The 57,289-nt window shown below is 38.9% G+C and carries 62 protein-coding genes and 1 riboswitch (1 of these 63 only partly in view); of the genes, 44 read left to right on the top strand and 18 right to left on the bottom strand.

Features of this window, described 5'->3' with window-relative positions:
* Both BMSHG_RS21195 and BMSHG_RS21190 read left to right on the top strand, forming a co-directional pair.
* On the top strand, positions 1-802 hold the 3' portion of the coding sequence (locus BMSHG_RS21195) for a FecCD family ABC transporter permease (RefSeq protein ID WP_019156475.1). The gene continues 209 nt to the left of window position 1, outside the view; 802 of the gene's 1,011 nt are visible here — the last part of the coding sequence; the start codon falls outside the window, past its left edge; the stop codon is at positions 800-802.
* Complete coding sequence (locus BMSHG_RS21190) at positions 799-1,812, top strand: FecCD family ABC transporter permease (RefSeq protein WP_019156474.1); 1,014 nt, start codon at positions 799-801, stop codon at positions 1,810-1,812. Before BMSHG_RS21195 ends, BMSHG_RS21190 begins: the two co-directional genes overlap by 4 nt.
* Before the next feature lie 299 nt (positions 1,813-2,111).
* On the opposite strand, the gene BMSHG_RS21185 is transcribed toward BMSHG_RS21190, so the two are convergent.
* Positions 2,112-3,296 carry a DHH family phosphoesterase gene (locus BMSHG_RS21185; RefSeq protein ID WP_019156473.1) on the bottom strand — a complete coding sequence of 395 codons (1,185 nt, stop codon included), beginning with the start codon at positions 3,294-3,296 and terminating at the stop codon, positions 2,112-2,114.
* Between the two features lie 107 nt (positions 3,297-3,403).
* Here BMSHG_RS21185 and csaA point away from each other — a divergent pair, with 107 nt between their 5' ends.
* From csaA to BMSHG_RS21150, 7 genes are all read left to right on the top strand, one after another.
* Positions 3,404-3,733: a chaperone CsaA gene (gene csaA / locus BMSHG_RS21180; protein WP_019156472.1), complete on the top strand. Its 330-nt coding sequence runs from the start codon at positions 3,404-3,406 to the stop codon at positions 3,731-3,733.
* Between the two features lie 23 nt (positions 3,734-3,756).
* Positions 3,757-4,518, top strand: coding sequence for a GNAT family N-acetyltransferase (locus BMSHG_RS21175; RefSeq protein ID WP_019156471.1), 762 nt, complete (start codon positions 3,757-3,759; stop codon positions 4,516-4,518).
* Between the two features lie 98 nt (positions 4,519-4,616).
* Positions 4,617-4,832: a helix-turn-helix transcriptional regulator gene (locus BMSHG_RS21170; RefSeq protein WP_019156470.1), complete on the top strand. Its 216-nt coding sequence runs from the start codon at positions 4,617-4,619 to the stop codon at positions 4,830-4,832.
* On the top strand, positions 4,829-5,206 hold the full coding sequence (locus BMSHG_RS21165) for a hypothetical protein (RefSeq protein ID WP_019156469.1): 378 nt from the start codon (positions 4,829-4,831) through the stop codon (positions 5,204-5,206). The genes BMSHG_RS21170 and BMSHG_RS21165 overlap by 4 nt, the downstream gene beginning before the upstream one ends.
* A 17-nt stretch (positions 5,207-5,223) precedes the next feature.
* Positions 5,224-5,412, top strand: coding sequence for a DUF3976 domain-containing protein (locus tag BMSHG_RS21160; RefSeq protein ID WP_019156468.1), 189 nt, complete (start codon positions 5,224-5,226; stop codon positions 5,410-5,412).
* Between the two features lie 94 nt (positions 5,413-5,506).
* The gene (locus BMSHG_RS21155) at positions 5,507-6,265 is read left to right on the top strand and encodes a vWA domain-containing protein (RefSeq protein ID WP_019156467.1); all 759 of its coding nucleotides are present in this window, start codon (positions 5,507-5,509) and stop codon (positions 6,263-6,265) included.
* A gap of 82 nt (positions 6,266-6,347) precedes the next feature.
* Positions 6,348-6,845, top strand: coding sequence for a YbaK/EbsC family protein (locus BMSHG_RS21150; RefSeq protein WP_019156466.1), 498 nt, complete (start codon positions 6,348-6,350; stop codon positions 6,843-6,845).
* 497 nt (positions 6,846-7,342) lie between these two features.
* Here the strand turns inward: BMSHG_RS21150 and BMSHG_RS21145 are convergent, their stop codons facing one another.
* The 4 genes from BMSHG_RS21145 to BMSHG_RS21130 all read right to left on the bottom strand — a co-directional run bounded on the left by BMSHG_RS21145 (position 7,343) and on the right by BMSHG_RS21130 (position 9,945).
* Positions 7,343-8,893 (bottom strand): Vga family ABC-F type ribosomal protection protein, encoded by a 1,551-nt coding sequence (locus BMSHG_RS21145; protein ID WP_019156465.1) that lies wholly within the window; start codon positions 8,891-8,893, stop codon positions 7,343-7,345.
* Positions 8,894-9,179: 286 nt separating this feature from the next.
* Positions 9,180-9,326 carry a DUF3934 family protein gene (locus tag BMSHG_RS27850; RefSeq protein WP_019156464.1) on the bottom strand — a complete coding sequence of 49 codons (147 nt, stop codon included), beginning with the start codon at positions 9,324-9,326 and terminating at the stop codon, positions 9,180-9,182.
* A 20-nt stretch (positions 9,327-9,346) separates the two neighbouring features.
* The gene (locus tag BMSHG_RS29175; RefSeq protein WP_083879405.1) at positions 9,347-9,556 is read right to left on the bottom strand and encodes a hypothetical protein; all 210 of its coding nucleotides are present in this window, start codon (positions 9,554-9,556) and stop codon (positions 9,347-9,349) included.
* Positions 9,557-9,567: 11 nt separating this feature from the next.
* Positions 9,568-9,945, bottom strand: coding sequence for an SET domain-containing protein (locus tag BMSHG_RS21130; RefSeq protein WP_019156462.1), 378 nt, complete (start codon positions 9,943-9,945; stop codon positions 9,568-9,570).
* Between the two features lie 240 nt (positions 9,946-10,185).
* Between BMSHG_RS21130 and BMSHG_RS21125 the strand changes: the two genes are divergently transcribed.
* The 6 genes from BMSHG_RS21125 to BMSHG_RS21100 all read left to right on the top strand — a co-directional run bounded on the left by BMSHG_RS21125 (position 10,186) and on the right by BMSHG_RS21100 (position 14,894).
* Positions 10,186-10,566 (top strand): GntR family transcriptional regulator, encoded by a 381-nt coding sequence (locus tag BMSHG_RS21125; protein ID WP_019156461.1) that lies wholly within the window; start codon positions 10,186-10,188, stop codon positions 10,564-10,566.
* Positions 10,563-11,465, top strand: a complete 903-nt coding sequence (locus tag BMSHG_RS21120; RefSeq protein ID WP_019156460.1) for an ATP-binding cassette domain-containing protein — start codon at positions 10,563-10,565, stop codon at positions 11,463-11,465. The genes BMSHG_RS21125 and BMSHG_RS21120 overlap by 4 nt, the downstream gene beginning before the upstream one ends.
* The gene (locus BMSHG_RS21115) at positions 11,446-12,189 is read left to right on the top strand and encodes a hypothetical protein (RefSeq protein ID WP_019156459.1); all 744 of its coding nucleotides are present in this window, start codon (positions 11,446-11,448) and stop codon (positions 12,187-12,189) included. Before BMSHG_RS21120 ends, BMSHG_RS21115 begins: the two co-directional genes overlap by 20 nt.
* The gene (locus tag BMSHG_RS21110) at positions 12,186-12,842 is read left to right on the top strand and encodes a hypothetical protein (RefSeq protein WP_019156458.1); all 657 of its coding nucleotides are present in this window, start codon (positions 12,186-12,188) and stop codon (positions 12,840-12,842) included. Before BMSHG_RS21115 ends, BMSHG_RS21110 begins: the two co-directional genes overlap by 4 nt.
* Positions 12,843-12,920: 78 nt before the next feature.
* Positions 12,921-14,024, top strand: coding sequence for a mechanosensitive ion channel family protein (locus BMSHG_RS21105; protein WP_019156457.1), 1,104 nt, complete (start codon positions 12,921-12,923; stop codon positions 14,022-14,024).
* A 66-nt stretch (positions 14,025-14,090) separates the two neighbouring features.
* A complete protein-coding gene (locus BMSHG_RS21100; RefSeq protein ID WP_026073571.1) occupies positions 14,091-14,894 on the top strand; it encodes a dimethylarginine dimethylaminohydrolase family protein in 804 nt (267 codons plus the stop codon).
* A gap of 149 nt (positions 14,895-15,043) precedes the next feature.
* Here BMSHG_RS21100 and BMSHG_RS21095 read toward each other — a convergent pair whose 3' ends face one another.
* Complete coding sequence (locus tag BMSHG_RS21095) at positions 15,044-16,066, bottom strand: DUF1646 family protein (RefSeq protein WP_026073570.1); 1,023 nt, start codon at positions 16,064-16,066, stop codon at positions 15,044-15,046.
* 329 nt (positions 16,067-16,395) lie between these two features.
* Between BMSHG_RS21095 and BMSHG_RS29350 the strand changes: the two genes are divergently transcribed.
* Positions 16,396-16,527, top strand: coding sequence for a hypothetical protein (locus tag BMSHG_RS29350; RefSeq protein ID WP_019156453.1), 132 nt, complete (start codon positions 16,396-16,398; stop codon positions 16,525-16,527).
* A gap of 441 nt (positions 16,528-16,968) precedes the next feature.
* Positions 16,969-17,289: an antibiotic biosynthesis monooxygenase gene (locus BMSHG_RS21080; protein WP_019156452.1), complete on the top strand. Its 321-nt coding sequence runs from the start codon at positions 16,969-16,971 to the stop codon at positions 17,287-17,289.
* 123 nt (positions 17,290-17,412) lie between these two features.
* Here BMSHG_RS21080 and BMSHG_RS21075 read toward each other — a convergent pair whose 3' ends face one another.
* From BMSHG_RS21075 to BMSHG_RS28505, 4 genes are all read right to left on the bottom strand, one after another.
* A complete protein-coding gene (locus BMSHG_RS21075) occupies positions 17,413-17,973 on the bottom strand; it encodes an FAD-dependent oxidoreductase (protein WP_019156451.1) in 561 nt (186 codons plus the stop codon).
* Positions 17,974-18,129: 156 nt separating this feature from the next.
* Positions 18,130-20,724: a bifunctional acetaldehyde-CoA/alcohol dehydrogenase gene (gene adhE / locus BMSHG_RS21070; RefSeq protein ID WP_019156450.1), complete on the bottom strand. Its 2,595-nt coding sequence runs from the start codon at positions 20,722-20,724 to the stop codon at positions 18,130-18,132.
* A gap of 56 nt (positions 20,725-20,780) precedes the next feature.
* Positions 20,781-21,014 (bottom strand): hypothetical protein, encoded by a 234-nt coding sequence (locus BMSHG_RS21065; RefSeq protein ID WP_019156449.1) that lies wholly within the window; start codon positions 21,012-21,014, stop codon positions 20,781-20,783.
* Between the two features lie 191 nt (positions 21,015-21,205).
* Positions 21,206-21,412: a hypothetical protein gene (locus BMSHG_RS28505; protein WP_019156448.1), complete on the bottom strand. Its 207-nt coding sequence runs from the start codon at positions 21,410-21,412 to the stop codon at positions 21,206-21,208.
* Positions 21,413-21,497: 85 nt separating this feature from the next.
* Here BMSHG_RS28505 and BMSHG_RS21055 point away from each other — a divergent pair, with 85 nt between their 5' ends.
* Positions 21,498-22,343, top strand: a complete 846-nt coding sequence (locus BMSHG_RS21055) for a VOC family protein (protein ID WP_019156447.1) — start codon at positions 21,498-21,500, stop codon at positions 22,341-22,343.
* 92 nt (positions 22,344-22,435) lie between these two features.
* Positions 22,436-23,296: a hypothetical protein gene (locus tag BMSHG_RS21050; protein WP_019156446.1), complete on the top strand. Its 861-nt coding sequence runs from the start codon at positions 22,436-22,438 to the stop codon at positions 23,294-23,296.
* Positions 23,297-23,513: 217 nt separating this feature from the next.
* On the opposite strand, the gene BMSHG_RS21045 is transcribed toward BMSHG_RS21050, so the two are convergent.
* The 4 genes from BMSHG_RS21045 to mgtE form a co-directional block, all read right to left on the bottom strand.
* Positions 23,514-23,948 (bottom strand): Dps family protein, encoded by a 435-nt coding sequence (locus BMSHG_RS21045; RefSeq protein WP_019156445.1) that lies wholly within the window; start codon positions 23,946-23,948, stop codon positions 23,514-23,516.
* Between the two features lie 121 nt (positions 23,949-24,069).
* Positions 24,070-24,657, bottom strand: coding sequence for a YqaA family protein (locus BMSHG_RS21040; protein WP_019156444.1), 588 nt, complete (start codon positions 24,655-24,657; stop codon positions 24,070-24,072).
* Positions 24,658-24,723: 66 nt separating this feature from the next.
* Positions 24,724-25,890, bottom strand: a complete 1,167-nt coding sequence (locus BMSHG_RS21035) for an FtsW/RodA/SpoVE family cell cycle protein (RefSeq protein WP_019156443.1) — start codon at positions 25,888-25,890, stop codon at positions 24,724-24,726.
* Positions 25,891-26,064: 174 nt separating this feature from the next.
* Positions 26,065-27,423, bottom strand: a complete 1,359-nt coding sequence (gene mgtE, locus BMSHG_RS21030; RefSeq protein ID WP_019156442.1) for a magnesium transporter — start codon at positions 27,421-27,423, stop codon at positions 26,065-26,067.
* A gap of 520 nt (positions 27,424-27,943) precedes the next feature.
* Here mgtE and BMSHG_RS21025 point away from each other — a divergent pair.
* The 16 genes from BMSHG_RS21025 (at position 27,944) to BMSHG_RS20945 (ending at position 41,567) form a co-directional block, all read left to right on the top strand.
* Positions 27,944-28,720: a hypothetical protein gene (locus BMSHG_RS21025; RefSeq protein WP_019156441.1), complete on the top strand. Its 777-nt coding sequence runs from the start codon at positions 27,944-27,946 to the stop codon at positions 28,718-28,720.
* 16 nt (positions 28,721-28,736) lie between these two features.
* Entirely contained in the window at positions 28,737-29,468 is a 732-nt protein-coding gene (sfsA, locus tag BMSHG_RS21020; RefSeq protein WP_019156440.1) for a DNA/RNA nuclease SfsA, read from the top strand.
* Positions 29,469-29,577: 109 nt separating this feature from the next.
* Positions 29,578-29,774, top strand: a riboswitch (cobalamin riboswitch).
* A gap of 134 nt (positions 29,775-29,908) precedes the next feature.
* Positions 29,909-30,877, top strand: a complete 969-nt coding sequence (locus tag BMSHG_RS21010) for an ABC transporter substrate-binding protein (RefSeq protein WP_019156438.1) — start codon at positions 29,909-29,911, stop codon at positions 30,875-30,877.
* Positions 30,878-30,902: 25 nt separating this feature from the next.
* Positions 30,903-31,955 carry a FecCD family ABC transporter permease gene (locus BMSHG_RS21005; RefSeq protein WP_019156437.1) on the top strand — a complete coding sequence of 351 codons (1,053 nt, stop codon included), beginning with the start codon at positions 30,903-30,905 and terminating at the stop codon, positions 31,953-31,955.
* Positions 31,948-33,417 carry an adenosylcobinamide amidohydrolase gene (locus BMSHG_RS21000; RefSeq protein WP_019156436.1) on the top strand — a complete coding sequence of 490 codons (1,470 nt, stop codon included), beginning with the start codon at positions 31,948-31,950 and terminating at the stop codon, positions 33,415-33,417. Before BMSHG_RS21005 ends, BMSHG_RS21000 begins: the two co-directional genes overlap by 8 nt.
* Positions 33,414-34,394, top strand: a complete 981-nt coding sequence (gene cbiB / locus BMSHG_RS20995; RefSeq protein ID WP_019156435.1) for an adenosylcobinamide-phosphate synthase CbiB — start codon at positions 33,414-33,416, stop codon at positions 34,392-34,394. The genes BMSHG_RS21000 and cbiB overlap by 4 nt, the downstream gene beginning before the upstream one ends.
* Positions 34,351-35,412 carry a threonine-phosphate decarboxylase CobD gene (gene cobD, locus BMSHG_RS20990; protein WP_019156434.1) on the top strand — a complete coding sequence of 354 codons (1,062 nt, stop codon included), beginning with the start codon at positions 34,351-34,353 and terminating at the stop codon, positions 35,410-35,412. Before cbiB ends, cobD begins: the two co-directional genes overlap by 44 nt.
* A complete protein-coding gene (locus tag BMSHG_RS20985) occupies positions 35,409-35,954 on the top strand; it encodes a bifunctional adenosylcobinamide kinase/adenosylcobinamide-phosphate guanylyltransferase (RefSeq protein WP_019156433.1) in 546 nt (181 codons plus the stop codon). The genes cobD and BMSHG_RS20985 overlap by 4 nt, the downstream gene beginning before the upstream one ends.
* Positions 35,951-37,447, top strand: a complete 1,497-nt coding sequence (locus BMSHG_RS20980; RefSeq protein WP_019156432.1) for a cobyric acid synthase — start codon at positions 35,951-35,953, stop codon at positions 37,445-37,447. The genes BMSHG_RS20985 and BMSHG_RS20980 overlap by 4 nt, the downstream gene beginning before the upstream one ends.
* Before the next feature lie 4 nt (positions 37,448-37,451).
* Positions 37,452-38,243: an adenosylcobinamide-GDP ribazoletransferase gene (gene cobS, locus BMSHG_RS20975; protein ID WP_019156431.1), complete on the top strand. Its 792-nt coding sequence runs from the start codon at positions 37,452-37,454 to the stop codon at positions 38,241-38,243.
* Positions 38,213-38,827 carry a histidine phosphatase family protein gene (locus BMSHG_RS20970; RefSeq protein ID WP_161601804.1) on the top strand — a complete coding sequence of 205 codons (615 nt, stop codon included), beginning with the start codon at positions 38,213-38,215 and terminating at the stop codon, positions 38,825-38,827. The genes cobS and BMSHG_RS20970 overlap by 31 nt, the downstream gene beginning before the upstream one ends.
* Positions 38,779-39,195: a bifunctional adenosylcobinamide kinase/adenosylcobinamide-phosphate guanylyltransferase gene (locus tag BMSHG_RS20965; RefSeq protein WP_019156429.1), complete on the top strand. Its 417-nt coding sequence runs from the start codon at positions 38,779-38,781 to the stop codon at positions 39,193-39,195. Before BMSHG_RS20970 ends, BMSHG_RS20965 begins: the two co-directional genes overlap by 49 nt.
* Entirely contained in the window at positions 39,192-39,785 is a 594-nt protein-coding gene (locus BMSHG_RS20960; RefSeq protein ID WP_019156428.1) for a cob(I)yrinic acid a,c-diamide adenosyltransferase, read from the top strand. The genes BMSHG_RS20965 and BMSHG_RS20960 overlap by 4 nt, the downstream gene beginning before the upstream one ends.
* Positions 39,766-40,254: an ECF transporter S component gene (locus BMSHG_RS20955; RefSeq protein WP_019156427.1), complete on the top strand. Its 489-nt coding sequence runs from the start codon at positions 39,766-39,768 to the stop codon at positions 40,252-40,254. Before BMSHG_RS20960 ends, BMSHG_RS20955 begins: the two co-directional genes overlap by 20 nt.
* Positions 40,251-40,928, top strand: coding sequence for an AIR synthase related protein (locus BMSHG_RS20950; RefSeq protein WP_019156426.1), 678 nt, complete (start codon positions 40,251-40,253; stop codon positions 40,926-40,928). Before BMSHG_RS20955 ends, BMSHG_RS20950 begins: the two co-directional genes overlap by 4 nt.
* A gap of 12 nt (positions 40,929-40,940) precedes the next feature.
* Complete coding sequence (locus BMSHG_RS20945) at positions 40,941-41,567, top strand: histidine phosphatase family protein (protein WP_019156425.1); 627 nt, start codon at positions 40,941-40,943, stop codon at positions 41,565-41,567.
* 63 nt (positions 41,568-41,630) lie between these two features.
* Here the strand turns inward: BMSHG_RS20945 and BMSHG_RS20935 are convergent, their stop codons facing one another.
* The 3 genes from BMSHG_RS20935 to BMSHG_RS20925 form a co-directional block, all read right to left on the bottom strand.
* Positions 41,631-43,127: a potassium/proton antiporter gene (locus BMSHG_RS20935; RefSeq protein WP_019156424.1), complete on the bottom strand. Its 1,497-nt coding sequence runs from the start codon at positions 43,125-43,127 to the stop codon at positions 41,631-41,633.
* Positions 43,128-43,174: 47 nt separating this feature from the next.
* Complete coding sequence (locus tag BMSHG_RS20930) at positions 43,175-43,735, bottom strand: tyrosine-type recombinase/integrase (protein ID WP_019156423.1); 561 nt, start codon at positions 43,733-43,735, stop codon at positions 43,175-43,177.
* Positions 43,736-43,894: 159 nt separating this feature from the next.
* Positions 43,895-45,085, bottom strand: coding sequence for a dicarboxylate/amino acid:cation symporter (locus BMSHG_RS20925; protein WP_019156422.1), 1,191 nt, complete (start codon positions 45,083-45,085; stop codon positions 43,895-43,897).
* A 332-nt stretch (positions 45,086-45,417) separates the two neighbouring features.
* Between BMSHG_RS20925 and BMSHG_RS20915 the strand changes: the two genes are divergently transcribed.
* The 7 genes from BMSHG_RS20915 to BMSHG_RS20885 all read left to right on the top strand — a co-directional run bounded on the left by BMSHG_RS20915 (position 45,418) and on the right by BMSHG_RS20885 (position 54,659).
* Complete coding sequence (locus BMSHG_RS20915) at positions 45,418-46,494, top strand: D-alanine--D-alanine ligase (RefSeq protein WP_019156420.1); 1,077 nt, start codon at positions 45,418-45,420, stop codon at positions 46,492-46,494.
* Between the two features lie 26 nt (positions 46,495-46,520).
* Complete coding sequence (locus BMSHG_RS20910; protein ID WP_019156419.1) at positions 46,521-47,897, top strand: UDP-N-acetylmuramoyl-tripeptide--D-alanyl-D-alanine ligase; 1,377 nt, start codon at positions 46,521-46,523, stop codon at positions 47,895-47,897.
* Positions 47,898-48,129: 232 nt separating this feature from the next.
* Positions 48,130-49,497: a globin-coupled sensor protein gene (locus tag BMSHG_RS20905; RefSeq protein WP_019156418.1), complete on the top strand. Its 1,368-nt coding sequence runs from the start codon at positions 48,130-48,132 to the stop codon at positions 49,495-49,497.
* 101 nt (positions 49,498-49,598) lie between these two features.
* Complete coding sequence (locus BMSHG_RS20900; protein ID WP_019156417.1) at positions 49,599-50,288, top strand: alpha/beta hydrolase; 690 nt, start codon at positions 49,599-49,601, stop codon at positions 50,286-50,288.
* Positions 50,289-50,933: 645 nt separating this feature from the next.
* Positions 50,934-52,424: a DEAD/DEAH box helicase gene (locus BMSHG_RS20895; protein WP_019156416.1), complete on the top strand. Its 1,491-nt coding sequence runs from the start codon at positions 50,934-50,936 to the stop codon at positions 52,422-52,424.
* 308 nt (positions 52,425-52,732) lie between these two features.
* Complete coding sequence (locus tag BMSHG_RS20890) at positions 52,733-53,212, top strand: PH domain-containing protein (protein WP_019156415.1); 480 nt, start codon at positions 52,733-52,735, stop codon at positions 53,210-53,212.
* On the top strand, positions 53,205-54,659 hold the full coding sequence (locus BMSHG_RS20885; protein WP_019156414.1) for a PH domain-containing protein: 1,455 nt from the start codon (positions 53,205-53,207) through the stop codon (positions 54,657-54,659). Before BMSHG_RS20890 ends, BMSHG_RS20885 begins: the two co-directional genes overlap by 8 nt.
* Positions 54,660-54,674: 15 nt before the next feature.
* Here BMSHG_RS20885 and BMSHG_RS20880 read toward each other — a convergent pair whose 3' ends face one another.
* Positions 54,675-55,403 (bottom strand): rhomboid family intramembrane serine protease, encoded by a 729-nt coding sequence (locus BMSHG_RS20880; protein ID WP_019156413.1) that lies wholly within the window; start codon positions 55,401-55,403, stop codon positions 54,675-54,677.
* Positions 55,404-55,560: 157 nt separating this feature from the next.
* On the opposite strand from BMSHG_RS20880, the gene acpS reads away from it, so the two are divergent.
* Together acpS and BMSHG_RS20870 are read left to right on the top strand one after the other, a co-directional pair.
* Complete coding sequence (gene acpS, locus BMSHG_RS20875) at positions 55,561-55,914, top strand: holo-ACP synthase (protein WP_019156412.1); 354 nt, start codon at positions 55,561-55,563, stop codon at positions 55,912-55,914.
* A 153-nt stretch (positions 55,915-56,067) separates the two neighbouring features.
* Entirely contained in the window at positions 56,068-57,087 is a 1,020-nt protein-coding gene (locus tag BMSHG_RS20870; RefSeq protein WP_019156411.1) for a LolA family protein, read from the top strand.
* Positions 57,088-57,289: the final 202 nt, after the last annotated feature.

Here is a 57,289-nt window from a genome sequence, read left to right as displayed (position 1 = left end):
CTTCGTCGGTGCAGCACTGGCGGTAGCTGGTGCGATTATGCAAGGGGTGACCCGGAATCCGCTCGCTGATCCAGGGCTACTCGGTTTAACAGCAGGGGCAAATGTCGCACTCGCTGTAACGATCGCCTTTGTTCCTGCAGCCGATTATTTTAGCATTATGGTCGCCTGTTTTATTGGAGCCGGCGTCGGAACCGTCATGGTTTTAGGTCTAGGTGCTTTGAAAAAAGGGGGCTTTTCTCCTTTTCGGATCGTTTTAGCCGGTGCTGCTGTATCGGCATTTTTAACAGCGATTGCCGAAGGAATAGGGCTGTATTTTAAGATTTCAAAAAATGTCTCCATGTGGACTGCCGGTGGTTTAGTAGGAACGAATTGGGGCCAATTAAAGGTCGTCGTACCTTTTATCATCATTGGTTTATTGATTGCCTTGTTCCTTTCTAAGCAGCTTACCATTTTAAGTCTAAGTGAAGAAGTGGCAGTTGGTCTAGGACAGAAAACGACTCAGATAAAAGCTATATTGTTTATTGTTATTATCATTCTTGCGGGAACAGCGGTTGCATTAATTGGAAATATGGCTTTTATTGGTCTCATGGTCCCTCATATTGTTCGAGCAATTGTGGGTACTGATTATCGCTATATCATTCCGATGTCGGTGATTGTCGGAGGTGGCTTCATGCTTTTAGCGGATACACTTGGAAGGACGATCAGTGCTCCGTATGAAACACCGGTGGCTGCGATTGTATCCATTTTAGGGTTGCCATTCTTCCTTTTCATTGTTCGTAAAGGAGGGAAAGCATTCACATGATCCATCCTCGTATTGTCAAAAAACAAAGATTAACCTTGTTATTTTTATTGCTCCTTATTATCGCCACTGCGGTCATTGGTATGGGAATCGGAAGTTCGTCTGTATCTTTTGATCGTCTTATCCCAACTTTATTTGGTCAGGGGACGTTCAAAGAAGAGTTTGTCGTCTTTTCCGTTCGGATGCCAAGAATCGTGGTCACCTTACTTGCAGGGATGGCTCTTGCTTTATCAGGTTCGATTTTACAAGGGATTACTCGTAATGATCTAGCCGATCCTGGAATCATTGGGATCAACTCAGGTGCTGGAATCGGGGTTGCGATATTTTATCTCTTTTTCCCTGTAGATGGGGGCATGTTTGTTTATTTGCTTCCAGTTGTCGCTTTTGCTGGTGCCATGGTGACAGCAGCACTGCTATATCTCTTTTCTTACGATCGGAAAACGGGATTACAACCAGTGAGGTTAGTGTTGATCGGGGTCGGATTCTCAATGGCATTTTCCGGTGCAATGATTATCATTTTTTCATCGGTGGATCCGTTTAAAGTCGACTTTATCGCCAAATGGTTGAACGGAAATATTTGGGGATCTGATTGGCCGTTCATCTGGGCGATTCTCCCGTGGTTGATCGTGTTGATTCCTTTTACTCTTTATCGAGCAAATCGTTTGAACCTATTAGGGATGAGTGAACCTGTGGCCGTGGGTGTCGGAGTATCTATAGAGAAGGAACGAATTGTCCTATTGTTAGCTGCTGTTGCTTTAGCAGCCGCTGCCGTTTCTGTGACAGGAGGGATTGCCTTTATTGGTCTTATGGCTCCGCATATAGCAAAAGCGCTTGTCGGACCAAGAAATCAGCTTTTTATTCCGGTCGCCATCATGCTTGGAGGCTGGCTCCTTGTTCTCGCTGATACGATTGGTCGAAATCTGATCGAGCCAGATGGAATTCCGGCTGGAATTATGGTTGCATTGATCGGAGCTCCGTACTTTATGTATTTGTTGTTGAAGAACGATAAATGATGGATGGGTGCTTTAGACCGATATATTTGAAATTAGACCGATAAAACCGAAATTAGAGCGATATATTTTATTTTAGACCGATATTCGTAAATTCCAATGCACTATTACGGAATTAAGCTTCTGAAAAAAGGGTAATTTTTCAATTAAGAATTCAAAAAAAGCCTTAAATTAGTTAAGGGTAGCCCTTGGGGACCGCCCTTTTCAGGTGGTTTTGGTGCATTAGACCGATTTAAGGCGCACATTTTTCTATTGATATTTAAAACAGACAAAGAAAATGAGGGCTTCCCATTGAGAAGTCCTCATTTTCTTTCTTCTTCCACTTCATCCTTTAAGTATTCAACAAAATGATCATCGTGGGCTAACCAAGCTGCTTCCGTTCGTTTCAAAAATTTTTCTGCTTCTGTAAAGCTCGGAAATACTTTATCAAGCTTGAACCGATTTTTTTCGATTACCCACTCTGACCCATCACTTGGCCGAATCAGAAAGTGGTCTTCACGGCGATTAAGATATAAAGCACCAAAGGATGAGTCCTTTAAGTTGTAACGGTTATGTCTTGAATCCTCTCGTAGAGGCTCAAGATGGAAGGTATTTGCGACATATAATTTATAGGCATTTTCCGTCATCGAACAACCAGATGCCTTCGCATGTCCGCCGCCCCCTAATTTTCCAGCAATCTCTGATACATCGACATGATCATGAATGGTGCGAAATCCGACTCTTCTCCCGCCCATATTAAGAATAGCGATATAATCTAAATGGGGGTATTCCTTTCCTAATTCATTTCCGAGCTCCGAATGATAGGATTCCGCAAAGACAACACCAGCAAAATGATCTTTGATTTGCGCCTGAACGAGTTCTTTTCTTTTGCGACGGATATAGCGCTCAATTTTCTCTTCTTCCAGATCGAGTATCTTCTTCTCAAAATCATCAAAGTGAAAATGAGCTGAGGTACTAAGTCGTTCCAGCATTTTTTCTTCAAATTCCTCAATAGATATAAGAAAGAAAAGTGCGTTAAGACGCTGAGCCTGCTGATTATGATTCTTTTCCCATTCCCACGTATCATATTGACGGACAAGATCAACGAATTCATCAAGTGCTTCGGTTTTAGTTAAATGACCTTTTTCAGCTAAATAGTGATAAAGGAGAGAGGTTGCTGAAGTAAGTTTCCCATCTTCATCCTCAACAATGACTCTACCCCAGGCATACTGATTATAATTTAGGGCCGTTTTATGATGGTCAATGAGCTGCACCTTGCCCCCTAATTGGTGGAAGGCTTCTAAACTTTTCTCATTTTCTTCATTAACCGATAAGTCAGTAATAAAAAGAAACGTTTCGGGATCATCATTTTCAAAAAACGATTCAACTTCCCGGTTTAATCCAGCGATAGAGTTGTAGCGGACTTGAACATCCTTCCCGAATGCTAGCTTCGCCAGGATGCCACATCCAACCCCATCTAAATCATTATGTGATAATAGCTTGTACATGTTTTCACCTCACCCTCTATTATGCTATAAAATGGTAAAAATATTGCTTCGTTTTGCTCACTTCTTTAAAATGAAAAATAATAGTGGTGTAAGAGGAGGAGATTTTCATGGCAACGATCGAAGATTTTTTGAAGCTAGATTTGCGTGTGGGGACCATATTAAAAGCAGAGCCATTTCCTGAAGCAAGAAAGCCAGCAATTAAATTGGAAATTGATTTTGGCGAACTCGGAGTTAAAAACTCGTCAGCACAAATTACGAAGCGTTATACACCTGAACAGTTAATCGGACGTCAGGTTGTGGCGGTCGTCAACTTTCCACCGAGAAGAATAGCAGGCTTTAAATCTGAGGTATTGGTGCTTGGGGGAGTTCCTTGCGAAGATGATGTCGTGTTATTGAATATTGATGCAACTGTTCCGAACGGCACACCAATTGCCTAATAACGCTGTAAAGGAGTCTTAATTTGGAAAATCTTCAATTGCTTGAAGCAAATACAGAAATGCTAGAGAAAATGGGGAGTTACTGTCTTAGAAGCAAGAAAAAATCCGTCGGATACATAAACAAAAATAAGTGGTTGAATAACCGCTTTGAAGAAGGATTAAAGTATGTTCAGTTAACTGAAAACACAAAACAAGTAGGTTTTATAGAATATACAGATGCAGAATTTTCATCTAGAGTCGTTCACGCTGAAGACTATTTAGTGATCCATTGTCTTTGGGTAAGTGAAACGGGAAAAGGATATGGGAGCAAGCTGATTGAAAAATGTCTTCAAGATGCGAAAAAAAGGTCCAAGCATGGTGTAGTTGTAGTGGCGAATTCTGAAACATCTTGGACGCCAAGTAAGGAGATTTTCTTAAAAAACCATTTCAAGGTGGTCGCCAAGGCACCATTTAATTTTGAACTGCTCGTTTACCAATTTGATAGCAACACTCCATTACCTGTCTTTCCGACCAATTGGGATGAGAGATTGAGGAATTTCAATGATCTGACGATTCTTCGCTCTTTCCAGTGTCCGTACGTTGCAGTTGCTACTGAGAATATTGAGACTGCAGCAAATAAACTAGGACTTGAAGTAACCATAATCGATATCAAGGATAGAGAAGAATTGATGAAATTAGCGCCAACGCCTTATGGGATATTTTCAGTGGTTTTTAAAGGACAACTTATTTCATTTCATAGGTTAACGGTTCATTCCGTCATGAAACGCTTAAAAGAGCTAATTTGAAAAGTTCAGAGTGACTAAACTCTGAACTTTTTTTGTAAAGGAAACTTGACGTAAAGTTTCTTTTACATTTATACTAAGAATAAGGGAGGTGGTCGTTATTGAAAAATCATATCGTGGAGTATCGAAAAAAACATGGGCTATCTCAAGATCGATTAGCTGAAAGATTAGGAGTCTCACGACAAACGGTTATTTCAATTGAAAAAGGAAAGTATTCGCCCTCACTTCCACTAGCGTTTCTACTTGCTAAAACGTTTAACACCACGATAGAGGAGTTATTCGTTTATGAAGAAGATAAGGAGGGGAAAAAGGAATGAAAAACAATCAGATCATATTTTTTATCTTTGGAATATTCTTTTTTGCTATGGGAGGCTTCTTATTATTCGTGAGCTTTATGGCAAAAGCTTCAATAAATACAAGTTTTTTAATGATGTTTTCTATGGGAATTATGAGTTTTTGTTTAAGCTATCTTTACCCACAATTTCAGCAAAAAGATGAACGGATGAAACGGATTCGGGAAAAAGGCATGTTTTTCTCTGGCATGGCATTGATGGTTTACTTGCTTATTTTTAATATAGGTTTGCAAGTTGAATTATTTACATTAACTGCAACTGAGTTGCTACATATTTTAACCACGTTAATCATCTGTACAGTATTTATCTCATTCGTTGTATACTCAAAAATCTACTAATTGGAGGGATGTTGCAAATGGGAGGTTACTTTCTATTAGCAATTGTCATTATTGGAATTTTTATTGGACTCGTGATAACAAGAAAGGACTCGACTGAAAACAATGGTTTAAGTAAGAAAGGACTTACGAAGCTATTAATTTTACTAGCCCTTATCTTTATTTGTGTCGTTGTTGTTGTGTTTTTGACTCCGGAAAGCTGGTTGTAGGAAAAAAGAACCATGTTTGCTTTGAATGGCATTCCTTAACTTTACATCATATCACTTTACGCTATGATAGAAGAAATGAGAGAGGAGGAATAAAATGGCGACAATAGATCTACAGAAGAAAACGGTAAAAATTGTTCTGGAAAAAAAGAAATTGACGACCGTAAAGGCCAGAGTCGGATTGGTTTTGGATATTACAGGATCAATGCGAACCTTATACAAAAATGGGACGGTTCAAAAAGTAGTAGAGCGAATACTTGCGGTTGCATCTCAATTTGATGATGATGGATCTCTCGATATTTGGGTGTACGATAACGAGTTTTCGAGATTAAAGCCTGTAACAGAAAGAGATTTCGAAGGGTATGTGGATCGTCAAATTCTTGAGAATGACTTAATACATAAGTTTGGGAGAAATGACGAACCGCCTGTCATGAGGGATGTCGTAAAGAAATATACGAAGGAAGAGATAAGTGACGATCCTGCTTTCATTGTGTTTATCAATGATGGAGGATGTAAGAAATCGATCAAGCCTATTATTGAAGGGACGTCTATTAAACCATTATTTTGGCAATTTGTCGGAATTGGCAACGGTAATTTTGACTTTTTACGAAAAATCGATCATCTCGAAGGCCGTTTTGTAGATAACGCTAATTTTATTCACATTGAAGATGTTGATGCCATCTCTGATGAGCAACTCTATGATATGCTCCTTAACGAGTTTCCAAGCTGGATTAAGGAAGCAAAGGAAAAAGGTGTTTTAATAGAAAAAGAGGAAGTACTACAAGAAATAGCCGTGGTAGATCAGCCACGATCAAAAGAAAAAAAGGGATTTTGGAGCAGACTCTTCAACAGATAGCTTTAAACAAAATATGCCAATAATAGTTGCTTCACCGCATTAAAGTTTGTTATCATATTGTCAAAAGATGGGAGGGGCTCGGATGTCATTAGAAAGTGTATTGGATCATTTTAAGAAATGGAACCGGGAAAAAGATGTCCTCGTTTTTGAGCAATCGAGTGCTACCGTCGACATGGCAGCAGAAGCAATTGGGGTGATTCCAGCAAGAATTGCGAAAACCCTTTCTTTTCGTGGTGATGGAGAGCAAGCGATCCTTGTTGTCGCTGCTGGTGATGCTAAAATAGACAATAAGAAATTTCGCCATACTTTTGGCTTCAAGGCTCGCATGCTATCACCAGATGAGGTACTGGAACAAACGGGACATATGATCGGCGGCGTTTGCCCGTTCGGATTGGCGAATCATTTGGATGTTTATCTCGATGTTTCGATGAAACGTTTTGATACCCTTTTCCCAGCGTGTGGGAGCACGAACTCAGCGATTGAACTTTCTTGTGAAGAAATTCAAGAATATGCTGGAGCGAAAGAGTGGGTCGATGTATGTAAAGGATGGACAGATGAAGCGGTTGCAGCAATATCGTAATAGAAAAAGAATCGATGGTAACGACTTTTTGTTCTTCTAGTTTGGCGTGTATAAATTCCCTCGCAGTTGGCGGATCGCTATGAAAAAATAACAGGAAAAATTCCGCTTAATGAGCAGATATCATGAAAAAGAGGCGAAATAACAGGAAAATTTCCTGCTATTCCCTCAAAAAATGCCAAAACAAACGATTTTGCCCTCCATAAGCGGAAAATCTTCCGTTATTTTCCCTAAAAGGGACTCCATTGGGGATATAACAGGAAAAATTCCGCTTAAGGGTGAGAGAAGGTTGGAGCAAAATAGGGTTTTTTAGTAGAAATATAGACAAACCGGAAATCGATTGGATGATTCTTGAAGGCTAGTTTGCGGTACGAGGAAAATCGAAGATAGAAAACGATATGGGTCTTGCGTTAATACAAAAATAGAGAAAGGTGAATTTGAGTCCCCTCAAATTCACCTTTCTCATGATTTAAAGCTAGTTATGTCCGAGCCTCTTTTTTCTATTTCATCCATTTCCTTTTTACTGCCAATAACCTCTGGAATTCCTGTTCGAGTTCTTCTGTCGGTTCGATGCTTAATCTACTCAACACTTCGGTTATTTTTGTCTCAAGGACTAGGAGATTATCTTCTTCATCTGAGCGAGAGCGGGGCTCATAATTTTTATATTCTCCGTAGCTTCCTTCAAATATTTGTAATTCCTCCTTCTCGATGGTCAGGATTCGGGTGGCAATCTTTTCAATGAAGCGGCGGTCATGAGATACAAAGATGATCGTTCCTTTATAGTCCGTTAACAAGGATTCCAATGCTTCAACTGCCTCAATATCAAGGAAATTAGTTGGTTCGTCAAGTATGAGCGTGTTCATATCACCGACGAATAATTTAGCAAGAGCGACTTTGACACGCTCACCACCACTAAGGACCTTGACTTCTTTATAGACATCTTCTCGGAAAAAGTGGAGTCTCGCTAATACGATGCGGATCAAAGTTTCTGTGTGGTTCGATGAAGCTTGCACATTCTCCAAGATTGTTTTTTCAAGGTCCAGTAAATCGATGGTCTGGCTAAAATAGCCATACTTAACTGCAGGAGACAGAGTTATACTGGGATCTTGATTGATGATTTTCTTCAGTAATGTCGTTTTCCCACTTCCGTTGGCGCCAATGATCGCAAGTTTGTCTCCACCCCGCACTTCAAAACTCGCTTTTCCCCAGAGAACACGTTTTCCGAATCCTCCTGTAACGTTGTGAGCACGAAGAATGGTTCTACCCGTAAATGCGTCTTCGTTTGGCAATTCCATCTGGATGGCAGGACTTTCTTTTATTTTTTCTACCTTATCGAGCTTTTCTAAACGAGTTTCAATTGATTTTGCAACGGTTTGTAGCTTCTTTTGCTTTTTCGCATAATGAGGCTTTGAGATTTTTACTTCAATCCCTTTTTTAGGTGCTTTAGTAACTCGGGCAGCTTTCTTTTCCTTCATAACGATGGCTTCTTCTAACTGTTTTTTCGTTTTCACATATTTTTCATAGGCGGCTTCATGACTGCGTATTTCTCGATCCTTTTGCTCTAAGTACGCAGAATAATTTCCTTTGTATTCTTTCACATGACCGTTATCAAGCTCCCAAATAGATGTACAAAGGGCATCCAAAAAGGTTCTGTCATGGGAGACTAGAAGGATGGCCCCTTGCCAGTTCGCTAATTTTTTCTCTAACCACTCAATATGATCTGTATCCAAATGGGTAGTGGGCTCATCTGCCAGTAATATTTCTGGATTTTGCGTTAATGCTTCAATAATAAATTCTTGTGTCACCTCACCACCACTTTTGGTCGTGTCGCTTCTCTTGAGTTGGGGAAGGAGTTCGCATGTAGCGTGCTGAAGAACCGTACCTTCATCAACCGTTCTTTTCCCTGCAAGAATGTCTAACAAGGTCGTTTTTCCTGTTCCGTTTTTTCCAATTAAACCGATTCGATCGCCTTTGTGAATTTGAATGCGAGCGATATCGAGCAACTGTCGTTCTTTTATAAAAAGTTTAATTCCAATGGCCTCTAAAAGCATATGATCATCTCCATGTTATAAGGTTAAGGAGACAAAAAGCGCCTCCTATATTCAGAATAGGAGGCGCATGGCTGCAGCAAAGAAGCTGTCATTGTGGCGACAACAACAAAGAAATCCAATCCTATCCTGAAAAATGAAATTGAAGACAACACAAAAAGAGCCGTTATCAGCTGTGTTTTTAGAAATCTTCAATTTGTATTTTCGAAAAATAGGATTAAAACTTCATGTTTATTGGGTCACCCTTTCACTATTTGTACTTTTACGATAATGGATTTTCTAAATCCTGTCAATCCGTTGTGTCTTTTTTTATTTTAGTTCCTTTGCTTTTATAAGGCTTAGCGCTTTTCGCTTTGTTTGCACTGGCCTGCCAACGATTCCAGCCTTTTTTGCCGGTTCCTCTGCCGGTGCCGCCTTTTCCTTTTGCTTTACTCATCGGCTCCACTCCATTCTTTATTAGCGTGAGGGTTTTGGCGGTTGGCACACATCGCATTTCCGTTGGTTATTATTTTTGAATTTCGTAAAACTTTTCTCGAACTCATTCCCGCATGCGCACTTGAATTGTAATTTTTGAGAAAATCCGTGAAATTCGGTTGAAAGCAAAGTGCTTTCTGAGTTGTTCTGCACATATTTTTGGATATCATTGATGGTCCATCGTTTATTCACTTATTACACCTCTATTCCTTGTCAAACCATAGTAGTTCTTTGTCATCTTCATCACCGTTGTAATTAATAAAGATTTCCTCTCCAGCTTTAATGTCTTTATAAGCATAGAAGTCAAATGTGTGGTTATCAAAATTAATTTCATACGTGGCGTTCGGTTCATAAGAATGGTTAAATAACATCCCATAGCCAAGTAGAATGGCTGTATGGTTTTTTCCATATTCAAACGCATAATCAGCAAGAAGTGTTTTTTCAATATGTTCATGTTGCTCGTTTGGATAAGCAATGACAGGTGCTTCATGGAGAAGCTCCCCTTTTTTGATATCACGTGTAGCAAATACGCCTCTATTGAATTCCCCATTGCTAATGAGAGATGATTTTATTTCAATCATGTTTTCACCTACTTGTTCTAATATTTCTCCACTTTACCACTAAATCGTCCAGTGAGCCATTACGTTCTCCTATAATATAAAGCATTTTTAAGATTTCCATACGATTCCGTTATTTTGAGGAAAAATGAAAGGAAACTTTTGTCTAATTTCGTAAATTTTTTAAGATTTGCTTGAATTTATTGCCAAAATGGAATATAGTACATTACATCAGTAATGTACTAAGTTAGAAAGGAGGCGGCCATGATTTTTAACCCAGATGGTTCGAAGCCCATTTATGTACAAATTGCCGAATGGATCGAAACAGAAATATTGAACGGCCATTTTGAAAACAACCAAAAAGTGTACTCTCAATATCAGTTAGCAGAGATGTTTACCATCAATCCAGCGACAGCAGCGAAAGGGCTCAATCTTTTAGCGGATGACCAAATTCTTTATAAAAAGCGAGGGTTAGGGATGTTTGTTACGGAGAATGCAAAGGAAAGAATTGCTCAAAAGCGAAGAAATGGTACGTTAAAACAGCTCGTTGAGGAGCTTGTATTAGAGGCAGAGCGTTTGGATATCAGTGAAACCGAGTTAATGGAAATGATAAAAGCCGCACGATATAAGGAGGAAAGTCAATGAATGTAATCGAATGTACCGGCGTAACGAAAGCGTATTTTCGTAAAAATGTGCTAGACGGACTTTCTTTTTCAATTGAAGAAAATAAGATTACAGGTTTAATAGGGAGAAATGGAGTCGGGAAAACAACGTTGCTAAAAATTCTTGCTGGATTCATAAAGGAAACATCCGGTAATGTGAGGGTGTTCGAACAGCATCCATTTAATAATCTGCATACTTCAGCGAATACGATATTTGTGGATGACCAAATGGGATTCCCTCCTGCCTTGCAGCTACAAGAGCTACTAGAGGCAGCAGAAAGTTTTTACCCAAATTGGGATATGGAACTGGCAAGTGGCCTTTTCCAATACTTTGGTTTTGATCCTAGCCATTATCATAATACGCTTTCTAAAGGGAGAACAAGTACGTTTAATATGATTGTCGGATTAGCGTCGAGATGTCCCTTAACGATTTTTGATGAGCCAACGACAGGAATGGATGAAGCGGTCAGAAAGGATTTTTATCGTGCGCTAATGAAGGATTATATTGCCCATCCCCGTACGATTTTACTTTCAAGTCATCATTTAAATGAAATCGAGGACATCCTTGAGGATGTGCTTTTGATCAAAGATGGAAAGGTGTTGCTCCATCAATCGATTTCTGATTTGAAAGAGTGGGCAATTGGTCTTCAAGGTCCTTCATCGCTCGTACGAAAGTGGGTGGACAGTCGTGACAGTATTTATGAACAGTTTATCGGCGTAGACACGTTGTACATCGTTGTGCAAAATAATTTTTCTAAAGTGGAGCAAAAAGAAGCTGCTTTGTCAGGGGTGGAATTTTCACCAGTAAGGGCAAGTAATTTATGCGTTTATCTCACGAATGAGACGAAAGGGGGAATCGATGATGTCTTTAGCGAACGTTAGTTTAATGGAAACGGTGAAAAAACAATTTCAATTTAAAATGAAAGCTTATATTGATGCCTTTAGCTCACTTGTGGGAATTCAGTTTATCGCTATTTTATTTTCCCTCGCTGGGAATGGTGGTTCTTCTGGAGGATCATCAAGTGGGTTCATTTTCCACATAAAGAATTACTCAGCTGACCTTGTCATTGTCTTTACGTTCATTTGGATTCTTGTGACCTCCATTACGATTACGACGAAGCCTTATCGAAATCAAGAGTTTACTTTTGTAACCAACCGTTTGAGCAGCAGTCTTTCCAATATTTTCTTTTTGTTAGCTGCAAGCATACTTGGAGCAATTACTGCTGTAATGTCACGTTTTCTTATTCAATGTATTGCATACTTTTTATTCAAAGAACAACTTTATGCGACGCCACTCGTAACAAGTGAGATAATGATCGGAATTGTCGCAAGCCTGCTCTATATTTTTTGGATTAGCTCTATTGGTTATTTCATTGGTGCTTTAGTTCAAGTTCATAAAATGTTTGCCGTTCTAGTCCCTGTTATTGTAGTCGGATCCTTGTTTTATGATGGCTTCATGCAAAGAGATGCGACGTTAATTGGTTTGTTTCAATTTTACTTTTTTGAGTCTTCATTAGCCCTGTTTGCCATTAAAGTACTTGTAACAACAGCACTATTTTATCTTGCATCGATGAGTATTTTGAATCGAATGGAGGTAAGACGATGAACATAGAAGTACTTTTCCAAATTGGGATGATAGTCATTTTGCCGTTATTGTTCTTTCTTGTTCGGTCAAAAAAGAAAATCACACATTGGCTTCTTGTTGCCTATATAGGGCTCTTGCTTCTAGCTGTTGTAGCCACGTTTTTTATTAAAACGGAAGCGCCGAAAGTGAGTAACGGCAAAATGACGGATTTATACGGGCTTGTATCCTCAGGTGAACTTCTATCAAAAGGCTCTGATTTTTTACTTGAAGAGAATAGTTATGTGGTAGAAGGAGACACGTTGCAAATTTCGTCTGTTAACCCTTCAAATACAAATGCTAACATATATGTTGAAAGGAAAGCAGAAGATAATAACCAGGTTGAGGTCTATCATTATGGGAATATTATAATTGCCGGAATAGACGTATCAGAGGAGCGTGAACTCCCAGTCATTCGTATGGAAAAAGAAAAATTATTGATCGTCTATGGCAAAGATCAAGAATTGAATGCTTCTGTCGTTATGAATGAATTTACCATTAATCAATTTACTGGAGAATCAAAAATGGATTCTGATTTCCAAACAGATGGACCAATAATTTATATACGCATCCCTCATAGCCTTGAAGTGAAAGGTGATTCTACGATAGATTTCATTTTCACCGACGAACTTGAATAAACATTTTTTTCGACAGCCACGCCCACATACGATAAAATAAATGGATGAACTCAAAGATGGCGAGGATGTTGATGAGTGATGCGTTGGAAACAATTTTTAGAATATGAATTTTTATTAGATTTAGGGATATCCATTGGGATTTTTCTACTCTTTCTTATCTTTCGAAAGCTTTTTGCCAAGTATGTATTTTCGCTTCTCTTAAAGCTTAGCAGAAAGGCACCAACAGAGTTTCTTTCACGTGTATTTCTTGCATTTGAGAAGCCTATTCAGTGGTTATTTATAATTATAGGTATTTACGTTGCGGTGGATATCTTTCCATATTTAAATGTGGACCGAGGTCTGTTTCCAAAAATTATTCAAGCTTCGATCATTTTTTTCTTAAGCTGGGGATTGTATAATCTGTCCTCAAGTTCTTCATTAGTGCTGACGAAAATGAACAAGCAATTGAATATGGAAATTGATGAGATTTTAATTCCATTTTTATCAAAAGCCATCCGAGTCGTAATTGTCGTCATTAGCTTTAGTATTATTGCTCAAGTATTTGACTATGAAATTAGTGGTTTAGTGGCTGGTCTAGGATTAGGAGGACTCGCCTTTTCTCTTGCGGCTAAGGATGCTCTAGCGAATCTCTTTGGCGGCATTGTCATTATTACGGAGAAGCCTTTTTCAATTGGTGATTGGATTATGACTCCGAGTGTAGAGGGGACTGTTGAAGAGATCACTTTTCGAAGTACACGTGTGCGGACCTTTGCTCAAGCAGTGGTGACCGTTCCAAATGCTACTTTGGCTAATGAAAATATTACGAATTGGAGTGAAATGGGGAAACGTCAAATTACCTTCCAGTTACGGGTCATGCATGATACGCCTAGGGAAAAGCTTCAAGTCGTTGTGAACAATATTGAAGAGTATCTTAGGAACCATGATGGTGTGCATAAAGAAACAATCTTTGTGAAGTTTGATCAGTACTCGGAAAGTGGATTAGGTATTTTTCTCTATTTTTTCACCAATACGACGGTTTGGGGAGAGTTTCTCACCGTAAAGGAAGAAATCAATTTTGCGATATTAGAAATCCTTGAAAGAGAACAAGTCATGCTTTCGATCCCAAGTAGAAAATTGTATGTAGATTCAGAGAATAGCAGCAGTTCGAGCGAATCCCTTTTATCAAAAGAAAGTTCGAATTAACCATATTTTCATAACTCCTTTGTAGTTTGGTTAAATTAGTATCACGAACTACAAAGGGGTTTTTTTATGTCTAAAATAAGGTGTATAAATGAGTACGCTTCGTTAACAAAAGTTCTCGTTAGTGATCCGCGATTTCTGATAGAGCCACAGTCAATGACGGTAAGCATTGATATAGCGATAAAGGAGCACCATCACTTTGTCTCAACATTAAAAGACTACGGCGTTGAAGTTGTTTCTATTCCTCCAGCAAAGCAGTTTCCTGAGCAAGTTTTTACCCGTGATACAGGGTTTGTATTAGGAGATACGCTTTTTATAGCAAATGTTCAAAATTATATTCGCCAAGGGGAGGAAGAATATTTAAGAGGACAGCTTGAAAAAATATCACTCCCGTATCAAACGATTCCTCAAGGCAAAATTGAGGGTGGGGACGTCATCGTTGATGGAGATACCGTTTTTGTGGGAATTAGCAATCGGACGAATCGGGAGGCGGCTAACCAATTACAGAGCTTGCTTCCAAACTTTAATGTTGTTGAAGTTCCATTTTCAGACGCTTATCTTCATTTAGATTGTATTTTTAATATCCTTTCTCCGAATGAAGCTATTATTTATCCAGAGGAAATTCATGGGGAAAAAATAGAGCTTTTGAAAAAACGATATGATCTAATATCTGTGTCAAAAGAAGAGCAAGCAACCCTGGCAACAAACGTACTTTCATTAGGAAACAAAATGGTGATTAGCCTTCCTGTTAATAAAGAATTGAACAAAGAGCTGAGGCGACGTGGATATGAAATCATTGAAGTAGATTTTACAGAAATGATTAAATTCGGAGGGGCTTTTCGTTGTTGTACCTTGCCTATTTTAAGAACGTAGAGAAGAGGAACCAATAATAGAGTAAAGGTTTTGTTACGTTTGATTGGATTAGCCTATTTCAAATGGATATTAAAACTTGAAAAACAGTCTGAACGTGGTAGGATTCCACGTGTTGAGTAAAGAGGGGAGTGTGTACTCCCCTTATATTTTTAAAAATATTTATCCCCAAGAATGGCAAAAAAGTAAATCGTCATTGTAATGAGCCCAAAGGGTAAACCAAATTTTGCCCATTCAGAACTGGTAATCTTTAATTTTCCAGATGAGATAATATTTGGGATGTTCCCTGGGATAAGCATTCCGCCACTAATAATGAGTCCAAGGAGAATCGCTTTGATCGTTTCATGGCTCATGGAGGGGCTGATTTCTGCCGCAGCAAGGGTCGCATTGTCTAAAACAGCCGAAATAATATTAATCCAGTATAGGATGTTTTCATGAAGTCCAAGAATATAGGCATCAATTAATGGCTGAAATCCAGCACCTAGCAAGGTTAGTCCCATCACAAATACATATATTTTACCAGTGCGAAGGAAAATTTCCTGATAGGTTTCAGACTCGTTATCAGCGACTAAACGAGTTTTTTTAAAGTGAGGCTGCACAAATAGTGCGGCAACAATTCCCATCATGATGATCCCAAGAATGACTTCTCGACCAATCAATTTTGATAGAAAGAACATATCTTCATTCAATTTGCTTACAATAATCGTGGATAGCGGTTCTCCAATTGGGGTTAATGCGGCCCCAAGTCCAATAGAGAAACAGGTAATAATGACGAGTTTGACCTCGGATTTTCTCTCGAGTCGAAGCACGGCGACGATGATGACGAGTACGAGAGAAGCGATGATTGCTGTGATAATGCTTGAAAGAAGCCCAAGAATAATGACAACAAGAGCAAAAAATAACGGATAGGGCATCGATTCGCTGACTCTTTTAATCATTTTTTCGAGCGGAACTTTCATCCATTTGAATATGAGTCCAGCAACGAAAACAGCTATTGTAATCTTTAAAGGATCCTTGAGGGCCTTTAAGATTAACGAGGGCTCCCATATTCCACTAACCCAAACTGCACTAATTCCCATTAAAAACAAAAAGATTTCAAGATTCTTCTCAATGATCTTTACTGAAAAAGGAAGAAAAAGCACTAATAGTAAAATGAAAATTAATCCTGTCATGATGACTTCCTTTCTTTTCTTTGTCCTAAAATGATTCATATGCTTGTCTAGGTGAAATATGCCTTTTCTGTTGAGGATTTTGTAGACAGGCTATAGATTGCCAAACAGATTGCTGTTATTCTTATTTAGATACATGATAAAGTGAAGTAAAAAGTTATTGCTAATGAAAGAAAGGAATGAGGTAAGTGAATATTACAAACGAAGCACGCGATATGTTGCAGAATGTGTTCCAAGAAAATGGAATTCGCAATATTCGTGTCTATTTTGGCGGCTATGGTTGAGGCGGCCCACAAGTAGGACTGTCTCTGGAAGAGCCAGAAGAAAATGATAAGATGGAAACCATGAATGATATTCAAGTTGCGATTGATCCTGATATTGCTCCTTATTTAGAAGGGCTAACCCTTGATTTTAATAAGGAAGCGAATGGTTTAGTGTTACTCGGGAACGAAAGCGACTGTTGTTAATATAGAAAACATTGTGCTGAGGCACAATGTTTTTTGGTTGTCAGGAATCTATAAATTGCCTCGACTTGTGGATAAAGGTTTGTATAAACGGTAGTAGTATCGGTAAGAAAAAATAACAGGAAAAATTCCGCTTAATGACTAACCATCATGAAAAAGAGCCGAAATAACAGGAAAAATTCCTGCTATTCCCTCAAAAAATGCCATAATAAACGCTTTTGCCCTCTATAAGCGGAAAATCTTCCGTTATTTCCTCTAAAAGGGACTTCTTTGAGGAGATAACAGGAAAAATTCCGCTTAAGGGTGAGAGATGTGTGGATTGAATTAAACAAACCGGAAGCTTGCTACATTTTGTAGGAGTTTTTTTTGTTGTAATTGAAAATGATTATCATTTATAATGGTGATAGTTTCATATTCTGATTTGACGAAAAGGGGAGTTTAAATATGTTTGTCCAAATGAGAAAAACGATCGTGACGGAAGGTAATGCCGATAAAGTATTGGAGCGTTTTAGCAAAGAAGGCATTATTGAAAAACAACCAGGTTTTGTTGATTTAACAGTGATGGTGAAAAAAGTCCGACGAGGTGATGAAGAGGTACTCGTGCAAATTCGTTGGGAATCAGAAGAAGATTGGAAAAACTGGGAGAAGAGTGACGCTCACATTGCTGGACATAAGGCAAAGCTAGGACAACCGAAACCAGACTATATCATCAGCACAGAAGGCGGAAAATATGAAGTGGTAACGGTTAAGGAAGCTGTTAAGTAGCATACGGTTATATACTAGCTAACAAATAGCTAACAAAATGATAGAGACTGCTAGCGGAAATCTAGCATATGGAAAAGGACACAAAAGGTGTTAAATCACACTTTGCGTCCTTTTTCTTTTTTCTTACTTCATAATATCGTGGTCAACATAACGTTCGCCGTTTAGTTCACTAATAATATTAATTGCTACTTTTGCTCCGTCACCAGCAGTGATAATGGTATGCATGCTAACTCCGGCACAAGTACCAGCAGCCCAAACACCTGCAACATTTGTTTTCCCAGATTGGTCGACATCAAAGATGGCTTTAATTCGAGGCTCTGTACCAGGTTTAGTTGTTACCCCTGATTTCTCTCCAAGATCAACCGCCATACCAGTAGCAAGAATAACATGCTTTGCTTCGTATTCACCGCTCGCTGTAACAACAGTTAAATGTTCACCTGATTTCTTAATTTCAGTTGCATCAACCTCTACAATTTCAGCACCAGATTTTTTCGCTTGCTCTTTGCCTGTTTCTACTAAATCAGGTCCAGAGATGGCAGGTGCCCCATAATGGTTTTCTAACCAAGCACGCTTCGTAACGCTCTTTTCGTTATCTAAAATAATGGTTTTCTTTCCGGCTTTTGCTGTAAAGATTCCAGCACTTGCACCAGCTGGGCCTGCTCCGATAATTACTACATCATACATTTGTGAACTCCTCCTTTAGTAGTCAAACTGCTTCATACATAATTTTAACAAAATATTAGAAAAATAACCCAATATATGCTCGTATCTTTAAGGTAGGAATTGATTGACGAAAAAAAGAGAGAAATCCCATCAAGAGTGGGACCTCTCTCTTATTAGTTACCAAGCTTTGCGATAGATTTCAGCTAATTCCGTAACGAGTGGTAGTTTAGGATTGGCGGTTGTACATTGATCTTCAAAAGCTTTTTCAGCTAAGAAATCTACTTTACTTTCAAACTCTTTCTTGTTTACGCCATTTGCTCTTATCTTCATTGGAATATAAAGCTCTTCAGCTAGTTCAATAATTGCTTGAATGAGACTTTCTACACCTTCTTCCGTGGTTCTCGCTGGAAGTCCAAGAGCCATTGCGATTTCTGCATAGCGCTTGTCAGCAATAAATTTTTCATATTTAGGGAATGAAGCAAATTTTTTCGGCTTTGTTGCATTATAACGAATGACGTGTGGCAGTAAGATCGCATTCGCTCTACCGTGAGCAATATGGAATTCGCCACCTAGCTTATGAGCAAGACTATGGTTAATTCCTAAGAAGGCATTGGCAAAAGCCATTCCGGCAATCGTTGAAGCATTGTGCATTTTTTCTCGAGCAAGCGCATCATTGCCGTTCCGGTAGGCTTTCGGTAAATATTCAAATACAAGTTGAATGGCTTTGATCGCTAACCCATCTGTATAGTCATTCGCCATAACAGATACATAGGCTTCGATCGCATGTGTCAGTACATCCATGCCAGTATCTGCTGTGACGTGCTTTGGAACCGTCATGACAAACTGTGGGTCAACGATGGCTACATCTGGTGTTAACTCATAGTCGGCTAATGGATATTTAATATTTGCTCTCTTATCCGTAATAACGGAGAAGGAGGTGACTTCTGAACCTGTACCAGAAGTGGTTGGAATTGCGACAAATTGAGCTTTCTCGCCTAGTTTCGGATACTTAACGATCCGTTTGCGAATATCAAGAAACTTTTGCTTTAAGCCAAAGAAGTCTGTATCAGGGTGTTCGTAGAATAACCACATGCCCTTCGCTGCATCCATAGCAGAACCACCACCGAGGGCAATGATCACGTCAGGCTGGAAAGAGGCCATTAATTCTGCACCTTTCATCACCGTTTCAATCGATGGATCAGGCTCTACATCCGAAAATATCTCGCAATGAACATAGTCTGGACGCTTTCTTAAGTAATAAAGTATTTTATCGACATAACCAAGTTTCACCATTCCTGGATCGGTTACAATCAAAGCTTTTGAGATATTTGGCATTTTCGCTAAATATTGAATTGAATTTTTTTCAAAATAAATCTTTGGTGGAACTTTGAACCATTGCATATTTACATTCCTTCTCGCTACTTTTTTAATATTGATTAAATGCATGGTTCCAACATTAGTTGAGACCGAATTTCCCCCATAAGTCCCGCAACCAAGCGTAAGGGAAGGGATGTATGCATTATAAATGTCACCGATGGCTCCTTGAGAAGAAGGGGCGTTGACAATAATTCGGCCCGCTTTCATTCTTAAACCAAACTTTTTAATGACTTCATCATCTGTTGAATGGATCACGGCTGAATGGCCTAAGCCACCAAATTCAAGCATTTCCTCACATCTTGTTAACCCTTCCTCAAGACTTTTTACCTTATAGCAGGCAAGAATAGGACTTAATTTCTCCCTAGAAAGGGGTTCTTGTGGGCCTACTCCTTCAAGTTCAGCAATCAGGATTTTTGTATCTTTCGGAATATCTACACCAGCCATTTTGGCAATTTTAAATGCTGGTCTTCCCACTATATCCGGATTAACGGTTCCAGCAAGTTCGCGAATCGCTAACTTTTCAATTTTGAATTTCTCAGCTTCATTTAAAAAATAACAACCGTGTGAAAGTAATTCTTGCTTAGCTTCGTCGTAAATTTCTTCGTCAAGTATGACCGCTTGTTCAGAAGCACAGATCATCCCATTATCGAATGTTTTTGATAAAATAAGGTCGTTAACAGAACGTAAAACATTGGCTGATTTCTCGATATAACATGGAACATTTCCAGGTCCAACGCCAAGGGCGGGTTTACCAGAACTATAGGCTGATTTCACCATTCCAGAACCACCAGTGGCTAAAATGACGGATACTTGTGAATGGTTCATCAATAGCTGTGTGGCATCCAATGATGGTTTCTCAATCCATTGAATACAATGCTCAGGTGCACCTGCGAGAACAGCGGCATCTCGCAACACTCTTGCAGCCTCACTACTGCAATTTTGGGCAGAAGGATGAAAGGCAAAAATGATCGGATTTCTCGTTTTAATGGCAATAAGGGCTTTGAACATCGTCGTCGATGTTGGATTGGTGACGGGAGTGACGCCAGCAATGACACCAACAGGTTCAGCGATTTCGATCATTCCTTCATGTTCATTTTCATTGATGATTCCAACGGTTTTATCGTATTTAATATTGTGATAGATGTACTCTGTTGAAAACATATTTTTAATGATTTTGTCCTCATATACGCCTCTCCCTGTTTCTTCAACAGCAAGTTTTGCTAATGGCATGTGATGATCTAACCCGGCTATAGCCATTTGCTTGACGATTTCATCAATCATTTCTTGATCAAATTCTTGAAATTCCTTTAAAGCACGTCGACCATTTTTCACTAATTGGTCAATCATTTCAGCAACGGTTTGTACTTTTGGTAACTCCCTTTCTTTAATAGCCATCTTGTTCTCCTCCTGAAATATGTGATTTATTTCACAACTTAGTTTTTAAAAAAAGATCATGCATTTACACAATCTGGGTTTCTTGGGACTTTTTCAAAAGAGATATCGGTCAAGATCTTGGAGTTTTTGCGAATATGAATGACATAGTTTTTAGTCCATATATAGGAAGGAATGGGGTCATTGTCTTTCAACATCATCGCTTCAAATTTATCTTCCATCAGGTTCTCAAATAACGCTTGAGTGTAGGTTTCAGTATCTGTAGAAAAGGCTCTCCATTCACAAATGATCATTGTACTCACTCCTTATTTGTTTATCTACATGTAGAATACCATATTATTCAAATAGTAGTTTGTGAAATATTGAACAAACTTTGAATTTTAAAATGTAAGCGAATACAAATAGATGGATAAGTTGAGCTAACAAAATAATCGATGAATTATTATATTTATATAATAAAAGACATTGGTGTTACATTGGTAATTCAGCAAACAGAACATAAAAAAGAACCATCATTATTATCGATAAATGATTGGTTCTTATGTTTACTCCTATATAAATAGTCTTTTTTTGTTTTTGTTTTTCGTGTAGACATATCAATAAATGCAAAGGGACTTCGATTCATTTCAGGGTTTCTTTTTCCTTCACGGGCTATTTTATCACGATGCTTTCGGGCATTTGATTTGGACAAGACAGATCACTCCTTACTTTTTATTATAACTAGTATACTAATCCTAAAGGAACACATCAATAAAAAAAAGGAAGGGATGATCGAGTTGACATTTCATAAATCACCAAATGTATACGTTGATGAAGTGTGTTTAAAGGTAACGGATAAAAAGAGAGCGGTATCCTTTTATCAAAATATTTTAGGACTCCAGATTTTAAAGGAGACTTCTACAACCACGGTTTTTACAGCGGATGGTAAAAGACCGTTATTAACGATTGTTGAGCCAGATAATGTGACAGCAAAAGAACCACGAAGGACGGGACTATATCATTTTGCGCTATTGCTGCCAACGAGGGCAGAATTAGCAGCGTGCTTAAAGCATTTAGTTGAAAGTCGTTATCCACTTCAAGGTGCATCTGATCATGTCGTCAGTGAAGCGATTTATTTAGCAGATCCTGATGGGAACGGAATTGAAATTTATGCGGATCGCCCATCTGAAAATTGGCAATGGTCAGGTGAATTGGTACAAATGGATACAGTGCCTTTAGATGTAGAGGATTTATTGAAGGAATGGAATGGAAAGGATTGGGCAGGTCTTCCAAAGGGAACAGTTATGGGGCATATTCATTTGCATGTTGCAGATTTACGTGCTGCTGAGGAATTTTATTGTGATACGTTAGGATTCGAAGTGGTTGCACGATATGGTGATCAAGCCCTATTTGTTTCGAGCGGAAAATATCATCACCATATTGGATTGAATACATGGAATGGAAGGGGTGCGCCATCACCATCAGAAGAAAGTGCTGGCTTACAATATTTCACATTGAAGTATCCGAATCAAGAAGAAAAGAAAAAAGTATTAGAACGCTTAAAGAATCTAGGTTATCCAGTAGAAATTGATGGCGATAACATAAAGTTGATGGATCCATCTCGAATAAGAATTGTTGTATGATCGTATGTTTGATTTGTTAGTTCAGTGAGTAATAGTATAATGTCCCTCCATTTTCAAAGAATAATCAGTACAGACCTAGTGGAGGGATATGAATGAAACGAAAAAGAAGAAATAAATATCCATTTATTTTGCTATTAGTTATCCATTCGACTCTCCTAATTTATACGTTCTTAAAGAAAAAGGAGAGAAGGACGATTAGTGTCTTGCTGATGGTAAATATGGGGATGGCTTTTATTTTTGAGTATTTTGTTCTCCATTTATTCGGAGCTTATCGCTATAAACCGAAGATAATGAAAAACAATTACTTTGACAATTTTTTTGGAGCGATCTTATCACAAGCGATTTATATCCCTTTTACAGGAGTATTCTTATCAGCTTTTAAGCTGAATTGGAAAATAAAATCACTATTTATTTTCTATTTCCATCTGGTGGAACGATTATTCTTACATTTGAAAATTTATAAGACGAGATGGTGGAATCCGATTATTACGACATTTTTATTACCAATATATTTTTTCCTGAGCGATAAATGGTATGAACAATTACAGAAGAGGAATCCGTTTATCCTGTTTGTTTCGTTATTTTTGGCGATTATGGGTACAGGATTTAATGCTGTTTATTTTGCTGCACTTACGGGGAATTTTCGTTTTGGTAGAGGGCTCATACATCGTCTCGGGGAGCATTTTGTTTATGCACCATTGTATAGTGTAGTTTTATCCTTATTTTCAGCATGGGTTATTCGGAAAGGTAAATGGTTAGCGAGGGTAGGCATTCTTCTTTTTGGTTTAATGGTAGATTGGGTACTTTTTCGTTTTCGGATTGTTAAAAGAAACTATTCGATCCCGTATTTAAACGTTATTATTCATATATTTATGATCGGGATGTCCGAATTTTACAAAAGACTCATTTATGATGGTTTGAAAAAAGAGAATCCTCAAATTGATAAAAAATAAAGAGTCAACGTTTTGACAAAATCCTCAAATAGTAGATGGCTGTTTTTTAAGTTGATTGGAAACGTTTGATTTCGAGAAACGAACCCTTGGGAGGAGCGGAGTTACCCTAGTAAGGAAATGAGCATTTGGATAAGGGGAAGTGCTAAAGAAAGCGAGCGTTTGTCAAAGCCTAAAAAGAGTCAGTGAGTTAACTCACTGACTCTTTTTCTTTATTGCGTTATTCTCCTAAGTAAGCATTTAACATCCAAATATGGGTGTCAATTTTTTCAATTAGTCCAACGGCTAGGTCGTTAGTGTTAACATCATTTTTTTCATCAGCTAAATCAGCGAGTTCAACTAATTGTTCTTTAATCGCTTTGTAATCATTGACGAGAGATGCAACCATCTCGCTTGCCTTTGTTTCATTTCCTGATTCTGAAAGTGTTGCAGTTTCTAAGTATTCTTTCATTGTTGCAACAGGTTGTCCACCGATAGCAAGTAGGCGTTCTGCCACTTCATCGACAGTAAGTGCCGCTTCATTGTATAGCTCTTCAAACTTTTCATGGAGGGTAAAGAATAAAGGTCCTTTTACATACCAGTGATAACGATGGAGTTTAGTATATAAAATACTCCAGTTAGAAATTTGTACGTTTAAAGCAGTTTGTAAATTCATTTAACATTCCTCCTATATCATTTATATGTTAATTATAACAAATTTTAAATTAAAATCAATACTTTTTTATATTAATTATTTATTTATAATTATTATAAATAAAACCCTTAAGTGTGTTCACTTAAGGGTTTTTTGGGTTTCTTCTTTTTCTAATGTACATATAAACAAGGTAAGAACCAACAATTATAACGGCTCCAATAATGGTGATGAGAGCAAAATTGTTATCAATAAAGTTCTTTGCTTGAGCACCGAGGAAAAGGATGAGTAAAGCTTCGGCGAAAAAGCGAGCACCTCTGCCAATAATAGACCAAATGACAAGCGTGCGAAGTCGGATGCGAGAGATCCCGGCGAAAATTGTAAATATCTTATAAGGGACCGGGGTTAATGCAGCCATCAAAATCGCCATGGATCCGTATTTTGTAAAGTAATACTCTACTTTTTGAACCTTATCTTCCTTGAAAAGATAGGTTAATACAGGTCGCCCTAGCTTTTTTCCAATGAACCATCCTAATAATGCCCCTAATACAGAAGTGGCTGTTGTGATAAAGGCATAAAAAAGGACACTATCTGGATTTGAAATTCCCATTGGAATAAGTAGAACGTCTGGAGGAATGGGAAAAAAGGAAGAGTCAGCAAAAGACACGAGGGCAAGCCCCCACACCCCGTATTCCATAAGCCATTCCTCTATCGTATGAATCAATTCAGACATAATTTAACTCCTTTAGTTGTATGTTTATTGTGTTTGGTTGTATTTTTTTCTGTGGCGATTGATTACTTACTTCCCAGAACTAAACATATAGGTTTTATGGTGATATCTTATACTGAATATAAGTCCCATCGCAAACATGTTAGACATAAGGGAACTACCACCATAGCTAATGAAAGGTAGGGGTATTCCTGTAATTGGTAGTACTTGAATGGTCATGCCGATATTTTGGAAGACGTGGAACGTAATCATACTAATAACGCCTACGCAAATATACGTATTAAAAGGATCGTTTGTATCAAGAGCTGTTTTTGTTAGGTGATAAATGAGAATGAAAAATAGTCCAATCACAAGACTTGCCCCTGCAAAGCCATATTCTTCACCTATGACACTGAAAATGAAATCGGTATGACTCTCTGGAATATAAACGACTCTTTCACCAAAGCCCTTCCCCGATATCAGCCCAGAGCCAATCGCTTGCAGTGATTTATATAAGTGGTAGCCTGCACCACTTTGATAACTTTCTGGGTCTAGCCAAGAGTAAATTCGATTATATTGATAAGTATCAATATGTTTCTCAAGTAGCTCTGGGTAATGGATGACGATGTAAAATATTGCTCCTGCGAGAGCGGCACCTGCTGAAAAAACAGGCAAAAGAATTTTCCATTTCATTCCAGAAACAAGAATCATCCCTACGAAAATGGCGATAATGACTAATCCGGTTCCTAAATCCTGTTCAGCGATAAGGCCGAGCGGCGGTAAGGTAGCCACTCCAAGTTTTATCAGCAAAATAAAATCTGTTTTAGTAGTTTTAAGTGGATTTTTTTCGTGATGATCGGCAATTAGCTTACTTAATGTAAGGATTAAAAAGATCTTCATGAATTCCGATGGCTGAATTGAGCCGATTCCAGGTAAGACAAACCAACTTTTTGCTCCGTTTCGAATTGGAGTGAAATCTGAAGCAGGTAACAGGTATAGTACAACTAGGAGCAATATGCCAAATCCATATAAATACCAGCTAAGCTTTCGATATTGATAATTGTCAAAGAACATCACCACTGCAACGATGATTATTCCGACCACATAATACATAATTTGTCGTAAAAAATAATTTTCATTGTATTGTTCGGTTGTTTGAGCGCTATAAATGGCAGCGCAGCTAGTAAGAAAGAACAATAGCAAAATGAAGCTTAATGTCCAGTCAAACTTTTCAGCAACTTTATTCTTTTTATCCATTGTTCCAACACCTAGTCTCTTTTAATCTCCCTAATTTCATTTCTATTCTTTCATATTAACAGAGATAACTTTAAAATAGCCACATGTAATAAGACGTATTTACAGGGGCAATGGTTTCTAAATTTCCAATAAAAATCACGAAGAGCAAAAGTCTTCGTGATTTTTACTGTTCCATTATAACAAGTAATTAATAAACATGGTTGCAATACCGAAATAGGTAATTAAGGAGAAGATATCATTTAAGGTTGTGATTAGTGGTCCCGATGCGATGGCTGGGTCAACGTTTAATCGATATAAAATTAACGGGATAACCGTACCTGCAAGTGTACCAATAATAAGGGTAAGCAATAGGGAGCTTCCTACCACAAGACCGAGAATGAAGTTTCCTTGCCAAATCAGGGCAATGATCGAAATCAGAATTCCACATGTTACTCCAATAATCACGCCAACACTTAATTCTCTCATAATCAGCTTCGTAATGACCCTTTTGTCAATATCGTTAGAAACAAGACCTCTGACCACAACAGCTAATGATTGGGTTCCTGTATTTCCAGTCATCCCTGAAATCATTGGCATGAAGAAGGCTAGCGCAACGACTTTTTCAAGGGTTTCTTCATAGGAACTGATGATGCTTCCAGATATAAGCCCAATAAAAAGAAGGAGGACAAGCCACGGAAGTCGCCTGTATGCAGCAACAAAAGATTTTGTTTCAAAATCAATTGATTTACCAGAAGCGGATAATTTCTCAATATCTTCATTTGCTTCACGAATCACGACATCGATAATATCATCGACGGTGATGATTCCAATCAGAATATGCTCTTGATCGACAACTGGAATGGCAAGGAAGTCATAGCGCTCGATCAGGCGAGCTACCTCTTCCTGGTCGGTGTCCTCTAAGCAATAGATGACCCGTTCATACATAATATCGCGAATCTTTTCCTGCAACTCTGCTATTAATAAATCTCGATAGGATACGACTCCGACAAGCTTTCGATTCTGGTCAATAACATATAAATAGTTTATCGTTTCAGCAAGCCCTGCGAAAGATTTAAGCTTATCGACCGCTTCCCGAACGGTATAATAATCACGGATCCAAACGAATCGATTGGTCATTAATCGACCGGCTGTTTCTGGTGGATAATTCATGATATCTTGAACAATTTGCGACTCTTCTTTTTTCATTCCTGATAAGAGAGACTCAATTTTTTCAGGAGATAGGTCTTCAAGAAGGGAAGCAAGGTCGTCATTATCCATCATATCGAGAACCTTACCAGATTTTTCAATTCCGAGGCGATTTAATACATCGAGCTGCTCTTCGCTATTTAGTTCTTGGATTAAATCGGCCAGTGCATTAATATTAAGAAAAAATAAAAAGCGCGTTCGATGCTTTTCCGGCAAATCTTCATAAATTTGAGCAATATCGTAAGGCTGAAGCTCATCGACGATTGCTTCAAATTCTTTGCGTTTATTCTCTTTTAATGCCTTGATTACATATAGGGTGATTTGATCTTCTGTCATATTTTGAAACATGAGATCACGCTCCTTTACCGGAAAATGCTTGATGAAGATAGTACTAGAATCGATTTCTACTGGGTAGATCCAAAAAAAATTCGAAGTACTGTCAACTCTCGTGACTATTATAAGAAAAGTTGAGGAGAATTGATACGATTAAATCATTTTTTTATTGTCAAGTTGTTGTATAAAATGATTTAAGTAGAGTTATTTTGGGATCAGTCTTTCTCTTAGTAGTACCACAAAAAAAGTTCCTAAAACCTTTATTGGACATTTGCGATTAGAAAAGGAAATATTTTCTTGGTGGGAGAATTGGAAATTATGTGGATAAAGTAAGATTTTATCCGGAAAGTTTGTTAAAATCTAGTTAAACAATTCGACTCTTTTCTAAAAATTTGTTGTAATCTGTATTTAAATACTAGGAATAAACGGTTTTAATTAAACCATGTTCTTTTTCGGATATTGGAATCGATTTAAACTGGGATTAATGACTTTAGGTTCATCATCAGTCTTATCAAAAGGTTCGGAGGTTATTCTTTTGAAAAAACATAATGGCAATCAACAGGATCTTGTCTATGTTCATTTAAATGAAACAAAGCACTACGTTTTATCATATGGGATTGAATTTGAGGAGTTTGCCAGCTCTCTCTCAGACCTTCTGAACAATGTCCTCCTACTGAAGCATCATTTTGATGACGGAGAATTTAATCTACATACACTTTTAGAATATGTCCCTCGTGAACAATTGAATAAGCTTATTAAGGATGATGTTTACGGCTATGGGGATTTCTGCTGGATTGACTTTGAAGATGAGGATGCACTCAATGAATTATCAGGTCATGAACTTGCAGAACTTCTTTTCCTTGGACACATGAAGGATGACTTAAGAAAGCCTTTCTATCAGCAACTTCGTAATCGCTTTGTTTATTTAGCTCATGATGATGGCTGGTGGAATAAAACGTATTATCGCAATATGACAGATTTTTATCGCATGTTTGGAGATGTCCTAGGAGGGAAAATGACAGAGAGTAAGCTTGTGAAGAATCTATTGGGGATTAAAAAGAAGCGTCCAATTCCTTCTATTCAAATGGAACTAATTCTGAATATGAAAATGATGATGAAAGAAGGAATCCTCATCTCCATCCGCGATAATGTACAAACGAGAATAGCGATAGAGATTCCGATTTGGGTTCTGGGGGATTTTGATAATATGGATGATATGTATGAAGAGTATGAAAAGGTAGCTCAAGGGAAGCCAGATGCAAAGCTGATTTTTGATAAGAAAACAAGTGAATGGAAAATGGTTACAAACTAGGAGGGCTCTTCTAATCATGAAGGATGATACAAAAGAGTTAAGACTGCCATTCCCGAGAGCATTGACAAAAGCTATATTTATCGAAAGGCCAAACCGATTTATTATCCACTGTCAAATAGCTGAAACGGATGAAATAGCTGTTGCTCACTTAGCTGACCCTGGGAGATTAAAAGAACTTCTTTTGCCTGGCAAGACGGTTTGGTTAATGGACCATGATAATGCTTCTAGAAAAACGAAGTGGACCGCTATTTTGTGTGAAAATGACACGAATAGTGGCCTTGTTTCTATTAATACTGCTCTACCGAACAAACTTGTGGAAAAAGCTCTTAAGGCTGGCACGCTCAGTGAATTTGCTGGCTGGCATTATAAAAAATCGGAATATACACTTGGAAATTCACGCTGGGACTTTTTGTTAGAAAATGATAAAGGAAAGGAGCTTCTTTTAGAGGTCAAAAGTGTGACATTAGCTGAAGGGGGAAAAGGGATGTTCCCAGATGCTGTGACCGCAAGAGGAACGAAGCATGTGGAAGAGCTTGCGAAACGATCTTCCGATTATACAACAGCCATCCTTTTTATCGTTCAAAGAGAGGATGTTTCATTTGTCACGACAGCGAAGCATATAGATCCTAAGTTTGATAGGGCCTTAAAAGAAGCTCAGGTAGCTGGGGTGAAACTTTTCGCAAGAAGTTGTTGCATAACGGTTGATGGGATCGAGATCGGAGATTCTATTCCAGTACGATTGCAATAATTCGAAAATTGTTAACTTTTCCGGGAGAAAAAATAGTGTATACTGAGGACAACGGAAAATTTCATACATGAAGTATTAGGTGTCTGTAAGAGAAAGAGAAGGGTGTTCTAGCAAAAGGCTCGTTTACGGGTTTGAACATTCCTGAAACTTTTTCAGTAGACTTAAAAGGGAAGTTGGTGAAAATCCAACGCGGTCCCGCCACTGTTAATGGGAGTAAGCTGCAAATACCACTGTACATATGGTATGGGAAGGAGCAGTCTTGCAAAGACCATGAGCCAGGAGACCTGCCTAATTCTAGTGCACCACAAACCTACGAGGATAGGGAGGTGTTTGGAAGCTATTTCTATAGTAATTGCTAATCCAACATCTCCATTTCTTCATAGTGGAGATGTTTTTTTATATTCTCCACAACATCACTTAATTTATGGAGGCAATAACAGATGAAGAAATGGGTTTCAATTTTATTCGCACTATTATTATCAATAGGAATTTTAGCGGGCTGCGGTGAGACCGAATCACCAGTCGAGGAAAATAACGCAGGTGAAGAAGTACAAGAGCCAGCAGAAGAGCCTGCATTCCCAGTAACGATCACCGATGCCCTTGGGGATGAAGTCGTCATTGAGGAGAAACCAGCAAAAATTGTCTCCTTGATTCCAAGTAATACGGAAGTCGCTTATGCTCTCGGTCTGGGAGATGAAATTGTCGGTGTATCCGAACATGATAATTATCCGGAAGAAGTAATGGAAAAGGAAATAATCGGTGGTATGGAAATGAATGTAGAGAAGATTATTTCTCTGGCACCAGATTTGGTCCTAGCCCACGCATCTAGTGCGCACAATTCTACTGAAGGATTACAACAAATAAAAGACGCAGGAATTACAGTTCTTGTTGTCAATCAAGCAGCAAGCTTTAACGAAGTATATGAATCAATTGAAATGATCGGTACAGCTACAGGTGAAAAAGAAAAGGCAGAAGAAATCATAAATGGAATGAAAACAAAAATAGCCGAGATAGAAGAGAAAACGGCAGGGATTACAGAACCGAAATCGGTAATTTTTGAAATTAGCCCAGCTCCAGATATTTTTGTAGCAGGGAAAAACACCTTTATGGATGAGATGTTGTCACTTATTCATGCGGAAAATGGAGTAGGGGATTTAGATGGATGGCTCAACTTAGACGAGGAATCTTTTATTGAGCGGAATCCCGATGTTATTATTACGACTTATGGATATTACACTGAAAATGCGGTAGATTTAGTTCTTGCACGAGAAGGCTGGCAAGATGTAACGGCTGTAAAAAATAAGCAGGTCATTGATGTTCACTCCGATCTTGTGACTCGTTCAGGTCCAAGGCTTGCAGATGGATTAGAAGAATTGGCAAAAGCGGTCTATCCAGAAATTTTTGAGTAATACTACTTAGTTTGGAGAGGTAACGATGAAAAAAATGGGTCATCAAGCTTTTGCCTATATGATTGCAATCGCATTTTTGCTTATTGCATGTTTATTAGGTATTTCGATCGGGACAGTCTCAGTCCCGATCGGAAATATCATACAAATTATCGGTGCTGAAATTTTCCGTTTTATTTCAATTGATCACATCGACCCAATGCAAGCAAATATTGTTTTAAGTATTCGGTTACCAAGAGTGATTTTGGCAGGACTAGTAGGGGCGGCACTCGCAATTGCGGGAGCGGCCTTTCAAGGTCTTTTACGGAATCCGTTAGCGGATCCATACACATTAGGCGTGTCGTCAGGAGCATCAGTAGGTGCTGTTCTCACTTTATTTTTTCAATTCTCGATTCCTTTTGTAGGCTCCTTTACGTTGCCGCTGCTTAGTATTCTTTTTGCTTTTTTAACGATCTTTTTTGTCTTAGGCTTTGCGCGGAAAATTGATAAGGGGATGAAAGTTGAAACGATTATTTTAACAGGTATTATCTTTAGCTCATTTTTAGGTGCTTTTATCTCTTTAATCATCGCTTTAACAGGAGAAGAGTTAAGACAGATTATCGGCTGGCTTCTTGGAAGTGTATCCATGAGAGGATGGAGCTATGTTCAGATCATTCTCCCATTCTTTATACTCGGTTCCATTATTTTGATCGCCAACAGTAAGGAACTAAATGCGATGTCCTTTGGAGAAGAACGTGCTCAGCATTTAGGCGTTAATGTACAGAGAAGGAAAATGGTGATCTTAATTGCAGGTTCGATTTTAACAGGAGCAGCCGTTGCTGTTTCAGGGACGATCGGTTTCGTCGGTCTCGTGATTCCTCATTTAACAAGAATGCTATGGGGACCAGATCATACTCATTTACTTCCATTATCTATTTTGACAGGGAGTGGATTCCTTATATTAGCAGATTTAGTTTCCCGAACGATCATTTCTCCGGTTGAGCTCCCAATAGGAGTCATAACAGCAATAATTGGAGCTCCAGCATTTGGGATGATTTTGATGAAAAGACGAAGTGCGGAAAGAAGTGGAGCAGATGCTTAAGGTTGAACAACTTTCAGGTGGGTACGCAAAAGAGCTGATCGTAAAGAATGTTTCTTTTCAAGTTGCCGAAGGAGAGCTTTTCGGAGTATTAGGGCCAAACGGCAGTGGCAAAACAACTTTGTTAAAAATGATTTCTGGAATCCTTTCCTTTCAGCAAGGCAGTATTAGGATTAAAGGCAAGTCGATCAAGAAATATTCAATGAAAGAGCTGGCAAAGATGATCGCTGTGCTTTCTCAGCATTCTTCACAGGCCTTTTCCTATACTGTAAAGGAGACGGTCTCCCTTGGTCGTTATGCCCACCAAGATGGCTGGTTTCGTTCGTGGAGTGATGAAGATGAACGAATTGTTCAGGAAGCGATGGGACAAACTGGAATTGCGCTATTTCAGAATAAGAGCATTCAAGATCTTTCTGGGGGCGAGCGTCAACGGGTCTTTCTTGCGCAAGCACTTGTACAAGAGCCAGAAATTCTTTTATTAGATGAACCGACTAATCATCTTGATCTGTCTTATCAAAAGGAGTTATTAGATCTTTTAAAGGGCTGGACAAAGGAGAAGGGCTTAACGGTTATCTCGATTTTTCACGATCTAAATTTAGCAAGTCTATACTGTGATCGTCTATTACTGCTTGAAGATGGAGCTGTCCATACGAATGATGTTCCGAATGAAGTAGTGAAAGTAGAGAAAATAAAAGAGGTTTACCGTACGGATGTGGAGAAGCACCCACATCCTAGTATTCCAGTTCCGCAAATGGTCCTCCTGCCGAAATATGAAACCGATGAAGTGAGTGTGGAAATTGAACCGCGATACATGAATATTACAGAGGAGTACATTTCCCTTCATTCACCAGTTCCGTTGCGGACGATGTCTTCAGGAGTTGTAGGTTCTGGATTAGGTTGGCATCGCACATTCGTCAATCGTCATGTCGATAAAAGTTATGATTGCGATGATCACCGTCAGGAAATGCTCACATTTTTAAAAGACCAAGGCTTCGAACCTTCGGAAACAATTGGAATGATGACGGCAGTATATGTAGAAGATGTTGCCTACAAAGTTTTAAAAGCAGAAGGCTTTTCTGCATTGGTCATCGTGACAGCAGGAGTAGGAAATGCTGTCGATGCTTCTAGAAGTGTTGAGCACTCCTTCGAACTTGTCCCAGGTACAATTAACACATGGATCTTCGTCAATGGGGAGCTGACGGAAGAGGCTTTTATTCAAAGCATTATGACGGCAACAGAAGCGAAGGTAAAGGTGATGGATAATCTAAAAGTATTGGATTCGGTAACCGGTACAGTAGCAACAGGGACTTCCACAGATAGCATTCTTATTGCAGCAACGCAAATGGGGAAAAAATTAGAGTATGCTGGAACGATTACTCCTCTTGGGAAACTTGTTAGTCAAGGGGTCTTCGAATGTACAACAGAGGCGATCAAAAAAAGTCGTCAAAGGAAGAGACAACAATGATTCCTCACTTGATTGCTCTTACGATTGCTATTCTTATTGATGCTGTGATAGGGGACCCACCGAAATGGCCTCATCCTGTGAAATGGATTGGATCACTTATCACCATGTTGGAAAAATACTTAAATAAAAAGGGTGCTCGACGGTTAAAGGGCATAGCGATGGTTTCACTAGTTGTACTAATCGCATTTATCACTACGTCCCTCGTTGTCTGGCTTAGCTATGAAGCGCATGTTTTCTTTGGGGTTTTTGTGGAAAGCATCTTAATCGCAACTACGATTGCACGAAGAAACTTACAAGAGGCTGCACTCGAAGTGTATCAGCCATTACAGAAAGGAGACCTGGAGCAGGCACGATTAAAGCTCTCCTATATTGTTGGAAGAGATACAGAACAGCTTGGTGAAAGTGATATTGTTAGAGGGACCGTTGAAACGGTTGCTGAAAATACGAGCGACGGAGTAACTGCACCGTTATTTTGGGCCCTAATTGGAGGTGCTCCTTTCGCCATGATTTACCGAGCGATTAACACATGTGACTCCATGGTTGGCTACAAAAATGAACGATATTTACAATTTGGCTGGGCATCAGCCAAGCTTGATGATCTCGTTAACTGGCTCCCTAGTCGCCTTTCAGGGTATCTTATCTTAATAGGTCATCAGCCGTTGATGATTAGGAGAGCAGAAGCTTGGAAACTCTTTTTACGAGATGCTAAAAAGCACCCAAGCCCAAATAGTGGCTGGCTTGAAGCAGCAGTAGCCGCTCTGTTAGGAGTACAACTTGGAGGCGTGAATTACTATAATGGACTGGTGTCCGATCGAGCACGAATGGGTATGCCCCTTATCCCATTGGAAAAAAAACATATTCTCCTCACAAATCAAATTTTAACGAGAACGACAATGCTATTTACATTGCTGCTTTGGATTGGAGGAATCCTAATTGAACTGGCCGTCACATGGAGCGAATCCGCATTATATCTATGAAGCTATGAATTTGCCAATGCCTGAAAAAAGGATGGATTTAAGTGCAAATATCAATCCGCTTGGACCACCGAAGGCATTGCGAGATAACTGGATGAATTTCTTCACAGACATTGGGGAATACCCCGATCCTGAGGCCACCTCTTTGAAGAAGCGGATCGCATCAAAGGAGAAAATTGAAGAGGAAATGGTCATGGTTGGAAATGGGGGAGCAGAGCTTATTTCATTGTTAGGAAGATTTTTCGCTGGAAAAAGAGTACTCATTATCCAACCGACTTTTTCAGAATATGAGAAGGCTTGTCGGGCGAATGGATGTGATATTGTCTATGAGTTCTTAGATGAAAGCTGGCAGTTGAACTTAGAAAGACTTCCATTGCATGAAGTTGAAGCGATGTTTTTATGTAATCCGAATAACCCTACTGGCATTTGCTTTTCTTATGAACAGATGCTGGCATTAGCTAAGTTATGCAAAGAGAGGAATGCGTATCTTGTCATTGATGAAGCCTTTTTTGATTTTTGGGAAAGCTATCAATCTCTTGTACCAATTATGGAAAACTTCTCGAATGTGCTTCTTCTACGTTCAATGACGAAAATGTTTGCAATCCCTAGCTTAAGACTTGGCTATTTGTTAGCAAATGAGAAAGTAACCAGGAAGCTGAAAAGTTATCAATCTCATTGGAGTGTCAACGGTATTGCGATTCGTGCCGGTGAAATTTGTTTACAGGAAGAGTCCTTTATCGAGCAAACACACCATTACATAAAGAAAGAACGAGAGAGGCTTTTCTCTTTTTTGAAAGAGGAAGGGTTTGAGATATCGCCATCAGAAACCAATTTTTATCTCTTGCGATGGCCCCATATCGAATCACAACTCCCGTTATTCCACTATTTGTTAGAACAAGGAATTGTCCCTCGCCATACGATGAATTTCCCAGGCTTAGAGGGGCGATGGCTCCGATTTGCCATTAAGAGAGAAGAGGAAAACGACCAATTATGTAAAGCTTTAAAGGAATGGACAAGATGATTTTTATTACAGGTGGAGTTAGAAGTGGGAAAAGTACATTTGCCGAAAAGCTAGCAAAGGAAAGAACAAGGGAGTTAGGCGGCAATCTTCATTATCTCGCAACTGGTGTGGCGAGTGATAAGGAAATGGAACAAAGGATTAAACGGCATCAAGAAGAAAGGCAAGAAAGTGAATTCCCTTGGACGACATGGGAGCAATCGACAGGAGTTGAGGCGATCGCTACATCTTTCTCGAAGAGCGATATTGTCCTTCTTGATTGTGTCACAACGTTATTAAATAATGAGTTGTTTTCTCAAGATAAATGGGATCCGCATATTTTAGAAAAGTTACTACGTGGAATTGACGCCGTTCAAGCAAATTGTGCAGAGTTGATATTGGTGAGCAATGAAGTATTGTGGGAAGGGATTAGTCATGAGAATGCGCTCGTTTTGAACTATAGCAAAATCATTGGGAACTTACATCAAGAACTTGTTGCTCGCTCAAGAATTGCTTATTTAGTGGAAGCGGGCATCCCGATAGCTATGAAGGAGGAAAATGTATGAAAGGCGTGATGATTCAAGGGACGGCTTCAGATGTGGGAAAGAGCCTGGTTGTTACAGCGCTTTGTCGTCTCTTCGCTTTAGAAGATGTGAAGGTCGCTCCTTTTAAATCACAAAATATGTCCAATAATTCATACGTAACCGCAGATGGTAAGGAAATTGGACGAGCGCAAGGAATCCAAGCAGAGGCTGCTAAAATCGAAGCATCAGTTTGGATGAATCCGATTTTACTGAAGCCAAGATCGGATATGCAATCAGAGGTCGTATTGCTAGGAAAGGCCGTCCAAACATTATCAGGAAAAGGGTATCGTGCTCATTTTTATGATGAAGGGTTAAAGGTGATCAAAGAGGCGTTGCATAAATTGGAAGCAAACTTTGACGTCTTAGTGATTGAAGGAGCAGGAAGTCCAGCAGAAATCAATTTAAAAGAGCGGGAGCTTGTCAATATGAAAGTTGCTGAACTTGCAGACGTTCCTGTTATTCTCGTTGCTGACATTGACCGAGGCGGGGTTTTTGCGAATGTGGTCGGCACGTTAGAACTTCTCGATCCAGATGAGAGAAAAAGAGTAAAAGGGATATTTATTAATAAATTCCGCGGGGACATGAGCCTCTTTGAAGATGGAGCGAAGTGGTTAGAGGAAAGAACCGGAGTTCCAGTATTAGGCGTATTACCGTATGTTCATGATCATATGATTGATGGTGAGGATTCTTTATCGATCCAAACGAATCGAAAAGGGAATGGGGATATCGATATTGCGGTCATTCATTTACCATTCATTTCTAATTACAGTGACATTGAACCATTTTATGATGAAGAGGATGTCAGCATTCGCTTTATAAAAAACCCTTCCCAATTCGGTCAGCCTGATGCGGTCATCATCCCAGGAACAAAAAGTACGATTCATGATCTAAGCTACATCATTGAATCGGGACTTGCGATGCGATTGAACGATTATGTGAAAAAGGGTGGACGTATCGTCGGGCTCTGTGGTGGATATCAAATGTTAGGTCAAGAAATTGTCGATGTCGCTGGCTCTGACACAGGTATTGTTGGCAATCGCTTAAAAGGATTGCAATTGATCCCAAGTACAACCGTGTTTACTGCTGAAAAGAAGACAGTGCGTTTCAATGGACGATATGCCCCATCTGTCCAGGTAAGTGGGAACCGTCCGATTGCAGGGTATGAAATTCACCTTGGTGTAACAGAACCAATAGAAAACGGAAGTCCGTTTTTAATTTTGGATGATGGCAAAGAAGAAGGGTATTATGGGCATGAAGGAAAAATAATTGGAACATATGTGCACCATCTTTTCCATAATGATGAATTTCGGAATTACTGGTTAAATAGAATTCGTGAAGAGAAGCAACTTCCTACTAAAGAAGTAGTCTATCGCCAAGATTTGAAGGAAGAGAAATACGATGAGCTCAGTCTTACATTGAAACAACATATGGATTGGGAAAGAGTAAAGGAAATCGTCCATAGCTGGGGGACTTAAAACCGTGAATATTATAAAAGGATTCTTATTGAACCTGCAATTTTTTACTGCGGTACCGATTCGCTCTGCTCTCCCTATGGATCAACAACATCTCAGGAGTAGTATCAAAACGTTTCCATTAGTCGGATTACTGCAAGGGGTAGTGTACAGTACGTTATTGTACCTATTAAATGAGTGGTCGCCATTTTCTGTTTTAGCAATGGCTTTCTTGATTTGGCTTGTCATGATTATTATAACAGGGGGCATTCATCTAGATGGATGGATGGATGCAAGTGACGCTTACTTTTCTTACCAGGATCAGGCGAAGAGATTAGAGATTATGAAAGATCCTAGGAGTGGAGCATTTGGTGTTATATCAGTAATTGTTCTATTGAGTAGTAGGTTTTTATTTATCTATGAAATCATTAGCTCAATGACTTTTGTAAGCTATTTTATGATTATGTTCATCCCTTTTCTTGGAAAAAGTGTCATGGGATTGGTGTTAGTAACCATTCCTTCTGCCAAAAAGGATGGTCTCGCTGCTCTTTTTCAGGAAGCAGGAAGTAGGAAATCTTTAGTCGTATATCCATTTTATTTGCTTCTTTTTTCAGCTATTCTTCTTAATTGGTGGGAAGATTTCTTCTGGCCATTGCTCATTTTTATAGGAGTAGCACTTCTTTGTTATTGGTTCGTCCGTGCAAAAACGAAGAAATGGTTTGGTGGCATAACGGGAGATATACTAGGAGCATCGGTAGAAGGGACTGAAATTATATTATGGATGACGCTGTGGTTATTACATTATTTCGCCATGGTTTAACAGAAGGGAATAAAAGAAAGCAATATATGGGATGGAATGATTCACCATTAACAGCTGAAGCGATTTCAAAGTTATCCTCTTATCAATTAAAGCCGGATAACTATGACTTTTTTGTAAGTAGCGATCTTCACCGTTGTTTACATACGATGAAGCTTCTCTTTCCTGCAATTGTTCCAGAAACGGTAACGGAATTGAGAGAAATGCAATTTGGGGTTTTTCAAGGAAAAACATATGAGCAATTACAAGGAGATAGGAGTTACCAGAATTGGCTTAACGATCCGGTTGTCTATTCACCGCCAAATGGGGAATCGTTCACTGAATTTGCTAATCGAATCGATAAAGGGTGGGAGCGTGTTTGTCATTTCGTAATGGAGAAAAATGTTACTCGACCCTTGATCGTTACCCATGGCGGCGTAATTAAATATTTATTAAGTCGATTTGCCCCTGAAGAAAGAGAGTTTTGGGATTGGTCTATCGTCCATGGTAATGGTTATGAGTTGTTATTTGATTTGGAACAGTTAAGGAGGGGAGACCGATGCATTTCGTTACGGGAGGTGCCTTTAACGGAAAAAGCAAATGGGTAAGAACCAAATTCCCTGAAGCAAAATGGATTTCAGCATACAGCGGAGAATCAGAATCATTCCCCGAGGAAGCTGAGGCACCAGTCGTTGTTTTAGAAGGAATGGAGCAGTGGGTAAAGGCAAGTGCTAATAGTCGAGAAGAATGGACGAAAGTACTTGAGAAGTGGTTAGAGTGGGAGCAAGTAGACTCATCCCGCTATGTCATTTTCATCGGAACAGATATTTCGAAAGGAATTGTTCCGATTGAAAAAGAACATCGCGATTGGCGTGACCGAACAGGTTGGGTGTATCAAGATTTGGTGGCTTTATGTAAGCAAGTAGATGTGATTTGGTACGGCATTAATCAAACGATTAAGGAGGAAGTACAATGAGACTGTATACGAAAACAGGTGATAAAGGGCAAACCAGTATTATTGGTGGCAGAGTGGATAAGGATGATATTCGTGTTGAAGCATATGGAACAGTAGATGAAGTAAATTGCTTTGTTGGGCAGGCTGTAACGGAATTGGATGAAGAGTTGTTTAAAGATGTTCTCGCAGATTTAGAGAAAATACAGCATGAATTATTTGATTGCGGTGGCGACTTAGCCAACATAACAAAAAAGCGTCAACCAAAATTAACCGAGGAAGCAATTACGTATTTAGAAAGCAGAATTGATGAACTAATTGATGAGGCACCTGAACTTGAACGGTTTATTTTACCAGGTGGGGCGAAAGCTTCTGCGACGATCCACATTGCCAGAACCGTAACGAGAAGAGCTGAGCGTCAAGTCGTTAGTTTACTGAAATCCGATGATACGACACCGATCGTATGTCTCCAATACTTAAATCGTCTCTCCGATTACTTCTTTGGTTTAGCCCGTGTGATTAATTTTCGCCTGAATGTGAAGGATGTGGAATACATTCGAAGTGCCAATGTATTTAGAGGAGGAAAACGAAAAGATGAACGGAAGGAAGATTAGTCTCCTCGCTGTTTTTATTGGTTTATCTGTTGTTGGTGCGAGTATAAAAATTCCTGCGATTACTGGCAGTGTGGCGTTAGATGCTTTTCCAGCTTTACTAGCTGCTACTTTTTTTGGTGGGGTTCCAGGTGCGATTGTAGCTGCACTTGGTCATATCGTCTCCGCTCTTTTAGGAGGAATGATGATGGGGCCACTCCACTTCATAGTAGCCGTAGAAATGGGGATTCTTGTTTTTTGTTTTGCTCATTTATGGAAAAGAAAGTGGTTAGCTAGTGCCTTTTTTGTCTTTGGTAACGCGATTCTTGCACCGTTGCCATTTATATATTTCTACGGAATCCCATTTTACACGGCACTCCTTCCTTCTTTATTGATCGGGTCTGTCATCAATACAGTGGTGGCTCTATTACTCATCCCTAGATTAAGTCCCATCTTTAAAGGGGCATATGAAAAAGGAACGGTGAAGGGATGAGGGATGCGCTGATCATTCCCATTGATGATAAAGACTCCCTTGTGATCACAACCGATAATAGTGGTGGGATTGGTTTGAAAGAACGAGATCATGTGAAAGTTAGCTATGATACAGTCGGCTATTTTTCTTTTCGAGTAGCAGTGATGGACTGCTTGGCTGCTGGAGCTAGACCGATTGCTGTGACGATACAAAATTTTTGTGGTGAACAAGAATGGGATGGGCTCGTATCTGGCGTTCAAAAGGGGATCGATGAATTAAAAATGGCTGATATGAACATAACTGGGAGCACAGAAAGTAATTTTCCTCTGCTGCAATCAGCTGTTGGTTTGAACGTTATTGGCATGAGAACAAGTACGAATAGAATGATAGAATCCCCAGAGGTTGCTTTAATAGGTCTCCCGTTAGTAGGAAATGAAGTCATGGTTTTTGCTCATCAAGTGGCTCCACTCTCTCTTTTTTACCAGCTAAGTTTGAGAGAGGATGTTACGGTTTGGCCAGTTGGTTCGAAAGGGATTGCTTACGAACTACAAAGATTGAATCTAATAAAAGCATCTCGTGACATTGATTTTCAGAAATCAGGAGGTCCTGCGACAAGCTTTTTGCTCCTTTATCGAAAAGAAAAAGAAAGCGAACTTGCACAATTGTCCGGAGGATATTTTCATCCTTTACAATGAGGAGGAGAAAGAGTGCTACAATTATTTTTTACAAGACATGGGGAAACAAGATGGAATGTGGAAAATCGTTTACAGGGGAGACTGAACTCCGATTTAACCGAAAATGGAATTCGCGATGCGAAACTGTTAGGAAAAAGGCTTTCTACTATAGATTTTGATGTCGTCTATGCAAGTCCGAGTAAGCGCACTGTTGAGACTGCAAAATTGATTATGGAAGATAGGATGGTACCTTTAAAGACAGATGAAAGGCTAATGGAAATTCATTTGGGATCTTGGGAAGGTCGAACAACTCTCGAAATTCAACAGTCTGAGCCCGAGCTTTTTCATTTCTATCAAGAGAAGCCAACTCTTTTCAAAGGGACGGGTGAATCTTTTGAAAATGTAAAGAGAAGGATAGAGTCTGTGTTAATGGATCTGGAGTTAAAGCATCCAACTGGTCATATACTCATTGTCACACATGGCGTCGTGATTAAAGTGCTGCAGACCATCTTGAAAGAACGCTCATTAGATCGTGTTTGGGAACCTCCTTATATTGAGGGAACAAGCTTAAGTATAGTCAAACTGGTTGAAGGTAAAAGGTCATTAGTGCTTGAGGGGGATATTACTCATAAAGAAGCAGTTCGTCTTGATGAAAAATAAATGGAAATCCTCTATGAAAAATATTGGTTGGATGAACATTTTTCATAGAGGATTTTTTAATTCTTAAACCGTTTCAATTTCGATTACTTTTTCTTGTATTTTTTTCTTTTCTAATAGTTTCTTTATTTTATTCGTGTTTTTCCTTGAGGTTAATACATATAAGAAATCTCCAGCTTCAATAACGGTATTTCCTGTAGGCGTAACAAGCTTATCATTACGAATAATGGCATTGACGAGTGCACCTTCTGGGAAAGGAATGTCAATTAGAGTCTCTCCTACTACTTCTGCGTCATCCTCAATCTCGTACTCCAACATTTCTGCGTCAGCTTTTCCAAGTGATACAAGCTCTAACGTATGCATTGGGGTCGTCTTTTTCGGACCGGTTAGTCCTAGCTTTTTCGCTAAGATTGTAATCGTTGAGCCGTGAATAAGACAGCTTGTTAACACAACGAAGAATACGACGTTAAAAATGAGGCTGCTTCCATCCACTTCAGCTAAAAGAGGATATGTTGCTAACACGATTGGTACAGCACCTTTTAGTCCTGCCCAAGACAGAAAAATGACTTCATTTCTAGTGTATCCCATTTTTAATGTGGAGAGATACACGGCGATGGGTCTTGCAACCAACATGAGAATGAGCGACATAATCAATCCTTTAAAAAGGATATCCCATGTGAAAAGATGGGAAGGGAATACGAGTAATCCTAAGATGACAAACATTAAGATTTGCATCATCCAAGCAAACCCTTCTGAAAAACGAAAAATCGAATGCTTATAAGCGATTGTTTCTGCATTCCCAATTATAATGGCTGCGATATAAACGGCAAGTAAGCCACTTCCATTTAAAAAGGCGGTAAATCCGTATGTTAGTAAGGCGAAGGCGATGGCAAACACCGGATACAGTCCACTGGAATCGAGGTTAATCCGATTTAGGGCAAAAACAGCTAGTTTTCCAAAAACCAATCCAAGGAGAAGACCAACGACAATCTGTACGATAAATAGACCGATCATGCCAAAAACATTCGCATTTGGGTTCATAATTAGTTCGATTGCAGAGATGGTTAATAGTACGGCCATTGGATCGTTGGAGCCAGACTCTGCTTCTAATGTAGCAGAGATTTTTGGTTTAATATTTTGTCCTTTTAAGACAGCAAATACAGCAGCTGCATCAGTTGAACCGACGATAGCACCAAAGAGGATCGATTGTAGCCATCCGATGTCTAGAATGAACTTTGCTGCAACAGCAACAATTCCCGATGTGAGCAAAACCCCTAAAGTTGCAAGGGAAAGGGATGGGACCATCACGCTTTTTACAGATTTCCAACTGGTTTGAATTCCGCCCTCAAATAGGATAATAATAAGAGCTAAAATTCCGATCATTTGGGCAATTTGAGCGTTATCAAAATAAATAATTCCTAATACATCACTGCCCATAATAATCCCAACCATAATAAAGAGCACGAGGGAAGGAACACCTAGACGGGAGGAGAACTTCGTCGTTAACACACCGACAATCAAAAAGGTAGCTGCAAGTAGTACAAATGAATCCGTTATTGTCATAATATCAGCTCTCTTTCTAAGCGAATCTAAATTATATTAGAGTTATGTTAAAGATTTACATCGAGAATAATAGGAAGGGAATGTCTTTCATTCGCCAATCCGATAAATTGAATCGTCTCAGAAGGGGTAGATTGTTGTAGTCTTTTTTGAATCAATGAGATCGCAATCCCTTTTTGATAGGCATGATATCCAAACGTTTTTCTCAAAGTGGTGGTGCCAATTGCGCCCTCTATTCCAGAATACCTCGCCGCCTCACTAATAATTCGATAGGCTTGTTGTCGCGAAATAGGACTCATTGTTTTTTTTGATTTAAACAGATAATCATCATGTTCGAGTCCTTCTGAGTGAATGCAATCTTGAATGGCTTCACGCACCATTCTATTAAAATAGACAGGAGGATTTGCATAAGCAGCGGAATCGAGGAAATCACGCACCTTTTCGTCTGCGGTCATGACATCACTGACACGAAGATGTATCAACTCATTAATTCGAATTCCTGTATTGATTCCGAGTAGGAATAGGCAGTAATCGCGAGTGGAGCGAGTTTTTAAATATTCTTTCATCTTGTTAATTTGAGAAAGATTTTTAATCGCATCAACGGTATTCATCATTTCTTCCTTTCTCTAATGTTACACAATCTAGTTTAATTATATAATTATGTAACATAAAACTCAAGAATATTGATTTTTTAATATGCAAAAAAAACACAGATCTGATACACGATAACGGTTTGAACCGATCGTTATCGTGTATCGCCTGCGTTTTTATTAGCTAGCTTTTTCTACTGTTTGTCCAAGCGAGTCGTGTTTACCTGACATTTTATCAGCAATGACAGTTAAAGCACCGTCCCCAGTGACATTACATGCTGTACCAAAACTGTCTTGCGCTAAATATAGAGCGATCATGAGAGAGAGCATCATGGAATCGAAGCCTAGCATCGTTTCTAATAAGCCAAGTGCAGCCATAACGGCTCCCCCAGGAACTCCTGGAGCAGCGATCATTGTGACCCCCAGCATTAAAATAAATGGAAGGATTGCTGCAAAAGTAATTACTTGTCCTTGGAGCATCATGACAGCAATTGCGCAGCTAACAAGGGTGATCGTGCTCCCAGATAAATGAATCGTTGCCAGCAATGGTATAGAAAAATCAGCAATTTTTGAACGTGCACCTATTTTTTTGGCATGCATTAAGGTGACGGGAATCGTTGAAGCTGAAGATTGTGTTCCAAGTGCTGTAAAATAGGCAGGCGTCATTTCTTTTAATAATCTTAAAGGATTTTGTTTAGAGACCGTACCTGCTACTGAATATTGTATCAATAAGTAAATAATATGAAGCGCAATGATCATGACAAACACTTTTGCAAACACACTCATAATTGCGCCAACCTGACCTCCATAAGTCATATTGGCAAAAATCCCGAAAATGTGAATTGGAAGCAATGGAATAATAACTTTTTCAATTAGTTTTTCAACAATAGAGCGGAAGTCGTTCATGACATGAAGCAATGAATTATTTTTAATCGCAGCCATTCCCAGTCCTAGGACGAAGGCGAGTAGCAATGCGGTCATAACACCCATAATGGGTGGCATTTCAACTTGGAAATAGCCAGACAATAAAGCCTCTTCAGGATTTTCAAATGCTGTTAAGGACTGGTTTTTTAAAAGGCTTGGATAAAGATTTGTAGCAGCTAAAAAGGCTAAGAAACCAGCTAAAATAGTAGAACCATATGCCAATCCGGCAGTCGTGCCAAGAAGTTTCCCTGCTCCCCGACCCATCGTACCAATACCAGGAGCGATGAAACCAATGATGATTAAGGGAATAGCAAAGCCGAGAAAGTTGCCAAATAAACCATTAAAAGTGGCAAAAGTCTTAATAAGCCATTCAGGTGAGATGAAGCCAATTCCTATACCAAGACCGATGGCGAGAATAATCCGGGGTAAAAGTCCGAGCTTTTTCATTGTGTCCTCCTTAGAAATACAAATGTTTTTGTAAGATGGATTGATTATACATGCTTTTATTTGATCTGTTAAGAGGAAAATATTATTTCAGTAAAATTAAATTATTCAATGTATTCGAACTATTGTATAAGGTTCTGGGCCCTAGAAGATTGTATAATTGGTTTAAAGCAAGCACTTGTTTTCATACATATAAGAATGAAGATAAAAAACGCTTAAAAATATTTCTTCTTACCCTCGTCCTTTTTCGATTAAGTGATAAAATAGAGAAGGGTTTGTAGAAGATATAAGTAAAGAAGGGCTAAAGTTTAAGCTCAAAAATGGAGGAACGTCCGATGAAGACAAAATTAGGGTTATTGTATGGTGGGAAATCCGCAGAGCATAAGGTTTCCTTACAAACAGCACTTGCCGTTATAAATGCGTTAGATCATGATAAATTCGATATTCATCCAATCTATATTGCTGAAAATGGGGAATGGATTAAAGGACCATTATTAACTGGAAAGGTCGAAAATGTAGCTTCGCTTCAATTTACTCAAGGAGAAGCATTGCCACCGACCGCGTTAGCACCCACTCTTTTTCAAGCTGAGCAAAATGAAGGTTCTTATGATGTCGTTTTTCCACTCCTCCACGGACCAAATGGGGAAGATGGCACTGTTCAAGGGCTGTTGGAATTATTAAATCTTCCTTACGTTGGAAATGGGGTTCTGGCATCTTCAGCGGGAATGGATAAAGTCATTATGAAAAACATTTTTGCGCAGGCAGGGCTTCCGCAGGTGAATTATGTTTGGTTTATCCGGAGCGAATGGGAAAGCAACCAGGAAAAAGCGTATACACTTGTTGAAGAAGAGATTGATTATCCTTGTTTCGTAAAGCCTGCTAATCTTGGTTCAAGCGTGGGGATTAGCAAATGTTCCAATCGTGAGCAGTTGGCAGCGGCATTCGAAGAAGCTTTTCAGTTTGACCGAAAAATTATTATTGAACAAGGCATCGTAGCGAGAGAAGTAGAGCTTGGTGTTTTAGGAAATGATAAACCAATATGTTCGGTGGCTGGTGAAATTATTCCAAAGGTTGAATTCTATGATTATAAAGCCAAGTATGAAGATGGCAATACAGCACTAGTCATTCCTGCTGAACTAACAGAAAGTGAGTATGCAATGCTACAAGAACTAGCGATTCGTGCTTTTAAAGCTCTTGATTGTTCAGGGTTAGTACGGGCCGACTTCTTCCTAACAAAAGATGGCAAAGCGTACATTAACGAAGTGAATACAATGCCGGGATTTACACCTTTTAGCATGTTCCCGCTCCTATGGAAGCATACAGGGGTAGACTATCCACAGCTAATTGAACGTCTCGTTGAGCTCGGATTAGAAAGATACGAGGAAAAGCAAAAGATTAAATATTCCTTTTAAGTGAAAATATTTGGAGGTTGCGGTCTGTGATCAGGAATACGATTAAACAGATAGAAAAAATGATAAGGATTGACCATTACCCTGAGCAGTTTGCCCATGTTGAGTTCAATGGGGTTACGATTGACACAAGGAAAATAGAAAAGGGAAACTTGTTCGTCCCATTTAAAGGGGAACAGGTTGATGGTCACCGTTTTGTAGAAGAAGCTTTGAACAAGGGAGCGGCAGCGGCGTTGTGGCAAAAAGATGTGCCCAACCCTCCTCTTGGTTTACCTATTATTGTTGTTGAAGATACCCTTATAGCACTACAGGAGCTTGCGCGCAGCTATCGTTCAGATCTGGATGTTAAAGTGGTAGGCATTACTGGTAGTAATGGAAAAACAACGACAAAAGATATTACAGCATCTCTTCTAGGACTTAAGTACAAAGTGCAAAAAACCGAGGGGAATTTCAACAACCATATCGGCTTACCATTAACGATACTGGGACTAGAAGGAGATACGGAAATTGCAGTTCTTGAAATGGGTATGAGCAGCATTGGCGAAATCGAGTTTTTAACGAAACTTGCGCGCCCATCTGCGGTGATTATTACGAATATCGGAGAAGCGCATCTTCAAGATTTAGGTTCACGGGAAAGGATTGCCGATGCTAAGCTCGAGATCGTTAAAGGGTTAATGGATAATGGTCTAATTGTCTATCATGGGGATGAGCCGCTTTTATTTGAAAGATTGAAGAGCTTTGAGGGGAATGCGCAACAAAGTACATTTGGGCGCTTTGACTATAATACGTTATACCCGATGGACATTGTGCAAACAGATACAGGTAGCCATTTTAAAGTAAATGGTTTGCCATATGAGTTTGAACTTCCGGTGTTAGGTACCCATAATATTCTTAATGCGTTAGCTGGTATGCTTGTTGCTCATTATTTTGGCATTCCTTATGAAAAGATGAATGAAGCCTTCTCGACGTTAAAGGTGACGAATATGCGGATGGAACTTGTCGAGGGCAGCAACGGAGAAAAGGTTATAAACGATGCATATAATGCTAGTCCAACTTCTATGAAAGCAGCGATCGAATTAGTCACAAGTTTATCAGGGTATGAACAGAAAATCCTTGTCCTTGGAGATATGTTGGAATTAGGACCAGAAGAGAATTCCTTTCATTATGGCGTGGGACAAGAGATTAACCCAGACCAGATCGATTATGTTTTTACCTATGGCAAACTAGGTGAGTACATTGCCGATGGGGCAAAGGGAAACTTTCCTGAAGATCGTGTCCACTCCTTTTTAGATAAAGATGTATTGTTGCAGAAACTGAAGAAAGTTACAAATGCACAAACATTAATTTTAGTAAAAGGATCCCGAGGCATGAAGCTGGAGGAAATTGTGCAAAAGCTTCAAAAATAAAGGCTCTGTCGCAAACATTCTTCTTTTTAATCATTTGCGAATAAACCACAATCATTACGATAAATGGCAAACTAACCATTTGAAGAAAGAAACCTGACTATATTAGGTTTCTTTTTTCGTTCTCCTAAACAATATTCATCATTTTGTAATATGTCTTAGCGATTCAGGGGACAGGTTCATATATACTGACTTCATATAGGACTTTAGTTGCGTGAGAGGTAGGAGGAAGAATATGAGTGGATGTCCATTCAAAGGGTTATTAGATAGTCAGGTTGGGGCAATTCGTTTATTTGCAAAGGGTAAGTTGAATAGTGATGTGGTGGAAAAGGGCGATCCATCCAGCCATTCTTCACAATCGTTTCACTTGCATAAGAGTCAGAGTGTAGGAAGACAAATACAATTTGTTGGACTATCAGAAGTAGACGTGAATAACTTAGTGAACTTAAAACCAATTCTTGAGAAACATGCTCCGACAATTGTTGACGCATTTTATAGCAAGCTTCAGGATATGCCGAATTTAATGGAAATTATAAATAAATATTCAACGATCGAAAAATTAAAGAAAACATTAACACAGTATCTACTGGATATGGTTTCTGGAGAAATCGGGGAAGAATATATTCGCAGCCGTAAAATAATTGGTCAGGTTCATAACCGAATTGGCCTTTTTCCAGAGTGGTATATTGGGGCTTATACGCTGATTCAAAATGAAATGTTGCAAATATTAACGAGGGAGTTAAATACTTGGGAAGAGGTGATGAAGTATTATTTATCCTTCCAAAGGCTGTGCTCTTTTGATATGCAAATCGGAATTCAAACGTATATTGAGTCCTACACATCCTCGATGATGAAACTCAATGAAATTAAAGAACTCCAAAGTCGATTGAATGAATCATCGACGACATTGGCAGCTACCGCGGAGGAAACAACATCCTCCATATCTGATAAAGAAGAACTGGTGAAGGAAATGTTATCGGAAATCGAGAGCATAACATCCTCATCAAAAGTGATGATAGAAACCGTTGACCGAGGAAAAGAGAATGTGTCTGAAGCGTTAACGAAGGTCGATAAGGTAGTTGATCTAATTGAAAGAACGAAAGCACTCACAGAAGAGATGAGTGTTAGTCAAAAAAATATCGGCCAGGTTGTGAAAACGATTAGAGGAATATCAAATCAAACGAATATCTTGTCGTTGAATGCTGGAATTGAAGCCGCAAGAGCTGGAGAGCATGGGAAAGGTTTCTCAATTGTTGCCCAAGAGGTAAGAAAGTTAGCAAGCCAAACAGAACAAGCGCTTGATCATATTCAAGGGCAAATTGGTGCGGTTCAAGAGACGATCGATAAGTTTGAGCACAGTTTTTTACAAATGGCAGAGGAAGCGAGCCTTTTTCGAGAAACGAATCGGGGTATTATTCAATTGCTTGAAGAGTCAGTGGACAATGTTAAATCAAACGATGGACGAATCCACCATTTCAGAGCATTTATTCGTGAATTTAAGAAGACATTTGATGAAATAGCAGAAGCCTCTTATCAAATTGCGGAAATGGCAGAGCAATTAAGTTATTTAAATACGGATTTAACGGATAAATTTCAAAGCTAAATTTGGAAAAGTGTATCACTAGTATCATTTCTTGAATAAGGTGTAAAATATAGGTAGATCCCCATTTTGAGCGACACTTTTAGAGTGAGGTGGTGTTTGAATTGATTGGCTGCTTATGTATACATGGATTCACAGGTAATCCTACTGAGGTAGAACCTCTCGTTCATCATTTTAAAAAATATACCGATTGGAATATTGTGGTTCCGACACTTCCGGGACATGGAGAGCACCTAACACTCAAAGGGATAAGTTATAATCAATGGATTGAGCATGCTGAAGAGGAGTTAAAAACCCTTTTAAAAACATGTGATACGGTGTATGTGATTGGATTCTCGATGGGTGGCTTGATTGCAAGCTATTTAGCAGTTCACTATCCGATCGATAAATTAATTCTCCTTAGTGCAGCGGCATATTATGTGAATCCGAAGCAATTAATGGTGGATGTTGCTGATATGTTTAAAGATACGTTAAAAGGGCGTTTAAAAGAGAATGAGCTGTTCATTCGCTATTCTCGAAAGGTAAAAGAAACCCCGATTGCAGCTACTCTACAATTTAGAAAGCTTGTAGCAAGTATAAAACCATTGATCAATCGAGTCACGATTCCGACTTTAATTGCCCAAGGGGAAAGTGATGGGGTTGTTCCGCCGAGGAGTGCGCAATACTTATACGAAAACATTGCAGCCCCAGAAAAGAAGTTGATTTACCTTAAAGAATCGAAGCATCTTATATGTCACTGCAACGAAAGTGATAAGCTTTTCTGTGAAATTGTTGATTTTTTGGAGAGACACTGACCTCTCGAATTAAAAATATTCGTGTGCGATCGCTCCCTTGCATTGCATTCAACTCTTTAAAGTGATAAACTTAATTCAAAGTGTCAACGAGAATTTCATTTCGGACATACTCCAACTGGAGAATGTCTTTTTTTCACTTTAAAGCAGGTTTGATTTGCTAACCCCTTGGCAAAACAGAGATATTATTTCCATGACTTAGATTATAGAGATTCATGAAATAAGTTTTTTTCGATTGGTGAAAGATAAGAACGGGATGTTATTTTTAAAGAGTCCATTTCACATTATAGGCAGATGAAGAAACTAGTGAAAGTCTGCATAAATATTCGTTTTTTCCTTTGCTTGCATATGAAAAGGATTCAGAAATAAAAATTATAAATAAAGAAAACTGTTAGCTCCATTTTTGTTTCTAAATGAATTTAGATAACAGGTTGGAATCTCGATAAAATGTTTATGAGAGAGTGGAAAGTCTACGTTCGGCTGAATATGTAGATGCTCTTTTTAAGGGAAGAATGCTATCCACCGCAAATTCCCTACTTCTCTCTGTAAGTTGGATGATTGGTTGATTTTTTCTAATTATCATGAAGGATGTTAGAATAGTTTGAAGGCGCTACGCAGTTTTCTAAAGAAGAAGGAGAATGAAAAACATTGACGAAGTTTGAAGATTTAGGAATTAGCTCGGCAACGATGAAATCATTAAAGAGAATGGGATTTGAGGAGGCAACTCCAGTACAGTCAGAAACGATTCCATTGAGCTTAGAAAATAAGGATCTAATTGGGCAAGCACAAACGGGTACAGGAAAAACAGCTGCATTTGGTATTCCTATGATTGATAAAATTGATAAGGATTCGAATGTGATTCAAGGAATTGTTATTGCTCCAACTCGTGAATTAGCTGTTCAGGTTTCAGAAGAGCTTTATAAAATTGGCTACGGAAAAAGAGCAAGAGTTCTTGCTATCTATGGTGGTCAAGATATTAATCGCCAAATCAGAGCGTTGAAGAATCATCCACAGATTATTGTCGGAACTCCAGGACGTATTTTAGACCATATTAATCGTAAAACAATTCGCTTAGAAAACATTCATACCGTTGTTCTAGACGAAGCAGATGAAATGTTAAATATGGGCTTCATTGAAGATATTGAAGCGATTCTTTCAAAAACACCTGAAGAGCGTCAAACATTGTTGTTCTCTGCAACGATGCCGGCTCCTATCCAAAGAATGGCTGAAAAGTTCATGAAGAACCCACAAATTGTACGTGTTAAAACTAAAGAAATGACGGTTCCTTTAATTGAGCAATATTATATAGAAGTACAAGAGAAGAGCAAATTTGATATTTTGACAAGACTTCTTGACATTCAAACACCAGAGTTAGCAATTGTCTTTGGTCGTACGAAAAGAAGAGTTGATGAGCTATCAGAAGCCCTAAACCTTCGCGGTTATATGGCCGAAGGCATTCATGGGGATTTAAGCCAAGCAAAACGTTTATCCGTTCTGCGCAAGTTTAAGGAAGGATCTATTGATGTGTTAGTCGCTACCGATGTGGCAGCGCGTGGTTTAGATATTTCCGGTGTCACTCATGTGTATAATTTCGATATTCCACAGGATCCAGAAAGCTATGTTCACCGTATTGGACGTACTGGTCGTGCTGGTAAGGAAGGCGTAGCGATGACATTCATCACGCCTCGTGAAAAATCTTACTTGGGCGTTGTGGAAAGAACAACGAAGAGAAAAATGGATAAGATGAAGCCACCAACATTAGATGAGGCTTTAGAAGGACAGCAAAAAGCTGTACTGGAGAAAATTCTTCAATCGATCGATGCCAATAATCTTCAATTTTACAAGCAAGCTGCTGAGGAATTATTAGAGCAACAGGACGCAACAACTGTTGTGGCAGCTGTTTTGAAAATGTTAACAAAAGAGCCGGATACAACACCTGTAAAACTTACAGAAGAAAAACCTCTTCCGAATAAGAGAGAGAGACGTTCAGGCGGAGGCGATCGTCGTGGCGGTGGTAAGTTTGACTCTCGCGACCGTAAGAGAGGTTCTTACAAACCAAGACAAGGCCAAGGTCAGGGTCAAGGTGGAAGACGTCAAAGCAACAATAACAATAAATCAAGATCAAATAGTTTCAAGTAAGTAGAGGAGAGCACAGTGATGTGCTCTTTTTCTTATATGCTTGTTGAAATCGGGTAAAATGGGGTTAGACCGATAACATGGTCGATTTGACCGAAATATTGATTTAGACCGATATAATTACAATCTATGCGTCCATATCCACACGTTAAATCCTTGATTTTGGTGTAAATTTTAATATATCAGCTGATAATTTTAAAAATTGAGATAGAATTTGAAACTAATGCCCTGAAGTTTTCGTAAAATAGAAGGTTGCTACTAACGCAACATGGTGAAAATGGACTTATTGTATTTTTTAGGAGGAGCACGTAATGCTATTACAACCACAAAAAAGAATTTCAGAACGAGCATTGCCAGTATGGCGAATAACAGGAGCTATCTACAGTTTCTTTATGTTATTGCTATGTGGAGGAATCATAGGTTTAACAATTAGTTTTGATTGGCCGAAATGGATCATTGTGATTGCTGCACTTATATTTTTAATTTTTTCCTACTTAATCATCTTTTTGTTTCCAACTTTAAGATGGAAACGTTGGCGATATGAAGTAAGAGAACAGGAGATTGAACTTCAGCGGGGGATTGTGATCGTTCGTAGAACATTGGTGCCAATGATTCGTGTTCAGCATGTCGATACACAGCAAGGTCCGATTTTAAGAAAGTATAAGTTAGCAACGGTAAATATATCGACAGCAGCAACTACTCATGAAATCCCTGCCTTAGAATTAGAAGAGGCTGAAGAATTAAGAGTGTTCATTTCCAGGCTTGCAAGGGTGGCGGATGAGGATGTCTGAACCAAAACGACTTCATCCGATCGCAGCCATTTTGAATGTCCTTAAAATTCTTAAAGAATTAATTATCCCGTTCTTACTTTTTGTTGTATTTGGTAGTAAAGGATTCAGTTTTGAACTGCTCCCCTTTCTAATTGCAGGAGTTGTAGTTCTACTTATTATCGTTTCTGCAATCATTAGTTGGTTTCGTTATACATATAGAATTGAAGAAGGGGAACTTCGAATCGAACATGGGCTATTTGTGCGAAACAAACGATACATTCCTTTTGAACGGATTCAAAGCTTAGATTTGTCAGAAGGGATCATCCATCGTCCATTTGGACTGGTAAAAGTGAAGGTAGAAACAGCAGGTTCAAGCGGACTTGAGGCTGAAGCGGTATTAACAGCGATCACAAAAGAGGCAGCAAGTGAGATTCAAGATATTCTCCAGAAAAATCGAGCAAGTGGGCGCCCTAACTCTGAAATGGAAACGGAAGAATTCCCTGAGCGAAAAGAAGAAATTATTTATAAAATCACCATGAAAGAATTAATTTTACTCGCTTCAACATCAGGTGGGATAGGAGTAGTTATTTCAGCCGTATTTGCATTTATTGTGCAGTTTGAAGAGCTGATTCCGTATGAAACGGTTTTCCATGAAATCGAAGAAATCATTTCAAGTGGAGTTATTTTGGTAAGTATTCTTATTTTTATAGGTTTCGTCCTTGCTTGGCTTGTTGCAGTATTGGGAATGTTATTGAAATATGGGAACTTTACGTTGAAAAAAGTGGACGATGATTTAATTGTGACAAGGGGCTTGTTAGAGAAAAGACAATTGACGATCCCGCTTAAACGCATTCAAGGTATCCGAATAAGTGAAAACTTGATTAGGCAGCCATTAGGCTATGCTAGTGTGTTTATTGAAAGTGCAGGAGGTTCTGTAGGAGATACAGACGGAGCTTCCGCAAACATTCTCCCTTTTATAAAAAAGAACCGCATACGTGAGATTATTGAAAATAATATACCAGGTTATATCTTTACCGATGAGATTACGCCAGCGCCAAAAAGAGCACTGAAAAGATATTTATTTAGAGGGACGATTATTGTCGTTCCGATTCTCGTTATTTTTCTTTTCTTCTTTCAATTATGGGGGTTGTTGACGTTAATTCTACTCCCGATTTTTGCGGGATGGGCCTATTTATGCTACCGCGATGCTGGATGGAAGCAGGAAGATAACCAATTGAAGCTATCTTTTCGAACGATCGGGAAAAATACAGTGCTTATGCAAAGAAATAAAATACAGTCATTATCGATGAAGGAAAGTGTTTTTCAGAAAAAGGAAGATTTGGCTTCCGTTGAAGCAACTATCATGTCAGGATTTGCTGGAGCTGGTGGTAGGGTAGTTGATCTCGAAGAAGAAGAGGTGTTACAGATTTATCATTGGTATTCAAGGAATGAAAAAAGCGCCGAATAAAATGGCGCTTTTTTCTTAAAATCGTCCTAACAACCCCAGAATCGCAAGTAAGGCAATTGCGATCCAAATGAGATTTTTTGAATTGAATTTTGGTCTGCCTGTTGAGTAGTTAGGACGTTGAAAAGAGATATTTCGAAGAGATTCCGTTAATGCTTTGCCTCTTCCGATTTGAATGGCGCCTAAAATAAAGCCTGTTAGTAATCCGAAGAGATGGGCAGTAATATTGATATTTGGTTGAAGAAAGGTCATAATGACTCCGATTATAGCAATTGTTAAAATCACCTGAGAATTCTCTCGAGACATCATATCTTTTCTTAAGAAAACGATGGCAAGATAAATACCGAATATCCCGAAAATGGCTCCGCTTGAACCAACATGTGTGTAAGTAAGGGGCTTTAATATGAGAGTTGCTACATTGGCTAATACCCCTGTTGCTAAATAAAGAAGGATGAAACGAGACTTTCCGAGAATTCTTTCTAAACCAGGACCGAATAGAACAAGTGAAAAGCTGTTAAATAACATATGTGTAATCCCGCTATGAACAAAAATAGGGGTGACTAAACGCCAATATTCACCTTGAACAATATACAAATTCACTCCCATCATGCTTTCAAAAATCCATGCAGAAGGAAAGATGGAAGGGATGGAAACGAGCACGAATATTAAGATGTGTAAAAAGATAATAAAAGATACGACAGGATAGAAGCGGAGAAACTCTTTAAAGCTTTCCGTTCGAATAAACAAAGTAAAACCTCCTTAGTTAGAAAAAATTTGAGGATGTACATTCATTATAAGTGATTAACTAAAAATGAGCTTGATGTACGTTCTTTTTTGAAAAAAATTTACATAGTCACAACCATACTATGTTTGTCCACATAGAAAAATGAGAAGGAAGATGTTTATGATTACGGGAATTGGGATCGATATTGTGGAATTAAAACGGATCGGAAAAATAATTGCAAGACAGCCACGGTTTTCTGAGCGAATTTTAACTCCTTTTGAAAAGGAACGCTACGAAATGCTCGAAGGAAAACGCAAGGTAGAATATTTAGCAGGTAGATTTGCGGCAAAAGAAGCTTTTTCAAAAGCAATTGGTTCAGGAATTGGTAAAAATTTATCCTTTCTTGATATTGAAGTGGTTAGCGATGAAAAAGGTAAGCCGATCATTCAAAAACCGTTTAGTGAAGGGGTTCATTTGTCGATTTCACATAGTGAAGAGTATGCGGTTGCTCAGATTGTAATCGAAAAAATTTAACATCCAATCTCATAAGGCTCGTCATATTCCCGAAGGTTGTCTCATATATTCATAGTGCGATAGGGGAGACAAGTAGGCGAGAACCAATGCCTGTCTTTTTCTCTCCAAACACTGAAGCTAACTACGCTTAAATGAGACAAAGGGGTTGAAAGGATGAAGAAATGGGTTGTACTGCTTCTCGCTGGTCTGATGGTAATGCTAGTATTGTCTGCCTGTGGTACGAAATCGCAGGAAGATGTTGTAAAGGATTTGAATGGCAAGCTTCAACAATTAAAAGGGTACAAGGTTAAGGCAAAAATGACTTTGCAAATGGGGACTGAGCCTCAAAGCTATGAAGTGGAAATTTGGCATAAGGAACCTACCTACTATCGCGTAGATTTAAAAAATGCTCAAAAGGATCAAAGTCAAATGATTCTTCGTAATGATGATGGTGTTTTTGTGTTAACACCGGCACTTAATAAGAGCTTCCGATTCCAAAGTGATTGGCCAGAAAATAGCAGCCAAGCTTATTTATATGAGTCGCTAATTGAAGATATTATTGAGGACAAGGAAGCAAAGTTCACTTCAACAAAAGAGCATTATGTCTTCGAAACCAAAACCCGTTACCAAAACAATAAGATGCTTCCGCTTCAAGAAATTACTCTAGATAAAAAGAATCTAACTCCTGTATCAGTGAAAGTGATGGATACGGATCGTAAAGCACTTGTCACAGTTGAATTCTCTGACGCTGACTTTAATGCGACCTTTGAGAAAAAAGACTTTGATATGGCGAAGAATATGACTGGAGCACAGTTGGAAGTACCTGTAATGGCGGATCTTGGGGATGAAGAATTCACGGTTAAATATCCTACAGCCGAACTTCCAGGTGTAGAACTTATTGAAGAAAAACCAATGGAAACAGAAAACGGAAAAAGAGTTATTCTAACATATGATGGGGAAAAATCCTTTACACTTATTCAAGAAAAAGCAAGTGTTGTTCCTACAACAATGGTAGCGACAACAGTAAGTGGAGAACCAACCGATCTAGGTTTCACGATTGGAGCAATGTCCTCAAATTCATTGTCATGGACCTACCAAGGTGTCGATTATACAATTGCTTCTAAAGACTTAGCAGAGGAAGAAATGCTAATGCTTGCCCGTTCTGTTGAAGTTCAAGGTGACATGGTGAAATAAAGGAAACTTAAACAAGGCTCTTCTTTGATGAAGAGTCTTTTTGTTTGTAGTTGAACACATATGCATTGAGCTTGTCTATCATCTTTTAATTTTCCACCACATCTGTCGTTATGGACCCTTTAGTCGACACACGCGATTTTTGGTACCTTAGACTTGTCCGAATCGGAAGGGTATTCGGACAAGTAGGAAGCAAGAAGCCTTA

The organism is Robertmurraya massiliosenegalensis JC6 (assembly GCF_000311725.1).
GTDB classification, from domain to species: Bacteria; Bacillota; Bacilli; order Bacillales; family Cytobacillaceae; genus Robertmurraya; species Robertmurraya massiliosenegalensis.
Note: the sequence above shows the minus strand (reverse complement) of the source record. Positions and strands in the feature narration are given on the sequence as shown.

Bases quoted from the DNA above. Each gene is read 5' to 3' on its own strand.
- BMSHG_RS21190 (WP_019156474.1), top strand. From the start codon at position 799: ATGATCCATCCTCGTATTGTCAAAAAACAAAGATTAACCTTGTTATTT.
- BMSHG_RS21045 (WP_019156445.1), bottom strand. From the start codon at position 23,948: ATGAATTTACAAACTGCTTTAAACGTACAAATTTCTAACTGGAGTATT.
- BMSHG_RS21040 (WP_019156444.1), bottom strand. From the start codon at position 24,657: ATGTCTGAATTGATTCATACGATAGAGGAATGGCTTATGGAATACGGG.
- BMSHG_RS21000 (WP_019156436.1), top strand. From the start codon at position 31,948: ATGCTTAAGGTTGAACAACTTTCAGGTGGGTACGCAAAAGAGCTGATC.
- mgtE (WP_019156442.1), bottom strand. From the start codon at position 27,423: ATGTTTCAAAATATGACAGAAGATCAAATCACCCTATATGTAATCAAG.
- sfsA (WP_019156440.1), top strand. From the start codon at position 28,737: ATGAAGGATGATACAAAAGAGTTAAGACTGCCATTCCCGAGAGCATTG.
- BMSHG_RS21155 (WP_019156467.1), top strand. From the start codon at position 5,507: ATGGCGACAATAGATCTACAGAAGAAAACGGTAAAAATTGTTCTGGAA.
- BMSHG_RS21115 (WP_019156459.1), top strand. From the start codon at position 11,446: ATGTCTTTAGCGAACGTTAGTTTAATGGAAACGGTGAAAAAACAATTT.
- BMSHG_RS21110 (WP_019156458.1), top strand. From the start codon at position 12,186: ATGAACATAGAAGTACTTTTCCAAATTGGGATGATAGTCATTTTGCCG.
- BMSHG_RS21125 (WP_019156461.1), top strand. From the start codon at position 10,186: ATGATTTTTAACCCAGATGGTTCGAAGCCCATTTATGTACAAATTGCC.
- BMSHG_RS21075 (WP_019156451.1), bottom strand. From the start codon at position 17,973: ATGTATGATGTAGTAATTATCGGAGCAGGCCCAGCTGGTGCAAGTGCT.
- acpS (WP_019156412.1), top strand. From the start codon at position 55,561: ATGATTACGGGAATTGGGATCGATATTGTGGAATTAAAACGGATCGGA.
- BMSHG_RS21080 (WP_019156452.1), top strand. From the start codon at position 16,969: ATGTTTGTCCAAATGAGAAAAACGATCGTGACGGAAGGTAATGCCGAT.
- BMSHG_RS21130 (WP_019156462.1), bottom strand. From the start codon at position 9,945: ATGATTGAAATAAAATCATCTCTCATTAGCAATGGGGAATTCAATAGA.
- BMSHG_RS21185 (WP_019156473.1), bottom strand. From the start codon at position 3,296: ATGTACAAGCTATTATCACATAATGATTTAGATGGGGTTGGATGTGGC.
- BMSHG_RS21160 (WP_019156468.1), top strand. From the start codon at position 5,224: ATGGGAGGTTACTTTCTATTAGCAATTGTCATTATTGGAATTTTTATT.
- csaA (WP_019156472.1), top strand. From the start codon at position 3,404: ATGGCAACGATCGAAGATTTTTTGAAGCTAGATTTGCGTGTGGGGACC.
- BMSHG_RS20965 (WP_019156429.1), top strand. From the start codon at position 38,779: ATGCATTTCGTTACGGGAGGTGCCTTTAACGGAAAAAGCAAATGGGTA.
- BMSHG_RS21010 (WP_019156438.1), top strand. From the start codon at position 29,909: ATGAAGAAATGGGTTTCAATTTTATTCGCACTATTATTATCAATAGGA.
- BMSHG_RS20925 (WP_019156422.1), bottom strand. From the start codon at position 45,085: ATGAAAAAGCTCGGACTTTTACCCCGGATTATTCTCGCCATCGGTCTT.
- BMSHG_RS20985 (WP_019156433.1), top strand. From the start codon at position 35,409: ATGATTTTTATTACAGGTGGAGTTAGAAGTGGGAAAAGTACATTTGCC.
- BMSHG_RS21065 (WP_019156449.1), bottom strand. From the start codon at position 21,014: ATGATCATTTGTGAATGGAGAGCCTTTTCTACAGATACTGAAACCTAC.
- BMSHG_RS21100 (WP_026073571.1), top strand. From the start codon at position 14,091: ATGTCTAAAATAAGGTGTATAAATGAGTACGCTTCGTTAACAAAAGTT.
- BMSHG_RS20890 (WP_019156415.1), top strand. From the start codon at position 52,733: ATGCTATTACAACCACAAAAAAGAATTTCAGAACGAGCATTGCCAGTA.
- BMSHG_RS20950 (WP_019156426.1), top strand. From the start codon at position 40,251: ATGAGGGATGCGCTGATCATTCCCATTGATGATAAAGACTCCCTTGTG.
- BMSHG_RS21035 (WP_019156443.1), bottom strand. From the start codon at position 25,890: ATGGATAAAAAGAATAAAGTTGCTGAAAAGTTTGACTGGACATTAAGC.
- BMSHG_RS20885 (WP_019156414.1), top strand. From the start codon at position 53,205: ATGTCTGAACCAAAACGACTTCATCCGATCGCAGCCATTTTGAATGTC.
- BMSHG_RS21165 (WP_019156469.1), top strand. From the start codon at position 4,829: ATGAAAAACAATCAGATCATATTTTTTATCTTTGGAATATTCTTTTTT.
- adhE (WP_019156450.1), bottom strand. From the start codon at position 20,724: ATGGCTATTAAAGAAAGGGAGTTACCAAAAGTACAAACCGTTGCTGAA.
- BMSHG_RS20980 (WP_019156432.1), top strand. From the start codon at position 35,951: ATGAAAGGCGTGATGATTCAAGGGACGGCTTCAGATGTGGGAAAGAGC.
- BMSHG_RS20955 (WP_019156427.1), top strand. From the start codon at position 39,766: ATGAACGGAAGGAAGATTAGTCTCCTCGCTGTTTTTATTGGTTTATCT.
- BMSHG_RS21005 (WP_019156437.1), top strand. From the start codon at position 30,903: ATGAAAAAAATGGGTCATCAAGCTTTTGCCTATATGATTGCAATCGCA.
- BMSHG_RS20930 (WP_019156423.1), bottom strand. From the start codon at position 43,735: ATGAATACCGTTGATGCGATTAAAAATCTTTCTCAAATTAACAAGATG.
- cbiB (WP_019156435.1), top strand. From the start codon at position 33,414: ATGATTCCTCACTTGATTGCTCTTACGATTGCTATTCTTATTGATGCT.
- BMSHG_RS20935 (WP_019156424.1), bottom strand. From the start codon at position 43,127: ATGACAATAACGGATTCATTTGTACTACTTGCAGCTACCTTTTTGATT.
- BMSHG_RS21150 (WP_019156466.1), top strand. From the start codon at position 6,348: ATGTCATTAGAAAGTGTATTGGATCATTTTAAGAAATGGAACCGGGAA.
- BMSHG_RS21145 (WP_019156465.1), bottom strand. From the start codon at position 8,893: ATGCTTTTAGAGGCCATTGGAATTAAACTTTTTATAAAAGAACGACAG.
- BMSHG_RS20905 (WP_019156418.1), top strand. From the start codon at position 48,130: ATGAGTGGATGTCCATTCAAAGGGTTATTAGATAGTCAGGTTGGGGCA.
- BMSHG_RS21120 (WP_019156460.1), top strand. From the start codon at position 10,563: ATGAATGTAATCGAATGTACCGGCGTAACGAAAGCGTATTTTCGTAAA.
- BMSHG_RS20960 (WP_019156428.1), top strand. From the start codon at position 39,192: ATGAGACTGTATACGAAAACAGGTGATAAAGGGCAAACCAGTATTATT.
- BMSHG_RS20915 (WP_019156420.1), top strand. From the start codon at position 45,418: ATGAAGACAAAATTAGGGTTATTGTATGGTGGGAAATCCGCAGAGCAT.
- BMSHG_RS21105 (WP_019156457.1), top strand. From the start codon at position 12,921: ATGCGTTGGAAACAATTTTTAGAATATGAATTTTTATTAGATTTAGGG.
- BMSHG_RS27850 (WP_019156464.1), bottom strand. From the start codon at position 9,326: ATGAGTAAAGCAAAAGGAAAAGGCGGCACCGGCAGAGGAACCGGCAAA.
- BMSHG_RS21050 (WP_019156446.1), top strand. From the start codon at position 22,436: ATGAAACGAAAAAGAAGAAATAAATATCCATTTATTTTGCTATTAGTT.
- BMSHG_RS20870 (WP_019156411.1), top strand. From the start codon at position 56,068: ATGAAGAAATGGGTTGTACTGCTTCTCGCTGGTCTGATGGTAATGCTA.
- BMSHG_RS29350 (WP_019156453.1), top strand. From the start codon at position 16,396: ATGGAAACCATGAATGATATTCAAGTTGCGATTGATCCTGATATTGCT.